At 50.0% G+C, this 57,037-nt stretch carries 56 protein-coding genes, 6 pseudogenes and 1 other annotated feature (2 of these 63 only partly in view); of the genes and pseudogenes, 40 read left to right on the forward strand and 22 right to left on the reverse strand.

The annotated features are described in order from the left end of the window. The 3 genes and pseudogenes from DXA97_RS04605 to DXA97_RS04615 form a co-directional block, all read left to right on the forward strand. Window positions 1-16, forward strand: a pseudogene (locus DXA97_RS04605) (efflux RND transporter permease subunit) (it extends 2,998 nt beyond the left edge of the window). 77 nt (window positions 17-93) lie between these two features. Then, on the forward strand, window positions 94-1,368 hold the full coding sequence (locus DXA97_RS04610) for a TolC family protein (protein WP_118718753.1): 1,275 nt from the start codon (window positions 94-96) through the stop codon (window positions 1,366-1,368). Between the two features lie 14 nt (window positions 1,369-1,382). Beyond that, window positions 1,383-2,519, forward strand: coding sequence for a TolC family protein (locus DXA97_RS04615; RefSeq protein ID WP_118718754.1), 1,137 nt, complete (start codon window positions 1,383-1,385; stop codon window positions 2,517-2,519). On the opposite strand, the gene DXA97_RS04620 is transcribed toward DXA97_RS04615, so the two are convergent. Further along, window positions 2,429-3,625: a DUF6786 family protein gene (locus DXA97_RS04620; RefSeq protein WP_118718755.1), complete on the reverse strand. Its 1,197-nt coding sequence runs from the start codon at window positions 3,623-3,625 to the stop codon at window positions 2,429-2,431. The two genes, DXA97_RS04615 and DXA97_RS04620, sit on opposite strands and share 91 nt — an antisense overlap. A 181-nt stretch (window positions 3,626-3,806) precedes the next feature. Here DXA97_RS04620 and DXA97_RS04625 point away from each other — a divergent pair, with 181 nt between their 5' ends. The 16 genes from DXA97_RS04625 to DXA97_RS04700 all read left to right on the forward strand — a co-directional run bounded on the left by DXA97_RS04625 (window position 3,807) and on the right by DXA97_RS04700 (window position 20,240). Continuing rightward, window positions 3,807-5,396, forward strand: coding sequence for an FGGY-family carbohydrate kinase (locus tag DXA97_RS04625; RefSeq protein WP_118718756.1), 1,590 nt, complete (start codon window positions 3,807-3,809; stop codon window positions 5,394-5,396). Window positions 5,397-5,533: 137 nt separating this feature from the next. Next, entirely contained in the window at window positions 5,534-6,565 is a 1,032-nt protein-coding gene (locus DXA97_RS04630) for a LacI family DNA-binding transcriptional regulator (RefSeq protein ID WP_118718757.1), read from the forward strand. A gap of 104 nt (window positions 6,566-6,669) precedes the next feature. Further along, a complete protein-coding gene (locus tag DXA97_RS04635) occupies window positions 6,670-7,758 on the forward strand; it encodes an autoinducer 2 ABC transporter substrate-binding protein (protein ID WP_118718758.1) in 1,089 nt (362 codons plus the stop codon). 101 nt (window positions 7,759-7,859) lie between these two features. Continuing rightward, window positions 7,860-9,347 (forward strand): sugar ABC transporter ATP-binding protein, encoded by a 1,488-nt coding sequence (locus DXA97_RS04640; protein WP_118718759.1) that lies wholly within the window; start codon window positions 7,860-7,862, stop codon window positions 9,345-9,347. Window positions 9,348-9,362: 15 nt separating this feature from the next. Beyond that, window positions 9,363-10,379 (forward strand): ABC transporter permease, encoded by a 1,017-nt coding sequence (locus DXA97_RS04645; RefSeq protein ID WP_118718760.1) that lies wholly within the window; start codon window positions 9,363-9,365, stop codon window positions 10,377-10,379. Between the two features lie 12 nt (window positions 10,380-10,391). After that, on the forward strand, window positions 10,392-11,396 hold the full coding sequence (locus DXA97_RS04650) for an ABC transporter permease (RefSeq protein ID WP_118718761.1): 1,005 nt from the start codon (window positions 10,392-10,394) through the stop codon (window positions 11,394-11,396). Between the two features lie 24 nt (window positions 11,397-11,420). After that, window positions 11,421-12,062 carry a DUF4867 family protein gene (locus tag DXA97_RS04655; protein WP_118718858.1) on the forward strand — a complete coding sequence of 214 codons (642 nt, stop codon included), beginning with the start codon at window positions 11,421-11,423 and terminating at the stop codon, window positions 12,060-12,062. 42 nt (window positions 12,063-12,104) lie between these two features. Continuing rightward, on the forward strand, window positions 12,105-13,049 hold the full coding sequence (locus tag DXA97_RS04660; RefSeq protein ID WP_118718762.1) for a sugar phosphate isomerase/epimerase family protein: 945 nt from the start codon (window positions 12,105-12,107) through the stop codon (window positions 13,047-13,049). 14 nt (window positions 13,050-13,063) lie between these two features. Then, window positions 13,064-13,981 (forward strand): ribokinase, encoded by a 918-nt coding sequence (locus DXA97_RS04665; RefSeq protein WP_118718763.1) that lies wholly within the window; start codon window positions 13,064-13,066, stop codon window positions 13,979-13,981. Window positions 13,982-14,131: 150 nt separating this feature from the next. Further along, a complete protein-coding gene (gene hxlB, locus DXA97_RS04670; RefSeq protein ID WP_118718764.1) occupies window positions 14,132-14,674 on the forward strand; it encodes a 6-phospho-3-hexuloisomerase in 543 nt (180 codons plus the stop codon). A gap of 21 nt (window positions 14,675-14,695) precedes the next feature. Then, window positions 14,696-14,878, forward strand: coding sequence for a hypothetical protein (locus tag DXA97_RS21915; RefSeq protein WP_347561463.1), 183 nt, complete (start codon window positions 14,696-14,698; stop codon window positions 14,876-14,878). A gap of 1 nt (window position 14,879) precedes the next feature. Next, entirely contained in the window at window positions 14,880-15,596 is a 717-nt protein-coding gene (locus tag DXA97_RS04680; RefSeq protein WP_118718765.1) for a hypothetical protein, read from the forward strand. Window positions 15,597-16,234: 638 nt separating this feature from the next. Beyond that, the gene (mgtE, locus tag DXA97_RS04685; protein WP_243107561.1) at window positions 16,235-17,656 is read left to right on the forward strand and encodes a magnesium transporter; all 1,422 of its coding nucleotides are present in this window, start codon (window positions 16,235-16,237) and stop codon (window positions 17,654-17,656) included. Between the two features lie 140 nt (window positions 17,657-17,796). Beyond that, the gene (locus DXA97_RS04690) at window positions 17,797-18,315 is read left to right on the forward strand and encodes a peptidylprolyl isomerase (protein WP_118718766.1); all 519 of its coding nucleotides are present in this window, start codon (window positions 17,797-17,799) and stop codon (window positions 18,313-18,315) included. A gap of 14 nt (window positions 18,316-18,329) precedes the next feature. Further along, window positions 18,330-19,154, forward strand: coding sequence for a GNAT family N-acetyltransferase (locus DXA97_RS04695; RefSeq protein ID WP_118718767.1), 825 nt, complete (start codon window positions 18,330-18,332; stop codon window positions 19,152-19,154). Window positions 19,155-19,187: 33 nt separating this feature from the next. Next, on the forward strand, window positions 19,188-20,240 hold the full coding sequence (locus tag DXA97_RS04700) for an NUDIX domain-containing protein (protein WP_118718768.1): 1,053 nt from the start codon (window positions 19,188-19,190) through the stop codon (window positions 20,238-20,240). A 27-nt stretch (window positions 20,241-20,267) separates the two neighbouring features. On the opposite strand, the gene DXA97_RS04705 is transcribed toward DXA97_RS04700, so the two are convergent. Further along, the gene (locus DXA97_RS04705; protein ID WP_118718769.1) at window positions 20,268-21,179 is read right to left on the reverse strand and encodes a LysR family transcriptional regulator; all 912 of its coding nucleotides are present in this window, start codon (window positions 21,177-21,179) and stop codon (window positions 20,268-20,270) included. 253 nt (window positions 21,180-21,432) lie between these two features. Between DXA97_RS04705 and DXA97_RS04710 the strand changes: the two genes are divergently transcribed. Further along, the gene (locus DXA97_RS04710; RefSeq protein WP_118718770.1) at window positions 21,433-22,587 is read left to right on the forward strand and encodes a PrpF domain-containing protein; all 1,155 of its coding nucleotides are present in this window, start codon (window positions 21,433-21,435) and stop codon (window positions 22,585-22,587) included. A gap of 14 nt (window positions 22,588-22,601) precedes the next feature. Continuing rightward, complete coding sequence (locus DXA97_RS04715) at window positions 22,602-23,387, forward strand: hypothetical protein (RefSeq protein ID WP_243107562.1); 786 nt, start codon at window positions 22,602-22,604, stop codon at window positions 23,385-23,387. Window positions 23,388-23,426: 39 nt separating this feature from the next. On the opposite strand, the gene DXA97_RS04720 is transcribed toward DXA97_RS04715, so the two are convergent. The 15 genes and pseudogenes from DXA97_RS04720 to DXA97_RS04785 form a co-directional block, all read right to left on the reverse strand. Continuing rightward, a complete protein-coding gene (locus DXA97_RS04720; protein ID WP_118718771.1) occupies window positions 23,427-24,458 on the reverse strand; it encodes a succinylglutamate desuccinylase/aspartoacylase family protein in 1,032 nt (343 codons plus the stop codon). A gap of 32 nt (window positions 24,459-24,490) precedes the next feature. Then, on the reverse strand, window positions 24,491-25,321 hold the full coding sequence (locus tag DXA97_RS04725; protein ID WP_118718772.1) for a dipeptide/oligopeptide/nickel ABC transporter ATP-binding protein: 831 nt from the start codon (window positions 25,319-25,321) through the stop codon (window positions 24,491-24,493). Further along, window positions 25,315-26,253, reverse strand: a complete 939-nt coding sequence (locus DXA97_RS04730) for an ABC transporter ATP-binding protein (protein ID WP_118540214.1) — start codon at window positions 26,251-26,253, stop codon at window positions 25,315-25,317. Before DXA97_RS04730 ends, DXA97_RS04725 begins: the two co-directional genes overlap by 7 nt. A gap of 3 nt (window positions 26,254-26,256) precedes the next feature. Beyond that, window positions 26,257-27,078 (reverse strand): nickel/cobalt ABC transporter permease, encoded by an 822-nt coding sequence (gene opp1C, locus DXA97_RS04735; RefSeq protein WP_118540213.1) that lies wholly within the window; start codon window positions 27,076-27,078, stop codon window positions 26,257-26,259. Window positions 27,079-27,080: 2 nt separating this feature from the next. Then, window positions 27,081-28,022: a nickel/cobalt ABC transporter permease gene (gene opp1B / locus DXA97_RS04740; RefSeq protein ID WP_118718773.1), complete on the reverse strand. Its 942-nt coding sequence runs from the start codon at window positions 28,020-28,022 to the stop codon at window positions 27,081-27,083. 127 nt (window positions 28,023-28,149) lie between these two features. Next, a complete protein-coding gene (gene nikA, locus DXA97_RS04745; RefSeq protein WP_347561464.1) occupies window positions 28,150-29,847 on the reverse strand; it encodes a nickel ABC transporter substrate-binding protein in 1,698 nt (565 codons plus the stop codon). A 129-nt stretch (window positions 29,848-29,976) separates the two neighbouring features. Continuing rightward, on the reverse strand, window positions 29,977-30,879 hold the full coding sequence (locus tag DXA97_RS04750; RefSeq protein WP_118706560.1) for a LysR family transcriptional regulator: 903 nt from the start codon (window positions 30,877-30,879) through the stop codon (window positions 29,977-29,979). A gap of 162 nt (window positions 30,880-31,041) precedes the next feature. Further along, window positions 31,042-31,170: a hypothetical protein gene (locus DXA97_RS20030; protein WP_243107567.1), complete on the reverse strand. Its 129-nt coding sequence runs from the start codon at window positions 31,168-31,170 to the stop codon at window positions 31,042-31,044. A gap of 6 nt (window positions 31,171-31,176) precedes the next feature. Beyond that, window positions 31,177-31,356, reverse strand: a pseudogene (locus tag DXA97_RS20035) (hypothetical protein); the annotation flags it as partial. 99 nt (window positions 31,357-31,455) lie between these two features. Next, a pseudogene (locus DXA97_RS04760) lies at window positions 31,456-31,682 on the reverse strand (P-II family nitrogen regulator); the annotation flags it as partial. A 39-nt stretch (window positions 31,683-31,721) separates the two neighbouring features. Next, window positions 31,722-33,256: pseudogene (putP, locus tag DXA97_RS04765) on the reverse strand (sodium/proline symporter PutP). Window positions 33,257-33,776: 520 nt separating this feature from the next. Then, window positions 33,777-34,361, reverse strand: a complete 585-nt coding sequence (locus DXA97_RS04770) for a TetR/AcrR family transcriptional regulator (protein WP_118718774.1) — start codon at window positions 34,359-34,361, stop codon at window positions 33,777-33,779. Window positions 34,362-34,373: 12 nt separating this feature from the next. Then, a complete protein-coding gene (locus DXA97_RS04775) occupies window positions 34,374-35,768 on the reverse strand; it encodes an MATE family efflux transporter (protein ID WP_118718775.1) in 1,395 nt (464 codons plus the stop codon). Continuing rightward, entirely contained in the window at window positions 35,761-36,597 is an 837-nt protein-coding gene (locus DXA97_RS04780) for a polysaccharide deacetylase (protein WP_118718776.1), read from the reverse strand. The genes DXA97_RS04775 and DXA97_RS04780 overlap by 8 nt, the downstream gene beginning before the upstream one ends. Further along, complete coding sequence (locus tag DXA97_RS04785) at window positions 36,594-37,463, reverse strand: polysaccharide deacetylase (protein WP_118718777.1); 870 nt, start codon at window positions 37,461-37,463, stop codon at window positions 36,594-36,596. Before DXA97_RS04785 ends, DXA97_RS04780 begins: the two co-directional genes overlap by 4 nt. 332 nt (window positions 37,464-37,795) lie before the next feature. Here DXA97_RS04785 and DXA97_RS04790 point away from each other — a divergent pair, with 332 nt between their 5' ends. The 6 genes from DXA97_RS04790 to spoIIID all read left to right on the forward strand — a co-directional run bounded on the left by DXA97_RS04790 (window position 37,796) and on the right by spoIIID (window position 41,894). Then, complete coding sequence (locus DXA97_RS04790) at window positions 37,796-38,680, forward strand: ABC transporter substrate-binding protein (protein ID WP_118718778.1); 885 nt, start codon at window positions 37,796-37,798, stop codon at window positions 38,678-38,680. 20 nt (window positions 38,681-38,700) lie between these two features. Continuing rightward, window positions 38,701-39,369, forward strand: a complete 669-nt coding sequence (locus tag DXA97_RS04795; protein WP_118718779.1) for an amino acid ABC transporter permease — start codon at window positions 38,701-38,703, stop codon at window positions 39,367-39,369. Beyond that, window positions 39,353-40,075 (forward strand): amino acid ABC transporter ATP-binding protein, encoded by a 723-nt coding sequence (locus tag DXA97_RS04800; protein WP_118718780.1) that lies wholly within the window; start codon window positions 39,353-39,355, stop codon window positions 40,073-40,075. The genes DXA97_RS04795 and DXA97_RS04800 overlap by 17 nt, the downstream gene beginning before the upstream one ends. A 164-nt stretch (window positions 40,076-40,239) precedes the next feature. Next, the gene (locus DXA97_RS04805) at window positions 40,240-41,193 is read left to right on the forward strand and encodes an FUSC family protein (protein WP_347561465.1); all 954 of its coding nucleotides are present in this window, start codon (window positions 40,240-40,242) and stop codon (window positions 41,191-41,193) included. Window positions 41,194-41,289: 96 nt separating this feature from the next. Further along, the gene (locus DXA97_RS04810; protein ID WP_118718781.1) at window positions 41,290-41,463 is read left to right on the forward strand and encodes a chorismate--pyruvate lyase; all 174 of its coding nucleotides are present in this window, start codon (window positions 41,290-41,292) and stop codon (window positions 41,461-41,463) included. A gap of 152 nt (window positions 41,464-41,615) precedes the next feature. Further along, on the forward strand, window positions 41,616-41,894 hold the full coding sequence (gene spoIIID, locus DXA97_RS04815; protein ID WP_118718782.1) for a sporulation transcriptional regulator SpoIIID: 279 nt from the start codon (window positions 41,616-41,618) through the stop codon (window positions 41,892-41,894). A 93-nt stretch (window positions 41,895-41,987) separates the two neighbouring features. Here spoIIID and DXA97_RS04820 read toward each other — a convergent pair whose 3' ends face one another. Next, a complete protein-coding gene (locus tag DXA97_RS04820) occupies window positions 41,988-42,716 on the reverse strand; it encodes a histidine phosphatase family protein (RefSeq protein WP_118718783.1) in 729 nt (242 codons plus the stop codon). 279 nt (window positions 42,717-42,995) lie between these two features. Here DXA97_RS04820 and DXA97_RS04825 point away from each other — a divergent pair, with 279 nt between their 5' ends. From DXA97_RS04825 to DXA97_RS04845, 5 genes are all read left to right on the forward strand, one after another. Then, entirely contained in the window at window positions 42,996-43,961 is a 966-nt protein-coding gene (locus tag DXA97_RS04825) for a D-2-hydroxyacid dehydrogenase (protein WP_118718784.1), read from the forward strand. Window positions 43,962-44,062: 101 nt separating this feature from the next. Continuing rightward, window positions 44,063-44,497 (forward strand): protease complex subunit PrcB family protein, encoded by a 435-nt coding sequence (locus DXA97_RS04830; protein WP_118718785.1) that lies wholly within the window; start codon window positions 44,063-44,065, stop codon window positions 44,495-44,497. 39 nt (window positions 44,498-44,536) lie between these two features. Next, window positions 44,537-45,187 (forward strand): serine O-acetyltransferase, encoded by a 651-nt coding sequence (cysE, locus tag DXA97_RS04835; RefSeq protein ID WP_118718786.1) that lies wholly within the window; start codon window positions 44,537-44,539, stop codon window positions 45,185-45,187. A gap of 68 nt (window positions 45,188-45,255) precedes the next feature. Continuing rightward, window positions 45,256-46,818 (forward strand): SPOCS domain-containing protein, encoded by a 1,563-nt coding sequence (locus DXA97_RS04840; RefSeq protein WP_118718787.1) that lies wholly within the window; start codon window positions 45,256-45,258, stop codon window positions 46,816-46,818. 372 nt (window positions 46,819-47,190) lie between these two features. Continuing rightward, a complete protein-coding gene (locus DXA97_RS04845; protein ID WP_118718788.1) occupies window positions 47,191-47,454 on the forward strand; it encodes a GIY-YIG nuclease family protein in 264 nt (87 codons plus the stop codon). On the opposite strand, the gene DXA97_RS04850 is transcribed toward DXA97_RS04845, so the two are convergent. Next, window positions 47,429-48,079 (reverse strand): hemolysin III family protein, encoded by a 651-nt coding sequence (locus DXA97_RS04850; RefSeq protein ID WP_118718789.1) that lies wholly within the window; start codon window positions 48,077-48,079, stop codon window positions 47,429-47,431. The two genes, DXA97_RS04845 and DXA97_RS04850, sit on opposite strands and share 26 nt — an antisense overlap. 134 nt (window positions 48,080-48,213) lie before the next feature. On the opposite strand from DXA97_RS04850, the gene DXA97_RS04855 reads away from it, so the two are divergent. The 4 genes from DXA97_RS04855 to DXA97_RS04870 all read left to right on the forward strand — a co-directional run bounded on the left by DXA97_RS04855 (window position 48,214) and on the right by DXA97_RS04870 (window position 50,224). Then, the gene (locus DXA97_RS04855; protein ID WP_118718790.1) at window positions 48,214-49,086 is read left to right on the forward strand and encodes an RluA family pseudouridine synthase; all 873 of its coding nucleotides are present in this window, start codon (window positions 48,214-48,216) and stop codon (window positions 49,084-49,086) included. Window positions 49,087-49,588: 502 nt separating this feature from the next. Beyond that, entirely contained in the window at window positions 49,589-49,738 is a 150-nt protein-coding gene (locus tag DXA97_RS21920; protein WP_347561466.1) for a hypothetical protein, read from the forward strand. Continuing rightward, the gene (locus DXA97_RS21925; RefSeq protein ID WP_347561467.1) at window positions 49,738-49,863 is read left to right on the forward strand and encodes a hypothetical protein; all 126 of its coding nucleotides are present in this window, start codon (window positions 49,738-49,740) and stop codon (window positions 49,861-49,863) included. The genes DXA97_RS21920 and DXA97_RS21925 overlap by 1 nt, the downstream gene beginning before the upstream one ends. A gap of 103 nt (window positions 49,864-49,966) precedes the next feature. Next, window positions 49,967-50,224: a TIGR03905 family TSCPD domain-containing protein gene (locus DXA97_RS04870; protein WP_118718792.1), complete on the forward strand. Its 258-nt coding sequence runs from the start codon at window positions 49,967-49,969 to the stop codon at window positions 50,222-50,224. Between the two features lie 32 nt (window positions 50,225-50,256). Here DXA97_RS04870 and DXA97_RS04875 read toward each other — a convergent pair whose 3' ends face one another. Continuing rightward, a complete protein-coding gene (locus DXA97_RS04875) occupies window positions 50,257-51,141 on the reverse strand; it encodes a LysR family transcriptional regulator (RefSeq protein WP_118718793.1) in 885 nt (294 codons plus the stop codon). 184 nt (window positions 51,142-51,325) lie between these two features. Here DXA97_RS04875 and DXA97_RS04880 point away from each other — a divergent pair. From DXA97_RS04880 to proS, 4 genes and pseudogenes are all read left to right on the forward strand, one after another. Further along, window positions 51,326-52,602 (forward strand): annotated as a pseudogene (locus DXA97_RS04880) (L-serine ammonia-lyase, iron-sulfur-dependent, subunit alpha). A 60-nt stretch (window positions 52,603-52,662) separates the two neighbouring features. Then, window positions 52,663-52,887, forward strand: a complete 225-nt coding sequence (locus tag DXA97_RS04885) for a diguanylate cyclase (RefSeq protein ID WP_182436798.1) — start codon at window positions 52,663-52,665, stop codon at window positions 52,885-52,887. A gap of 6 nt (window positions 52,888-52,893) precedes the next feature. Beyond that, the gene (locus DXA97_RS04890; protein WP_118718795.1) at window positions 52,894-53,061 is read left to right on the forward strand and encodes a DUF3837 family protein; all 168 of its coding nucleotides are present in this window, start codon (window positions 52,894-52,896) and stop codon (window positions 53,059-53,061) included. 234 nt (window positions 53,062-53,295) lie between these two features. Then, window positions 53,296-53,517, forward strand: a binding site (T-box leader). Between the two features lie 128 nt (window positions 53,518-53,645). After that, window positions 53,646-55,078 (forward strand): annotated as a pseudogene (gene proS, locus DXA97_RS04895) (proline--tRNA ligase). Window positions 55,079-55,161: 83 nt separating this feature from the next. Here the strand turns inward: proS and DXA97_RS04900 are convergent. After that, on the reverse strand, window positions 55,162-56,124 hold the full coding sequence (locus tag DXA97_RS04900; protein WP_118718796.1) for a LysR family transcriptional regulator: 963 nt from the start codon (window positions 56,122-56,124) through the stop codon (window positions 55,162-55,164). Between the two features lie 66 nt (window positions 56,125-56,190). Then, on the reverse strand, window positions 56,191-57,037 hold the 3' portion of the coding sequence (locus DXA97_RS04905; protein ID WP_118718797.1) for a putative ABC transporter permease. It continues 221 nt past the right edge of the window; the window shows 847 of its 1,068 coding nt (coding positions 222-1,068); the start codon falls outside the window, past its right edge; it ends in the stop codon at window positions 56,191-56,193.

A 57,037-nucleotide genomic window follows, 5' to 3' on the forward strand; every position in this document is an offset into this window, starting at 1 on the left:
GGTGCTGGATATTTAGGATTGGATCGTTGAAAATAGATTTGTGACTATGTACGGAATAGTTGCGTTTGTTATTCGAAAAAAGGAGGAGATAGAATGCTTCCGAACAATAGAAAATGGTGCGCTGGCTTTGGGTTTGTGCACCGCGCAGGCAAAAGGCCGTTTGCCCAGGGATCATGCAGACAGAATGCAGGCGGTCACTGGACACGGACCGGAAGAAAGCTGGCGGGGAGTTTCCTGGCGGCGGCTCTTGTCACTGCAGCACTTCCGCTTCCGGCTTTCGCCCAGCAGAGCCCGGAATTTGCCTACTCGGCAGAAAAATGGGCATCGTTAAAAGATAACAAGCTGGAATTTGATGAGATCAAGGACCTGATCCATGAATACAACCCGACCGTCATCCAGAACGCGATCAGTTATAAAGATTACCTGACGAAAAACCGCGATGATGTGGCACAGGAGTACTATGACCGTGCCAATGAGATTTATTCCAGCATTGAGTATCCGAATTCTGACAGTGAGAACTACGGAAGCGGGGTGGCTGCCGCACTCCGGAACGAGCAGCAGGCTAAGAGTCTGATGGAGCAGGGCGATGAAAATACCGATGACCAGGCAACCATGCGGATCCAGTACGACCAGGCCGAGGCACGGCTTGCCAGGCAGGCGGAGGGTCTTATGATCACCTACTGGACCCAGTACTACAATCTGGATAGTGCGAAAGCCCGCATCGAACAGGCAAAGCTTTCCTACCAGTCGGAAGAAAACCGGCTGGCAGCAGGCATGTCCACCCAGTCCAAGGTGCTGAGCGCCAAAGAAGCCGTATCCACGGCTGAGGCATCCCTGGTGACCGCACAGAGCAACCTGGCATCCACAAAAGAAAATCTGTGTCTGATGTTAGGCTGGAGCTATGGGGCTGATGTGGAGATCGCAGAGCTTCCCGAGCCGGACCAGAGTAAGATTGCGGCAATCGATGTGACTGCAGACATCCAGACGGCGCTGGATAACAGCTATGCTTACCGTCTGACCCAGAAGCAGCTTACCAATGCCCGCACGGATACCGTAAAAGAAAAACTGACGGAAACCGCAAAAAACCAGAAGGAGACCATCTCCAACAGCGTGAAGTCGGCCTATGATTCCCTGATTCTGGCACAGTCCAATTACGAGCAGGCACAGTCGGCGCTGGCTCTGGAAGAGGTTTCCATGAAGTCCGCAGATGCAAAGCTGGCGGCTGGAACCATTACAAAGAATACGTATGAAAACCAGAAAGCTTCTTACACTACAGCGCAGGTAACGGCCCAAAACCAGAAGCTGTCCCTGCTTCAGGCCATGGTGGATTACGACTGGAGCGTAAACGGACTGGCATCGGCAGAGTAGGAAAGGAGCGGTCTATGAAGAGAAAACTTTTAACAATAAGTGGACGCGTTCTTTTGGCTGTAACGCTTTCCGTCAGCTCGCTTAGCCTGCCTTGTACTTCTTTTTCTGCGAGGGCAGAAGTTGTGGAACAAACCACCCAGCCCGTAACCTCAGTAGACTACAACAACCTGGAGCAGCTGGTGCAGAACAACCGGAACTTGAAAAATTCCCTGGAGAACTACACTACCAACAAGGAAACCTACCAGAATATGCTCTCTACTCTGGAAACGGAGCGGGATTATATGAAATTCATGCAGGAAAAGTATGAGGATGACGCAGAGACGAAGGCCGTTTACAAAATGAACGCTTCCCGTCTCAGCATGTCCATTTCCCAGATCACCAAACAGCTGGAATCCCTGGAAACGAAAACGCAGTCGGTAAGCAGGCAGAAGACGATAGACAGCTATGTCCTGACAGCGCAGAGCCTGATGCGCACCTATAACCAGATGAACACTAAGGCACAGGCGGAAGAGAAAAACTATGAGGCAGCCCAGAGCAGTTACCAGGAAGCCTTAAAAAAACAGAGCGCAGGCATGGCGACGGCCGCCGATGTGATGGCGGCAGCCGACACCATGGCAAGCGCGAAAAACCGGTATGAATCGTACCGGCAGCAGGCAGCGAATGCGCGGTTTAACCTGTTATCCAATCTGGGACTGGAAGACAGTTCCACGATCACGATCGGAAGCGTGCCGCTCCCGGACCTTGCGGCTATCGATGCGGTCGATTTCGCTTCGGATGTGGAAACGGCAGCCGGCAACAGCTCTAGCGTGCAGAATGCCCGTCACCAGAGCGCGGGAACTGCAACGGAACTTTCTGTAAAATCTGACAAAGAAACCCAGGCAGAGGGAACGGTGCGGTCCCAGATGCAGAGTCTTTATGATGAACTAAAGGCTGCAAAGCTTCAGTATGAAGGGGCAGCCAATGCTTACGAAAGCGCATCGATCGCCTATGCATCGCTGCAGAAAAAGCAGCAGGCCGGAATGCTTTCCCAGAGCGATTACCTGCAGGGCGTTGCAGATTATTACAGTGCGCTGGACGCAAAAGAGAGTGCAGTCATCCAGTTAAACCAGGCGTGGGAAACGTATAACTGGACGGTGAAGGGAGTGTCGTAGGACACTCCCTTTTTCTGCCTTTTGGAGTGGAATTGCGGAGTAAGATTATGAAAAATCAAACCCGAGAAGGCACGGGCAATCTTTTTTAACTGAATGACCGGACCGCAGAAGATCCAGGTATCCAGCCGGTCAATACTCCGGGAAATTCCGGCTGGTTTTCCAATAGTCTGGAGATTACATTCCATTTCAGCGAAGCCGCCAGAGTTGCCGTCATCGTTGTAGATGTGGATGGAGTAGCCGGTGTCACCGGCTAATTCCGGCTGCGGCGGCTCCTCGGAATACATGGCGGAAGGATTGTTTGGATAGTTGATGATGATTAGGTAGCTGGAGTCTGTGTCTGAATCCTTCAGGTATCCGAAGCGGCCGGTCAGCACGGCAGATTTATATGCGATCTTGTACTGCGAATCCCCGGTGAGCCGCAGGCAGATGCCATTGTTTACAACGGTTTCATGGGAGCCGCAGGGAGCGTAGTGATCGGTTCCCCTTAAAGGCTGGTACATCGGGATAAAAAGAGTCCCTTTTGTACGGACCTGTAAAAGGTCCCAGGATTCAGCGAAAATATCCGCATCGCTGTGGCCGGTGAGATCGAGAAGCTGTTCATAACCACAATAAGAAATATTTTTCATCAGATCCCCGCAGGCTGGAAGATGTCTGAGGGGATTTTGTGCCTTATGGACCGTGCGCTCAAAATCCAGGTGGATCTGGCCGGTGACGGTATTAAAGGATTCCAGGTCCAGGGACTGCTTAAGAATAAGCTTTTCATTTTCCCGGGTCATGGAAAAGGCACCTGGGTCGATGGTTTTCGGGGTATCCAGGGATTCCCGGTAATGGCTGCGGTCCCGGATATTGAACTGGATCTCCGGGGCGATCCACACCCGGTCCCCGCCAATATTCCAGATCTGTTTGTCAATCAATTCTTTGTATTTTTCTTTTGTTTTCATGCTTTCCGGCATCCAGAAGATCCCATCCGGGTAAAGCTTCGAAAAAGGACCAAAAATGTGTCCTCCATGCTGGGTAACAATGATCTGCCAGTCATCATCAAGATCAATGGTCTCATATCTGACGTTGCAGAAATCCAGGGTTTCTGTCACTTCCTGTTTTGTCATATTCCATGCTCCTTTCGAATGTACGGTCATGGCTGCTGCCCACGCAGGCATATCCAGCAGCTTACCACCAAAATAATATAGCAGACCTGACTTTGTCAATCCTTACCGTAACATAATTGACAAGCATTTTGTTAAATAGTATATTAAATTCAACTATTTATACAAAAACGGGAGGGAAAATATGGACGTAAAGCATTATATTGCGGAAGGCAAGGCTGTATTGGGAATGGAATTGGGCTCCACGAGGATCAAGGCTGTGCTGATCGGGGAAGACCACGCGCCGGTTGCGGCAGGCAGCTATGCATGGGAAAACCGGCTGGAGGAAGGCATCTGGACGTATTTTTTAAACGATATCCATGAAGGGGTGCAGGCCTGCTACCGGAATCTGGCAGAGGATGTAAAGCAGCAGTATGGTGTGGAGCTGGCCGGATTTTCTGCGATCGGGATCAGTGCCATGATGCATGGATATCTTCCGTTTGATGAGGACGGAAAGCTTCTGAGCCGGTTCCGGACCTGGAGAAACCGCAACGCGGCAGAAGCGGCAGCAGAGCTTTCTGAATTATTCCAGTTCAATATCCCGGACCGCTGGAGTGTGGCACAGCTTTACCAGAGCATGCTGGACGGGGAAGAGCATGTAAAGAACATCTCCTTCCTGACAACGCTTGCAGGCTATATCCAGTGGCTTTTGACCGGAAAAAAGGTTATCGGGATCGGAGATGCCTCCGGTATGTTCCCGATCGACCCGGAAACCATGGATTTCGACAAGCACATGGCAAAGCAGTTTGAGGAAGCGGCCGCAAAGAAAGGCTATTCCCTGGATCTTTGTTCCATCCTCCCGGCAGTACTGACGGCAGGGCAGAATGCAGGGGTGCTGACCGAAGAAGGCGCGGCTTTCCTGGATCCGTCCGGCAAACTGAAGGCTGGAATCCCGCTGTGCCCTCCAGAGGGAGATGCCCTGACCGGAATGGTTGCGACAAACAGCGTGGCACAGCGCACCGGAAATGTTTCAGCCGGAACCTCAGGCTTTCTGGTGGCAGTGATGGAACACAGCTTGTCCAGAATGTACCGGGAGATCGAGATCATCCAGACCCCGGATGGTTCGGTTGTTGGAATGATCCATGCCAATACCTGCACCTCAGATCTGGATGCCTGGGTAAATTTATTTGGTGAATTTGCACGCCTGTCCGGTCACGAGATGAAGCCGGACAAACTGTATGGCCTTTTATACCGGAATGCACTTACCGGAAATAAGGACTGCGGTGGACTGGTAAGCTACGGCTATTATGCAGGCGAGTTCCTTACCTCTGTGCCGGAGGGCAGACCCCTGTTTGTGCGCAAACCGACAGACGGGCTGAATCTTGCGGATTTTATGAGAGCACATCTCTATTCCGCTGTTGCGATCATCCGCATGGGAATTGACCTGATGAAAGAAGAGGACGTTCAGATCGACTGCCTGACAGCACATGGAGGACTCTTTAAGACCAAGGGAGTCGGACAGCAGATCCTGGCAGATGCACTTGGAATCCCGGTAACGGTCATGGAAACAGCCGGCGAGGGCGGCGCCTGGGGAATTGCCCTTTTAGCAGCCTATATGGTGCGGGAAGAAAAAGCACAGACCCTGCCGGAGTATCTGGACAAAGCGGTATTCAGCAGACAAAACGGTGAGACACTTTCCCCAATCCCGGAAAACAAAGAGGGCTATGACCGCTTCCTCGTAAATTACAAGGCCGGGCTGGAGGCAGAACGCGCAGCAGTGAGAGATTTAAAGTAGCTTTGTGCAGATCTTCAGAACGTATCGAAACGGTTATATTGTTATATTGCATAAAACAGGCCGCAAAAACTGAACAGAATGTACAAATTTGTAAAAACAGTATTGTAAACGGTTACATTATGTGCTAATATGACAGTATGAAAACGGTTACAAAATTAACTATTACTCAAATTGCACAAAAAGCAAAGGTGTCTGTAGCAACTGTCTCCCGTGTAATCAATGATGCAGCCTGTGTGAAACCGGAAACCAGGGAACGCGTATTGAAGATCATAGAAGAATACGATTATGTTCCCAATTCCAGTGCACAAAGTTTGAGCAAGAGCAGCTCCCAGAATATCGGCGTGATCCTTCCGGATCTGGAAAATCCGTTTTTCCAGCGGGTATTGCGGGGAGTGACAAGAGTGGCAGATGAGAAAGGCTATAATATTCTGATCTATAACACCGATGAACAGGTGGAAAAGGAGCACCGGATTTTACGCTCTGCCAAAGGCGCGGATCTTGCGGGACTGATGATCTCACCGGTCATTTACCAGGACTATGAGGCGAATGAGATCCTGAAAACGTTTGAGCGGAATAACATTCCGGTTGTTCTGGTAGACCGCTCCATTGAAGGCTCAGATTTCAACCAGGTTCTGGTCGACAATGAGAAGGGGGCTTACGATGCAGTTTCTTCCCTGATCAAAGCAGGACACGAAAAGATTGGTTTTTTAAAGGGTGACAGCAATGTATATCCGATCCGGGAACGGGAGCATGGCTACCTGAGAGCCCTGGACGAGAGCGGCATTGCCTTCCGAAAGGAATATGTCATATCCTGTGACCAGAAATATGACATTGCTTACCGGAACATGAAAAACCTTATGGAACAGCCAGATCCGCCGACGGCCATTTTTACATCCAACAACATGATGACTCTGGCCTGTGTCCGGTATCTGCTTCAAAAAGGCTTCCGGATCGGTGAAGACATTTCCCTGATCGGCTTTGATGAGATCGAAATGTTTGAGCTCCTGAATATCCGGATCTCTACAGTAACACGGTCCGAAGAAGAAATGGGGGAAGCAGCCATGGAGATGATTCTCCGGCGCATGAAGGATGGCATAAAAGAGCATGAATGCCTGATGCTTTCGACCAGTCTTGTATTACGCGGATCGGAAATGTGCAGGAGCCTGTAACCTGTTGTTCACTGATTTATTTACGATTCAACGGCAATGTGCCTTTGGATACATCCAGCCATCCCCAGCAGATGGCCAGCTATTATTAGAGGAGGGTTTTTACTATGAAAAAGAAAATTTTATCAGTTCTTCTTGCCGCAACAATGGTAACCGCAATGTTAAGCGGATGCGGATCCAAAGCAGCTTCTTCTGACACAACAGCAGCAACCGAGGCTGCAAAAGAGGCAGCAGCAGGCGAGAGCGAAGCAAAGGACGCTGGTGCTTCTGAGAAAAAGGACTACACGATCGCAGTTGTTGTAAAGGGAAATACAAACGGCTGGTTCGTAAGAATGGAGCAGGGTATTAAAAAATTCGCAGAGGAGACCGGCATCAACGCATATATGACAGGTCCTTCCGATACCGATTCTGCACAGCAGATCCAGGTACTGCAGGATGTTGTATCCCAGAAACCGGATGCACTGTGTGTTGTTCCGATTGACCCGGCTGCATGTGAGACCGTACTGGCAGAGGCACGTGAAAAAGGCATCAAGGTTATCTGCCACGAGGGATCTTCTGTAGAGAACTGTGACTACGACGTAGAAGCATTCGATAACGCAGGTTACGGTGCTTTCATTATGGACTGCCTTGCAAAGCTTATGGGCGAGGAAGGCGAGTACATCACCATGGTTGGTTATCTGACTTCCGCATCCCATAACGAGTGGGCTGACGGTGCTGTAGCACGTGCAGAGGAAGCATATCCAAACATGACCCTGGCAGCAGAGAAGAGACTTGAGTCTGAGAACTCTGCAGAGACTGCATACGAGGTTGCAAAACAGTATCTGAAAACTAACCCGAACATCAAAGGCTTCACCGGATCTTCTTCCGATGATACTCCTGGTATCGCACGTGCGATCGATGAGCTTGGCCTGACCGGTAAGGTATTCTCCGTTGGAACCGGTATGCCGAACGAGTGCCGCGAGCTGCTGAAGGCAGGTTCCCTGCAGACCATCACCCTGTGGGATCCGGCAGATGCAGGCTATGCAATGTGCAAACTGGCTACCATGGTACTGGATGGCGAAGAGATCGGCGACGGAACTGATCTTGGCCTGGAAGGCTACAACGACTTAAAGACCGACGCAAGCAATCCGAAGGTCCTGATGGGCGATGCTTCTATCGCAATCACTGCTGACAACGTAGACGATTACGATTTCTAAAGCAAACGAAAAACAACGATCATCAAAATAATAAATGTCAAAAAGGCTGTGTAGTTGCTGGATATACAGCCTTTTTGAATATAGAAGGGTGGAGGCGCCAAGTGTCAGAGAATATTATTAAAATCACACAGGTCAAAAAGTATTTCGGCGGTGTTAAGGCACTCGATGGAGTTGACCTGGTCATTAAAAAAGGTGAAGTACACTGTCTGGCAGGAGAAAATGGGTGTGGAAAATCAACGATCATCAATATCATTTCCGGCTTTTACCAGCCAGATTCCGGCACCATTGAGATTGACGGAAAAGAATATACAAAGCTGACTACGCAGCAGGCGATCGATGCAGGCGTGCAGGTTATTTATCAGGATCTGTCGGTATTCCCAAACCTGACCGTAAGGGAAAACCTTGCGATCACCATGGAAAAATCCAGCGGCAGAAAATTTGTAAGTAAAAAACGTTTCGATGAAATTGCAAAAAGGGCACTGTCCAAGATTGAATTCCAGGTTGACTTAGATGAGCTGGTTGAAAACCTGACTGTTGCGAATAAGCAGCTGATCGCGATCAGCCGTGCACTTTTAACCGATGCGAAGCTGATTATCATGGATGAGCCGACCACGGCGATCACGCAGAAAGAGGTAAAGAACCTGTTCAACGTCATCCGTGATCTCCAGAAACAGGGAATCGCGGTACTGTTCGTATCCCATAAGCTGGACGAGGTATTTGAGATCGCAGAGCATTTCACCATTTTCCGCTCTGGTAAAAATGTTTTCTCCGGAGAGACCAAAGAGCTTACGCAGGCATCCTTCACACACTATATGACAGGACGTGACATTGAGGAAAAAGCATTCGAATATGCCGGCTCAGAAAATGCAAAGACCGTTCTGGAGGTAAAGAACCTGACTCTGGCAAATGGCTTTAGCGATTGCAGCTTTTCCATCCGGGAAGGCGAGATCCTTGGAATTACCGGTCTTCTTGGTTCCGGACGTACCGAGCTGGCTGAGACGATCTTCGGTATTCATAAGGCAGACTCCGGCGAGATCTACTTAAACGGGGAAAAGGTCGAGATCTCCGGTGTACAGGATGCCATGGCGAAGGGAATCGGATATGTTCCGCCGGACAGAGGCGTAGAGGGTCTTTTCATGGACCAGTCCATCGCAGACAATATCTCCGTAACCCGCTGGGCTGATTTCAGAAAAGGAATCCTGATGGACCGTGACGCGATCGAAGAATCTGTCAACCACTGGGTAAAAGAGCTTTCCATCAAGATCGGAAATATCAATGACACCATGCGGACACTTTCCGGAGGAAATGCACAGAAGTGCGTCCTCGCAAAATGGCTGTGCCGCGACTTAAAGGTTCTGATCTTAAACGGACCGACTGTCGGTGTAGATATCGGTGCAAAATATGATATTTACACACTGACCAAGAAGCTCGCAGCTTCCGGACTGGCTGTGATCATTATCTCTGATGATATCCGGGAAGTCCTTCTTAACTGTAACCGTGTGCTGATCATGAAACAGGGACGTCTGGCTGGCGAATTCCAGGCAGAAGAGCTGAATGAGGCAACACTTTCAGCCAAAGCGGTAGAATAAACAGGAGGTACTGGAATGGATACAAATAAACTCATAAAAAAAGTTACAAAGAAAACAGAGTTTTACATTGCGCTGATCCTGATCGTGTTTTGTATGATCGTACAGGTTCGCAGCGGACAGTTTTTTACACCAAATAATATCGTCGACCTGCTCAGATCCATGACGATCCCGACTATGTTCTGTATCGGTGAAATGATGGTCCTGATCTCGGGCGGTGTTGACTGTTCCTTCCCGGCAGTGGCTTCCTTGGCTATGTACTTTGTCTGCACAAAGCTGGATGGGGCATTTTCGAATCCAATCCCGTATTTTGTGGTAGCAGTACTTCTGGGACTGCTCATGGGCGCTGTGAATGGTTTTGTTGTTGCAAAATATAAATTCCCGGCGATGATCGTTACCTTAGGTACATCCAGTATCTTCATTGGTATCATGCAGGGCCTGCTTGGATCCTCCGAGTACCCACTGACCAGTGCACTGTATAAGCTTGGACAGACCAGCATTTACACAGGAACCAATGCAAACACCGGCTTTACATCGAACCTGCCGGTACACTTTATTTTTGCGGTGATCCTGGTAGCACTGGGCTGGTTCATTCTGAATAAGACCATGCTGGGTCGTGGAATCTACGCAGTGGGCGGTGACGAAGTGGCAGCAGCAAGAGCAGGCTTTAATGTGTTCTGGACCCGTATGTTTATCTTCTGCTTTTCCGGTGCAATGGCCGGATTCATCGGTGTGACCCGTGCTAGCATGATGCTTGCGGTTAACCCGAACAACATGATCGGCATGGAGATGGATGTTATCGCATCCTGCGTGCTTGGTGGTGTTTCCCTGGTTGGTGGTAAAGGCTCTGTACTTGGTGCCGTGCTTGGTACTGCACTGATGACCGTAGTTTCCAACAGCCTGATCCTTCTTGGAATTCCTACAGTATGGGCCCGTGTATTTACCGGTATGATCATCATCATTGGTACTGCTGTATCTGCTATCCAGGAAAAACACAGAAAAAATGCACTGTTTGTAACAGTTTCTGAGAAGTAGGAGGTACGCACAATGAGTAAGGAAAAGACAGTCATGAAAAAAATGACTACAAGGGATGCGAATTTCGTGCGTCTTTTGATCGTGTTTGCAGCAGTATTTGTGATCTGCTCTCTGTTGCAGGGCGGCAAATTCTTAAATCTTGATAACTTCGGTTCTATGTTTAAGCAGTTCCCGGAGTATGGTCTTTTGGCGATCGGCATTGGTATGGCACTTCTGATCGGTGGTATCGACCTGAGTGCGGTATATCTGGCAAACTTAAGCTCGATCATCGCTGGCCTGTTTGTTCTGAAATTCATGAATGACAGTGGTGACCCGCAGACCGGCCTGATCCTGGTGAGCTTTCTGATCGCGATCTTAGTCGGCGCGGTCGGTGGTGCCGTGAATGGCCTTCTGATCTCCGGCGTGGGCATTCCTGCAATGCTGGCTACTCTGGGTACCCAGTCTCTGTTCTGGGGCATCGGTGTCGTACTGACAAAGGGCTCCACCTTAAGTAAGTTCCCGAAGGGACTGACCATGATGCTCAATGCCAAGATTGGTATCCTGCCGGTTACCGTTGTGATCTTTGCCATTGTAGCGGCAGTATGTATTGTCATTGTAGCAAAGACAAAGCTTGGCTACGAGATGAAAATGTATGGTACCAACAACAAGGCAACGATCTATGCCGGCTTAAACAACTTAAAGATCGTTGTGCTGACACATATGATTTCCGGTATCCTGGCTGCCCTGTGCGGTATCATCATGTGGGGCCGTTACAGCTCTGCAAAGGCAGATAACGGTGCGACCTATACCATGCAGGCAATCCTGATCGCAGTTATGGGCGGCATCAGCCCGAATGGCGGTAAAGGAAATGTGCAGGGAATCGTGCTGGCTGTGCTGATCATCCAGATGGTATCCAGTACGCTGAATATGTTTACTTGGATCCCGACACCGTGCCGCCAGATCGTATGGGGCGTACTTCTGATCGTGGTTATGATCCTGAATTACTACAGTGACCAGAAGGCGAAAAAAGCAAAGTAGGGATTGCCGGAAAAGGGAGGCTTTATGAAAGTATATCAGATCACGGATCCAGAATTTGCAAAATATGGAAGAATCATTTCCGGTTACGATTTTTCCGGGCTGATCCGGAAATTAAAAGAACTTCCAATGTCAGACGGTGTAACCTATGTGGCGGCTGATCCGGCATTGGAAAGCCTTCCTGTTTTTAAAGAATTTCAGGAAGGATTTTATGGTGAGATTCCGGCAGAGCTTGGATACTGCTTGGGACATAATGACGCATTGAACGGACTGGAATATCACCGGGGATCCGAAGTGAATATTTCTGCCAGCGACTTTGTAGTAATGGTTGGCTGCCAGCAGGATCTGGAAGAGGGCTTTTGCTACGATACTTCCAAGGTCCAGGCGTTTTATGTGCCGGAAGGACTGGCTGTGGAATTTTACGCAACAACCCTTCATTACTGTGCATGCAATGTAACAGAAGATGGGTACCGCCATGGAACATTTTTGCCGAGAGGGACTAACACGCCGCTGGATGCCGGATTTCAGGCAAAAACAGAAGAGGATAAGCTTCTGCAGGCAAAAAATAAATGGCTGATCGCGCATCCAGACGGAGGCCAGGCAGAGCAGGTCCCGAAGACCATGTATGGAAAAAACTGGACGATAAAGGACTGCGAAGGGATCAGCTGATCATAGCAGTAAAAATGAACGAGACAGATTAGGAGGAAAATCATGAATCATTTTGGTGAGAAGTTTGCGAGCAGGTTCAACTCATTTGTGTTAAAGGGAGATACGGTATACGATGCGATCGAAAAAATTAAAACGATCCCGCATGTTACCCATCTGGAATTCAACTATCCGGAGCATTTTAAAGATACAGAAGTTTCCAAGATCAAGGAAATGATGGGAGACCTGAAGGTAAACGGTGTGGCAACCAGATTCAAACCGCCGAAATACTTAAATGGCGAATTTTCCCACTACGACGATGAGATCCGCAGGGAGTCCATCAATCTTGCAAAGGGTGCTGTAGATAAGTGCCATGAGCTGGGTGGGGAAGTCGTTACCGTATGGCTTGCTTACGATGGCTACGATTATCCATTCCAGATCGATTATGGAACTGCATGGAACCGGCTGATCGAAGCATTTCAGGAGATCTGCGATTACGCAGCCCAGTACAACATCAAGGTCAGCATCGAGTATAAGCCGTTTGAGGAGCGCAACCATGCGCTGTTAGACAGTGTCGGCATGACGTTATATGCAATCGAGCTGATCAACCGTCCAAACATCGGATGCACCCTGGATTTCTGCCATATGCTGATGAAGTTCGACAGCCCGGCGTATGGACTTGCTGTAGCAGCTTTGAAGGACCGCATTTACGGACTTCATATGAACGATGGCTATGGACAGATGGACGGAGGCCTGATCTTCGGCTCCATTAACCTGATCCAGTGTGTCGAGTTTGTATATTACCTGAAAAAGACCGGCTATGACGGGGTTGTCTTCTTTGATACCTTCCCAATTCGTGAAAACCCGGAAGCTGAGATCAAAGCCAATATCGATACTTACAGAAAGATTTCTGCAAAGATCGATGCATACGGTATGGACCGGATCGCTGAAGTGATCAATTCCCATGACGGAGTCCGCATCCAGGAAATGATCCAGGAAATGTTTCTGTAGTCAGGAGGGGCACTATGAATAGAAAAACAGTCGTGATCGGAAGTCTGAATTACGATGTGTGTTTAAAACAGGAACGCCTTCCGGTTGAGGGAGAAACCTACTTTGCAGATAGTGTCAATTATTGCAGTGGAGGCAAAGGCGGAAACCAGGCAGTCCAGGCAGCAAAGCTTGGTGTGCCAACCTATATGGTCGGCTGCATCGGGGATGACACCTCCGGTGTATTCCTGAAAGAAAACATCGAAAAATATGGCGTACACACTGACTATCTGAAAATCCGCCCGGGAAACAGCGGAATGTCTGTTGCACAGTCCCTGTATGACGGCGGGGTTCGTGCTTCTGTCGTCCGCGGGACCAATGATCTGGTCACCAAAGAGGATGTCGACGAGCTGGACGGCTTTTTAAATCCGGGAGATATTGTGGTATTCCAGCTGGAAATCCCGATCTCGACCATCGAATATGCGATCCATTTTTGTAAGGAAAAGGGCTGTGTCGTTATTTTAAACGGTGCCCCGGCCAGCGAAGTGAGTGAGGAGACCTTAAAGGAGGTCGATTACTTTGTTGTAAATGAGCTGGAGGCAGGATTTTTCTGCAAAAAGCCGATCGAAGACAAGGAGACCGCACTGGAGGAAATCCAGAAGATGACCAGAGCGCTTGGAAATACCTGCATTTATACGCTTGGAAAAGCCGGCTCTGTTGTATGCGATGGCAAAAAAGCGGAGTTTGTACCTTCCAGAAAGGTGCAGGCAGTGGAATCCACCGGAGCAGGAGACTCCTTTATCGGAGGTCTTTGCTATGCCTTAACCGAAAATATGGACATCTTCGAGGCGGCAAAATTTGCGACCTGCTGCAGTGCGAAAACGGTATGCAAGATTGGCGGACAGCCATCGATGCCGTTTTTGGACGAGGTAATGGAACTTTACAATCAGAAATAATCTGGACATACCTTACAGGTAGGTCTGGGTGGATATGGCAGTCAAAGGGAAAATGAAGCTACAGATTCATTTTCCCTTCCTGTGCTTATAGCATTTTTTGCCAGATCCGCCAGAATAAAAAACAGATCCGGTATCGGAGGCGGTAGCAGAATGAAAGATTATAAAAATGCGGTACTAAAAGAGCTTAAGGAATCCATGGAGTGTGTGAAGGAAGAGGAAATCGTCTGGCTGGCGCAAGAGATTGCCAGTGCCCGTCAGGTTTTTTGTGATGGCCTTGGAAGAAGCGGGCTGGTCATGAAAGCGTTCGCCATGCGGTTAGGACAGATGGGGATCCGCAGTGTCAGCGTTGGGGAGGTGACGGCACCGGCATTTGGCCCGGGGGACCTGCTGGTGATCGGCAGTGCATCTGGATCTTCCGCGGTCTTAAAATATCACGCGCAGAAGGCGAAGGAGCTTGGCGGCAGGGTCGCACTGGTCACAAGTAAGGAAAGCTCACCGTTAACGGAATTTGCTGCAGGCAGTGTGCTGGTCAAGGCACAGGATAAGGACGCCATGGGAACCTCGATTCAGCCGATGGGGGCTTTATTCGAGCAGAGTGCGCAGCTTGTGTGCGATATGACAGTGCTGGAGCTGATGGACCAGTTGCAATTAACATCAGAAGAAATGCGGAAGCATCATGCTAACATTGAGTAAAATTTAAGAGGAGAAGGCTTCATGAAAGTATTATGTTTTGGATCATTGAATATTGATTATACCTATAAGGTAGACCATTTTGTCCAGAAGGGCGAGCCAGTGAAGAATGCGATGGACATGGCATCTAAGGCCTCTGCGATCGCCGTGACCAGACAGGGCGCTGCACCTTCCATTCCAACGATGGAAGAAGTAAAAGCATTTTAAAATGAAAAAAACAGAATACCTTCCAGTCCTTGTGGAGCGTGATGGGAAGCTTCTGGTAGCCGGAAAAACAGAGCGGAAAACAGCGCATTCCGTTCCACCGGTATGCCATGCGACTGCGATCATAGTGCCAGTCTTTCCCGATGGCAGACTGCTGATGGAGGACAGGGCAGAACGCCACAGGCGGGAAGGAAGGTTTATCCCGGAAGACGGCCATGTGTTCAACTGCTTTGGCGGGCATATGCAATATGCAGATATCCCGGAAGAAGAACACCGGACCGGGGTAAGCATGGAAACCTTCCGCAAGTGCGCTTACCGGGAACTCTCCGAAGAGCTTGTCCGCGTGACAGCGGATGGAAGAAGAGAAACATTTTCCCCAGTCATGGACAGGCTGGTTCCGGTCGGCCTGTATTCCATGAAGGGCGAGGCGAACTGGGAATATTCCTGGTTATTTCTCTACCGGTTAGAGGATTTTGGCCCTTATGGTTCCCAGGATACAGTCATGACGGAGCATGGGGAAGAAAATGTGGTTCAGTCCGCCTGTGTCATGACCTGGGAAGCATTGCTGGAGCAGTTTACAAACAGGGAGAAGCTGGATACGGTAAGCTTCTCGGATGGGATTGCGCGGGTGCTTCTGCGAAATAGCGGGGAAGAGCTGCACTGTGCGATCAATTGCATTTTTTCAGGAAATTTGAATATTGCTTTTCAAAATTGTATATGATAATGCCAATAGGCAAATGACAGTATGTATTTCCACGGAAGTACGCAGAAACCCCGGAGCTGCAACTCCGGGGTTTCTATTCCGTTTTGGTAAGGTGAAAGTGAAAATTTATCAACTTGGAAAATTGGGTGGTTGACGCGAAAAAAATGCTGTAGTATAGTTTAGGAGGAATTTATTGATCGTGCACATATAAGGAGGTGAGGAAATGGACGTCGCGGACAGTTATAAGCGAATGAGCGGCAATGGAAGAGAAAAGAAGACCGACAGCCTGTCTGAATCCGCTGTCCGTTTTCTCACACGAATTGAGTTTAGATTTTGATAGGAAAACTGTCTGATCGGTAGTCCCTGCATCACAGGTGTACTGCACGGATCAGGCTGTATTTGCGTGTGTCTGCCATTGCCCGTTTTCAGATGAAACCGGTAATGGCATTTTTTATTTGCGGAAACACGCTGCTGTTTTTCTTTCTTGTTTTTTGAATCTATTGTTAAGAAAACGTGAAGAATACAGGAGATTTTTCTGGAAAAATACAGCAGGTTTGCGCAGATCAAAAATGCTCCGGTTCCACGGATGACAGCCGTGAGAACAAAACGCTGTGAGAAAGAGAAAGACTTTTTCGCAGGCAGAGAAAGGAGCAGGCATGGAAAAGATGAACGAGAACGAGACCAAAGACGTGGCAGTTCAGGTACGTGACTACCAGACGGAACTGGAGCAGATCATGCGGAGCAACGTATCCCCGCGTGTATTAAAGGACCGGATTTCCGACTACCATGAGAATGATATCGCATCCTCTTTCGAGGTGCTGACAAGAGATGAGAGAGAGCGTTTATACCGCATTTTAGATGCGGAACAGCTTTCTGATATTTTTGAATATCTGGATAACGCAGAAATTTATTTTGAGGAACTGAATGCAAGAAAGAAGGTTGAGGTTCTTTCCTGCATGGAAGTTGATCAGGCAGCAGCGCTGCTTAAGCGCCTGGCAAAGCCGGAGCGCAATATGCTCATTGACCTGATTGACAATGAATCCAAGCGCGACATTGCCATGCTGGAGTCTTTCGATGAAGATGAGATCGGAAGCCGCATGAGCATGAATTTTATTGAGATCAAAGCTGGAATCAGTGTCCGTGAAGCGATGCGGGAGCTGGTTGCACAGGCGGCAGAAAACGATAATATTTCTACCTTATATGTAACCGATGACCAGCACACGTTCTGCGGTGCGATCGACTTAAAGGATTTGATCATTGCCCGAGAGGGCAGCAGCCTGGATGATATCATCATGGAGTCTTACCCATATGTGTATGCCCGTGAGATGATCGAAGACTGTATCGAGCGCATGAAGGACTACTCCGAGGATTCCATCCCGGTACTGGATGAGAGCAACAAGATCCTTGGTGTCATCACTGCGCAGGACATCGTTCAGGTTGTCGATGATGAGATGGGCGATGACTACGCAAAGTTAGCAGGTCTTGCTTCTGAGGAGGAATTAAACGAGCCGATCCGCCAGAGCGTGCACAAGCGTCTGCCGTGGCTGATCATTTTACTTGGCCTTGGTCTTGTGGTTTCCAGTGTGGTTGGTTTGTTTGAGGGTGTGGTAGCGCAGCTGACCATTGTGATCTGCTTCCAGTCCCTGATTCTGGACATGGCCGGAAACGTCGGCACCCAGTCCCTGGCAGTGACCATCCGTGTGCTGATGGATGAGAACCTGGATGGCAAGCAGAAACTTGGCCTGGTATTTAAGGAAGCGAGAGTCGGCATGTGCAACGGACTGATCCTTGGCATTCTTTCTTTCGTTGCGATCGGTGCTTATATCGCGATTGCAAAGGGAATGACTCCGTTTTTTGCATTCGCAGTTTCCGGCTGCATCGGCGTGGCACTTCTTGCGGCCATGATTATTTCCAGTGTATCCGGTACGGTGATCCCGATCATGTTTAAAAAGTTCGGCGTAGACCCGGCCGTAGCATCTGGTCCGCTCATCACAACGGTGAACGACCTGGTAGCGGTGGTTTCTTACTACGGACTGACCTGGATCTTTTTGATCGAGATGCTGCATTTAGCGGATTAAAAGTACAGCTGTCTGGTATATGGAAATTTGCATACCGGACAGCTGTTTGCGTATCAGAGGAATGTATGGTATAATGTGCGCAAAAGAAAACAGGCGGCTGCAAAGCAGGCATTTGTTTTACATGAAGGGAGATTTGAACCATGAAAAATCCAGAGATTACCATTACGATGGAAGACGGCGGCGTGATCCGCGCAGAATTATATCCGGAGGTTGCTCCGAATACCGTAAAGAACTTTATCAGCCTGGCAAAGAAAGGCTACTATGACGGACTCATTTTCCACAGAGTCATCAAAGGCTTTATGATCCAGGGCGGATGCCCGAACGGCAACGGCATGGGCGGCCCGGGCTATTCCATCAAGGGTGAGTTCAGCCAGAATGGTTTCCAGAATGACTTAAAGCATACCGCAGGCGTTCTTTCCATGGCACGTTCCATGATGCCGAACTCCGCAGGTTCCCAGTTCTTCATCATGCACAAAGATGCTCCGCACTTAGACGGCGCTTACGCAGCATTCGGTATGGTCATTGACGGCATGGACGTCGTAAACAAGATTGCCGAGACCCGCACCGACTACAGCGACAGACCGCTCAAAGAGCAGAAGATCAAGAGCATGACGGTTGATACCTTCGGTGAAGAGTACGACGAGCCGGAGAAGTGCTAAGTTAGAGGAATGATATGACACAGGAATACACGGTTTGGATTGGAAAAACAGCATATCCGGTTGTGGTTTCTGACGAACGAAAAGCTCTCCTTGCCGCGAAAGCAGCAGGGAGAGCTTTTGTTGGTCTGATACACATGGAAGAACATGGTGGAGGAAGTCAGGAAGATGACATCTGGGATGCAGAGTACCTGGCAACGCCGGATGCCATCTGCCCGGAATATTTAGAACGCATTGTGCTCCGCCACATCGGTCTGCCCTGGATCATCACAGAAACAGACCGCTTGATTATCCGGGAATTTACCGTAGAAGACATTGCCGGTATGCCAGAGGAACCGGATGCCTGGTTTACACAGGAGGAACGGGATGCTGATCAGATTTTTTACGATACAGAGAAATTGAAGGCCTATATCAAAGGCCAGTACCGGTTTTATGAGTATGGAATCTGGGCGCTGGTGCGAAAAACAGATGGCAGGATCATCGGAAAAGCCGGGTTATCCAATGCGAAGAAACGGGATTTTGCAAGGGCAAGTGCACCGGAAGAACAACTGGGAAAAGTTGCGGAAACCGGAAATGACTTCGAACCGAAAAGTAGAGTGGACTCCGAAAATGACTTTCCAGATGCCAACGGAATGGAAGACAGGGAATTTCTGGAACTCGGCTACCATGTTTTTCACCCCTACCGCCGTCAGGGCTATGCCGAAGAAGCATGCCGTGCGATCCTTGCTTATGCTAGGGATGAGCTGGATTGTCCGGTGTGTGCCTGCGTGGCAGGAGAAAATACGGCATCGGTCCAGCTGCTTCGGAAACTGCAGGTAAAGTATTATCTGAGTGGAAAATAAGTTTTTATTATCTGTGGAGGTATTCATAAAACAATGATCTCACTAAGTACGCTATGCTATATCGAAAAAGACGGGCAGTATCTGATGCTGCACCGTACCGTGAAGAAAAATGATGTAAACAAAGACAAATGGATCGGAGTCGGAGGTCATTTTGAGGCAGATGAAAGCCCGGAAGAATGTCTGCTCCGTGAAGTCTGGGAGGAGACCGGCTATACGCTGACCTCCTGGAAATACCGTGCCATTGTGACCTTTGTCTCCGGAAACGGCGTGACAGAATATATGTCGCTCTTTACGGCAGATGCCTTTACCGGCGAACCGATCGCATGCAATGAAGGCGAGCTGGCATGGGTCGACAAAGAAGAAGCAGTGAAGCTAAACATCTGGGAGGGCGATAAGATCTTTTTCCGTCTTCTGAATGAACGCACCGATTTCTTCTCGCTCAAGCTTGTCTATGACGGTCACGATAAGCTTGTTTCGGCTTCTCTGGATGGCCAGGAGATGGAGCTTCTTGATGTGCTCGATGAGAAGACAGGGGAGAAAACCGGAGTGCGAAGAGAAAGAGGAGTTGTCCACCGCGATGGAAGTGTGCACGGAACTGCTCATGTTTGGGTCGTGCGCCGTGGTCCCTCGGACAGCTGGGAGGTGCTTCTTCAGAAACGGAGTGAGCATAAAGATTCTTACCCGGGATATTATGACATTTCCGCAGCCGGGCATGTGGCAGCGGGAGAGGAGTATCTGCCGACAGCAATTCGGGAGCTGAACGAAGAATTGGGGATCGAGGCAACAGAAGAAGAACTCCATTTTGTTAAAATGCATCAGTCAGAAAGCGAAGAAGTTTTTCATGGACAGCCGTTTAAAAATCACGAGATCAGCGCGGTCTATCTGTACGCGGGAGAAAAGCTTCAGGAAGAAAACCTGAAGCTTCAGAAAGCGGAAGTTGAGAGTGTGAGGTGGATGGATTATCAGACATGCATCGAAAAAATCGAAAAGAAGGAACTAAATAGCTGTATTAATCTTGAAGAACTTAAGGCGCTGAAAAAAGGATTAATGTCTTTCGGCCCTGGAACAGTTCAGGATGAAAATTAACAACAAAAGGATTTCACCTGTTATGTCTCAGGTGAAATCCTTTACAATTTTAATATATTCCTGCGCATGGTACGGCAGATAACTGCCGCGCCGGTACGCTGCCACGAAATCAACCGTGGTGCAGGTTTCCGGGCCAACGGAAAAACAGGCAATGTCAGGCGGCGGCTGGATGTGCTTTAAATGGGTTTCAGTCACAAACCCGCAGCCGTAGCCTTTTGCTACCAGCTGGACCTTTGCGGCGATGTTGCTGGTCTGCAGCTTTATGATCGGGGTGATCCCGGCCGCTTTAAAAAGCTGGTCTACTGTCTGCTGGGTTCGCTGTCCCGGAGTCTGGAACAGGAATGGCTCGTCTTTTAAATATTTAAGATCCATCCATGGATATTTACAGTCGGGTTTTTGTACACCCATTTCCGCAAGCGGGTGATGATGCGGCAAGATCAGGAGCAGTTCCTCGTGGCTGATGATCTCGTAATCAATATCCGGGCTTTTTACAGGCAGATTGAAAAATGCGAGATCGGCCTCGGCATTCAGCAGCATATCTTCCAGTAAATAGGAATGTGACTCCAGAATTTCCAGCCGTACGTTGGGATATAAGGAATTGAAAATCGGCAGGGTACAGGGAAGCATGTAGGTGCCGCGCATGGTCGGAAAGGCAATCTTTAAAGAGCCGTAATTGTTCTTTACGATGTCGTTCATTTCCTGGTCCAGCTCTTTTTTCAGGTTCAGAATCTCGGAAGCTTTTTCTACATAGCGTTCCCCGGCATAGGTGAGAACAAAACGGTGTCCCAGCTTTCGGAACAGCTTTTGTCCAAGCTCTGCCTCCAGGTTCTGGAGAAATTTTGTAAGTGTCGGCTGGGTTACATATAAAGAATTCGCAGCCTTGGTAATATTCTGATATCTGGCGATCGCCAGGACATAAGATAAGTCTTTAAAATCCATAAAAATCTCCCAAAAAATTTTCCTGACATGATTTTGAAATTGTGCTTTCGTTTTTGCAGTTTATTCAAGATTTCCTTATAATCTGTAAAGTTTATCATAGCATAAACTATAGATATATAGAATAGTTTAAATGAAAATTATGAATTTGTATTACAGTTGGCCTCATGCTATGATAAAACCATAAAACGGTACCGGTTAAAAAGACCGGCGGCATGGCCAGCCGCCTTCACACACAGGTGATGGAGGAAACGAAATGCAGAATCAGAACGAACAGGTATATAAGCTCCCGGTGACGATCATGCGGGGAGGTACCAGCAAAGGAATTTACATATTAGAATCCGATCTCCCAAAAGATAAGGAAGCGTGGGATGAAATCCTGCTTCGTCTCATGGGAAGTCCGGATGCCAAACAGATCGACGGGCTTGGCGGTTCCCAGTCAGTAACAAGCAAGGTTGCGATCGTAAAGCGCTCACAGAGAGCAGATGCAGATGTGGATTATACCTTTGCACAGGTATCGGTTGATAAGCCGATCGTCAGCTACAAAGGAAATTGCGGAAATATTTCTTCCGGTGTTGGCCCGTTTGCATTGGAAAAAGGTCTGGTCACACCGAAAGAGAACGAGACTACCGTGCGGATCTACAACACCAATACGGGAAAAATCATTGCGGCAGATGTGAAGACCTCGGATGAAGGCGTGAATTATACAGGTGATTTTCAGATTGCCGGAGTCCCGGGAACGGCATCACCGATCCGCCTGAAATTTATAAATCCAGCCGGAACATTAGGAAAGGGTCTGCTTCCAACCGGAAATGCAGTGGATATGCTGACTGTGCCGGACTTCGGCGAGGTGGAGGTTTCCATTGTTGATGCGGCAAATCCGCTTGTTTTTGTAAAAGCAAAGGATCTGGGGCTGACCGGAAAAGAAAATCCGGATGAATTAAATGCGGATGCAGCGAAGCTGGAGCTTCTGGAAATGGTGCGGGGACTTGCGGCAGTGAAGCTTGGCCTGATCGATGATTATAAGAAATCAGCATGGGAAACACCTGGTATTCCGAAGATGACTTTTGTGGCAGAGTCGGATACTTACGAAACTGCAGATGGAACAACAATCCGGAAAGAAGAAATTGACCTGCTTTCCCGGATGATGTCGATGCAGAAAACACATCCGAGTTATGCGATGACCGGAGCCATGTGCACGGCGGCAGCAGCAGTTGTGCCGGGAAGCGTGGTAGCGCAGGTCTTAAATCCGGACACCGATACCCAGTTTATCCGCATTGGACATCCGGGCGGAGTACTGGAATGTGGAGTGGATTACCGGCCAGAGGAGAAGGAGCCGGTTATTGAAGATACGTTTGGATTCCGCACTGCCAACCTGTTAATGGAAGGCGTTGCATCAGTCAGAAGATAATGGGGGGATATACTATGGAAATGATTCGGGCAATCTTACCGCAGCTTTCTCTGCTGGTATTAATTATGGTAATCGCAGTTGGATTTGTAAAGAAAATCAATATCGGATTCTTTTCCATCGGAGCCGCCTTTTTGCTGGCGCTTCTGGGAATGGCAGTGGAGCTGCAGATCAAATCCGGCGATACCATGCGGCTGTTAAAGGCCAGCGATGTGGTAAAAGGCTTTTCCAGTTCTATGTTTGTGACGCTGGTTGGTGTTACCTTCCTGTTTGGCATGGCAGCGGTTCTGATCCTGCTTGGATGTGCCGATGAGAAGAAAGCCATCAAGAGCATCCCGTGGGGCACCCTGATCATGATCTGCGGTGTAGGTGTACTGGTCAACATGATCAGTCTCTTAGTCGGCATTGACCTGATCTCCGATACCCTGGCTTCCTTCATGACCGAGCATACCGCAACTCCGATCATGGCAGCCACCTCCGGAATCCTGTCCTGGGTAAGCTCCACCACCGCTGTGGTGATGCCAACCCTGTACCCGATCTCCGCGGAAATCTGCCAGCGCTTCGCCGGAGTGAATTATGTAGAACTGATCGCAGCGATCACTGCAACCTCCTTCGCAGCAGCCATCAGCCCGCTTTCTACCGGAGGTGCCATCATCATGTCCTCCTACTCCGCAGCCCGTGAGACCACCACCGAGGAAATGAACAAAATGTTCTACACCCTGTTCCTGCTTTCCGTAGCCAATGTATGTGTCAACGTGGTTATGGCAGCAGTCGGAGTATTTGGACTGGGCGGACTCTTTTAAATCCAATATGGTTACTGTTCACGCATGCGTGCCCAGCAACTAAATATGCTCCAACTTTCCGAATGCGACCAGCGGATCTCCGGATTTTACACCGAGACTTAAGGTGAAATAGAGGATGACACCGTCAAACGGGGCAATGCAGCGAAAGATTTCTTTGCCGGAAACATCGTTCAGAGTGCCAAGCAGGGCACCTTTTGGAACGGTTTTTCCGGCTTTTTTCATGGCAGGATACCAGAAACCGTCGGAAGGCGCTTCTGCATAAAGTGCATCGCGGACTTCGGTTTGTTCAGAATGTGCTTCTGCAGAGCGTGAGTCGTTGATTTCAGTTGGTCTTGAAAACGCTTTTGTACGAAGCGATGTCTGCTCTTGCTGGTTATCAGTTGCTTGTGAGACAGAAAGCATCCCAAGATGCTCCATCATCTCATATACATTATGTTTGCATGCAGTTACTTCTTCTTTGCTCCACAGTCCGCGCTCTCCGCGCTCTACCAGCAGGGCCGGGATTCCGCATTGTGCGGCCCAGCTGTAGAGACCGTTTTTTGAGGTGGAGGCAACCCGGTAAGGAACCGAGAGGGCGGCTGCGGCCAGAGCGGATTGCGTTGCAAGCTTTTCCGGCACTGCCGTTGGAAAGAAAATCAGCGGAGTCAGTGCTTCGTTGACATCTCCGCCGTGCAGATCCATCAGAAAATCCGCCTCCGGGTACAGGGTTTCCTCCAGAACCTTTGCGAGCTGGCTGGAAAAGGTCTCTTCTTTACTTCCGGGAAACATCCGGTTTAGATTCTGACCGTCGGCTGGAATGATCTGTTTTGCACCGTGGTAGAAGCCTTCCGGGTTTACCAGAGGCAGAAGGATCATGCGCCCGGAAAGATTGTCAGGCTCTAATTCGTTTCCAAGGCTGCGGAGTGCTTCGATGCCGACGTATTCGCAGCCGTGTACTCCGGCGGTAACCACCAGCGTTTTTCCTGGGTGATTGCCGCAGATGACGGTCATTTGGATGGGATAGGGGCTGGTGACAGGCAGCAGAAGTGTTTGTTTTGTTCCGGTGCCGGCTTTTAAGTCAGACAGTCTCATAGATATAAGATCTCCTTTTGCTACATTTATCATTACTCAAATTCAATGATAGAGCTCAAAAGTTTTTGCGCATACGCATCCTTTGTTTCCGCGATGCGGAATACCGGAATGTGCTCTGTAACATGACCATGATAAAGAAACAGCACATCATCACAAAGATAGGTCACAGAAGTCAGGTCGTGTGTGATGAAAATATAGGTCAGGCCAAGCTTTTCTTGCAGGTCGCGCAGCAGGTCCATGATCTGTACCTGGGTGTGCGCATCGAGAGAAGAAATTGCCTCGTCAAACAGAATGATTTCCGGCTGGCAGGCCACCGCCCGCGCAATGCAGACACGCTGCAGCTGTCCCCCGGAGAGTTCATGCGGGTAGCGGTCCGCATAGGAGGCATTGAGACCGACAAGCTCTAAAAGATGGCTTGTTTCTTCCTGCCGGTTCCATTTTGCCGGAGTGCCAGGCTGTGCGGTATTCGTGATGCCTGCAATGCCGCCGTTGTTTTTCTGGTTCCGTTCCCTTGCTGCAAGTCCTTCTGCAATGATCTCTTTTACCCGGAACCGTGGATTGGCGGAGGTCGTGTAGTCCTGGAAGACGACGCTTAAGCGTTTCTGGAGATTCTTGCGTCCACTCCGGGAAGCATAGACAGAGGTGCCGTGGATCCGTACTTCTCCGCGGTCTGGTTTTAACAGCCCGCAGATCACGCGGCCCAGGGTGGATTTTCCGCTTCCGGATTCGCCCAGGATGCCGAGGCAGGTCCCCTGTGGAACGCGCAGGGATACATCAAAGAGAATCTGGTCACGGCTGGTGCCGAAGAGTTTTTCCTGGCGTTCACTGCGGAAGCTGACACAGATATCGTTTAATTCTAGCATGCGGCATTCTCCTTTCTATTCAAAATCTGGCTTTCGTCCAGAAACTGTTTCTCATTCAGAAGTCCTTTTTCATTCAAAACCTGGCTTCTATTCAGGATCTGGTTTTGGCTCAAAATTGGGTCTCCGTGCAAAACCTGGCGGTAGCGGTGCATCACGGCAGAACGTTTTTCTACCAGCATCCGGGTGTATGGATCGTTGGCATGCATGAGAATGTGTTCGAAGGTCCCGCTGTCCACGATATGTCCGCTGTTCATGACCAGAACGCGGTCAGCCACTTTTGAGATCGCACCCAGGTCATGCGTGATAAACAGCATGGCGGTGTGTTTTTCTTTTTTGATCCGGACAAATTCCTCTAAAATCTCGTACTGGGTGATCGCATCAATGGCGGTGGTAGGCTCATCGGCGATCAGAAGTTCCGGCTCTAAGGCCATGGCGATGCCGATCATGATACGCTGCAGCATACCTCCGGAGAGCTGGTGCGGATATTTTTCCAGTACTTCCTCCCCGTTTCGGATCCGCATCTGCGCCAGGATTTCCAGAGAGTGGGAGCGGATTTCCTGTGCGCTCCATGTGGTATGGGTGGCGAAGGTCTCTGCCATCTGGCTTCCGATGCGGTAGAGCGGGTCAAAGCAGGTCATGGGATTTTGCAGCACCATGGTGATACGGCTGCCGCGCAGACGGCGCAGCTCTTCTTTGGATTCCCGCAAAAGATCCTGCCCGTCGAAGATGGCACGGCCGGAAATCTGGAAATTTTTGTCCAGCAGACCGAGCACAGACTTTACGGTCATGCTTTTTCCGCTTCCAGATTCTCCGAGAATCCCCAGACATTCGCCGGGATGGACTTCAAAGCTTACCTCTTCCACCAGCTTTTTGGAACTTTTACGCTGGGTGAGTGTTACATTTAAATTTTCAACCTTTAAGATCGCAGACATGGATTACAGCACCTCCTTTGGATCCAGCACATCGCGGATGGCATCGCCCATCAGGTTGAAGGCAGATACCAGAATGACAATGGCGATACCCGGCACCAGCATCTGCGCCGGATTGCTGGTCAGGACATTTTTCGCTTCACTGAGCATGGCACCCCATTCCGGGGTAGGAGCCTGGACACCGAGTCCCAGAAAGGACAGGGTAGAAATGTTGATGATGGCCCAGCCGACATCGAGGGAAGAAAGCACAGCCAGGTCAGCCGCGATGGAAGGGACCAGATGCCGGAAGAGGATGAAACGTTCCGGTGTGCCGATGCAGCGGGAAAACTGGACAAAGTTCCGGTCGCGGTACTGCATGACACCGGTGCGGATCATGCGGGCGTACCAGGCCCACTTGATGAAGACATTGGCCAGGATCACGTTCTGCACGTTGATGCCAAGGAGTGCCACAACGGCAAATACCATGATCTGGCTCGGAAAGGAAAGCATTACATCAACCACGCGCATGATCAGCTCCTCCGTGATCCCGCGGAAATATCCGGCTAAAAGTCCCATCAGAGCGCCCAGGCCGATGGTGCCAAGCATGGTAAGGACAGCCAGACCCAGCGTCGGCCGGATGCCGTAGATCATGCGGGAGAGAATGCAGCGTCCCAGATTGTCCGTTCCAAGCGGATATTCCCTGCTGAAGTGCGCAAATTTGTTGAGAATGTTGGTGGCATATGGGTCGTGCGGGGCAATGACCGGGGCAAAAATTCCGATGAGGGCCACGATCAGAACCAGGCTGACCGTACCGACGGCCGTTTTATTATGAAGAAAACGATGAAGCATGATTAGTGACTCTCCTTTCTCATACGTGGATCCGACACTGTCTGAAGGATATCGAACAGCAGATTAAATACAACGAATAAAACACCGATCAAAAGTACATAGGTCTGGATAACCGGGTAATCGCGGTTGAAAATAGAACTGATGCAAAGCGTTCCAAGTCCCGGCCATGCAAACACGTTTTCCACGACAATGGTTCCGGAGATCAGCTGCGGGATGCTCATACCGATGGCGACGATGCAGGTGTGCATGGAGTTTTTCAGGATATGTTTTACCAGGATGGATTTCTGCGGAAGTCCGCGCACATTGGCGTAGAGTACATAATCCTGTTTCATGTTTTCCAGCATGTTGTTGCGGATCAGACGGATGTAGGTGGAAATATAGCTTAACGATACGGTGAAAGCGGGCAGGATCAGATGTTTCAGGGTCCCGTTTCCGCTGGTCGGCAGAAGATCCAGCTTAATGGAAACCAGCCACATCAAGAGTAGTCCAATCCAGTAAGCAGGCATAGCGGTAGTCATAAAGACGATGCCGCGCATGATCCGGTCAAACCAGCCATCTTTGTATACGGCACAAAGAAAGCCAATCGGCAGGCTTAAGAGAATCACCATGACCAGGGACGCTCCGGCAAGCTGCAGGGTGGCAGGCATGCAGCGGAGCAGTTCTCCGGCAACGGTACGGGTCGGATTGACGTAGCTGATGCCGAAATTGCCGCGCAGGCAGTCAAGTACCCAGGTGAAGTAACGCACCAGATAAGGTTTGTCGAGACCCAGTTCTGCGCGGACCTCGGCAATGGCCTCCTCTGTGATGATCGGGACCTGGCGGACACGCAAGGCAACCTCTGCCGGATCAGACGGGATCAGGTTGATAAATACAAAGCATACAAATGATATAATAAGAAGAAGCGGGATCGCAGACAGGATCCGTTTTATGATATATGGTTTCAAGATAATACCTCCCATGGAAAAACAGATATGTCAGTCACAAAGACACAACATGCAATGCAAGGAAAGCCGCCTCAAAGGAGACGGCTTCCTGTATAGGTTTCGCTGATTTGAAGCTTTTTCATCCGCCTTAGAAGGAGAAATCCTGGAACGGAACCTCGTACTGAGTCTGGGTGAAGTGGAAGCCTTTCATATCGGAGCGGTAGATTGCCTTGTTGCATTCGTAGGTCAGCGGGATGTAGACCGCATCTTCATGCAGATGGGTCAGCACGTAGGTGTAAAGCTCCTGACGCCGTGCCTCATCAGTCGTGATGAGGATTTCGGTAATGGCAGAGTCAATCTCAGCCTTATCCTCAAGACCAAGCTGTGCTGCATAGTCACCGTATACCGGGGCGCGCATTGCCGCAAGGGAAGACTGCGGATCGTACGGGGTACCCCAGCAGATGTTGAACACCATGTCAAAGTTACCGGCCTTCATGTTATCGCGGTAAGACTGTTCCTCCTCGCCGTGGATATTTAAGGAAACACCGATAGTCTGGTATTCGCTCTGCAGATACTCAGCAATGGACTTCTCAGTTACACTGTCACTGTTGTAGAGTAAGTCAATGTTTAACTGCTTGCCGTCTTTTTCACGGACATTGCCGGAACCCATTTTCCAGCCAGCATCATCGAGAATCTGTCCTGCAAGGGTTAAGTCGTAGGCATACGGCTCCAGATCGATGTTGCAGTATGGGACTGTGGTGGCAAATAAGGTATCAGCCGGTTTTTCCAGACCGTAAAAGATACCGTCAGAGATATTCTGCTTGTTGGTCGCATGCTGAAGGGCAATGCGGACTTCCTTCTCGGAGAGAATGTCAGAGGTGGTATTCAGGACGATCTGTCTGGTAGAGGTCGGATCAGAGAGCTCCACGGTGAATTTATCACTGTCTAAATACTGGTTGATCGCATCTGCATCGATCATATTCTTTCCGAAGATCATATCGATCTCGCCTTTTTCCAGTGCCAGGATACGGGTCTGGTTATCCGGGATAACCTTTACGGTAATGGTTTTGATCGCCGGCTGCTCGCCCCAGTAGGTCGGGTTTGCCTTGAATACGGCATACTCGTCGGTCACGAACTCATCCAGCACATACGGGCCGGTACCGATGTAAGCCTCCACGCCGTCCTTGGTGCTTCCGTCTTTCATGGCTTTCGGGGAGATCATGGCGAACGGTCTGGTAACACCAAGCTCGGTTAAGAGCGGATAATACGGCTCAGACAGTTCGATCACAAAAGTATTTTCATCCGGAGCGCTTACGCCGACTAACAGATGCATCATCTCCAGCCAGGTGTGGCGGTCTTTATTCTCCAGGATTGCATCGAAGTTTGCCTTGATCGCGTACGCGTCACATTTCTCACCATCGGAGAAGGTGACACCCGGGCGGATGTGGAAGGTGTATACCTTACCATCCTCGCTGACATCCCAGCTTTCTGCCAGGCAGCCTTCAAAGCCATCGGCGGTGATGTTGACAAGACCCTCGTAGAGCATTTCCTGTGCGTACATCTCGCCGGCATATAAATGCGGGTTTAAATCGCGGATATCGCGGTAGTTTACAAAGACCAGGTCTTCTTTTTTTGTATCAGCAGTTCCCGTTGTCTCTGCGGAAGAATCCGCAGCAGTGGTGGATGCAGAGTCAGACGCGGATGAACCGCAGCCGCTTAATACGGCGGTGCCTAAGAGACCTGCAAGAAGCAGAGTGCCCCATCTTTTTTCATAATCAGTTTCCTCCTGTGTAAAAAAATAAGTAATTGCCTTGGCACTGTTTGGTATAGGATAACAGCAACACAAACAACTAGGTTTCGATTGGTCCGGCTTATGCGGACGTCTGGAAGTATAACACAGGTTAGCGGTTGCTTACTACTGATGAATTTGGAGGGGCTTAGTTATTCTAAATTGTTATAACCAGAAGAAATTTTGTTAGAGGATTGCCTGAAAGTTGCGGATAAACCACTTTGCAGCTTCACTTAAGCTTCCTTCCTCCGGGCAGATGTAGCCGATCAGCAGAAACGGTTCGCAGTTATTGATCTGAAGCTGCTGCACATCGTACTGCTTGTACTGGTCATGAAGAAAATTGATGCCGAGACTGCAGACATCGGTGTTCATCAACAGGTTGATGGTCAGGTGGTCACTGTTGGTGTAGACAGAATAATGAAGCTGTTCCGTGCTGATCGCTCCCAGGCTGACATGGCTTAAATGGTGCTCGACCGAGAAAAAGTCACGGACACCGCGCACAAAAGAAAGGCTGGAGAGCTCCTGAAAATCAATGCTTTCATCGTGGTAGCGCGGATGATGCGGACCAACATAGACACAGGCTTCTTTCACATCCAGGGGGATAAATTTCAGCTTTTTGTGGGAAAGGATATGCTGGAACTGGTGCAGCTGTTTCTGCGCGATATAGACAATGCCAATCTCAGAAAGCCCCTGGGCTACCCGGTTGCTGATTTCTTCCACCGTTCCTTCAGAGTGCTCCACAATATAGGAACTCCCCATTTCTTTATAAAAATCGGTGAGAAGGCGCGAAATCATATTGCTGGGATATGTGGCAAGGCTGAATTTCTTTCCCTGGTTGTGGTCACTCAGGGAATCGATCAGGCTGACATTGTGAAGAATATTCTGGGCATATTCCCGCACAGCTTCCCCATAGGGGGTGATGCGGATCCCGCGGCTGCTGCGCTCAAAAAGCGGGCGCCCCAGTTCCTTTTCCAGAGAACTGATCACCTTGCTGACATTGGGCTGGGTGGTGTAGAGACATTCCGCGGCCTGGTTAAAACTGCCTTTCTCACAGGTGATCATAAAATATTCCAGTTGTCGTAGTTCCATAAAAACCTCCGTATGCGATGCGTGCGCAGATTGGTGTATTAAATAAAAGTAAGTATATGCTAACCACTATAGCAGAAAAAAAGAAGGGAGACAACCGCCGGACGGTGGTGTCTCCCTGAAAATAACTCATATTGAGAAAAAAACTCATTTATTATACGATTTCTATTTGTCAATCCGGAACCCATAATATGCATTCATACCATGCTCATGGATATCCAGTCCATCTAACTGCTCCTGATCGGTGACGCGCAGTCCGAAGATTTTATCGATTACCTTGAAGACGATGAACATGGTTACGCCGCCCCAGATCCAGTGTGCTTCGATCGGATAAACAACAGCAGAAATAATGCCGAAGTAGATGCAGTAAGATAAGAAATTGGTGCGCTCTGCCATGGCAAATCCTGCCTGCATAAAAAATACGAATGATGCACCGATCAGAAACCAGATGCCAAATACTTCACTTAAGATGTTTTCCATAATCGTGACCTCCTTGTTGGGTACAGAATAATATAGAAGAAGGAGATAATGACATTTGCCGTTATCTCCTTCGATAATCACTGGTCTGTATGAAATTCTGATGATGGCTTCTACGATCTCTTCGCAAACAACAGTTTCCACTTTCACTTTAGGAAGCAGATTCACCGTGTACTTGGTACCGCGGTACATCTGTGTGTAGCCTTTCTGTGTGCCGTAGCCATAATGTTACTGATCATAAGACCATGGGCGCCGCAGCTGTCCAGAATACTTTTCAAGTCTTCCAGCTTTTCGGGTTTGATGATGATTTCCAGCTTTTTGAAAGTCAATCACTTTTTTTCGGAGATTTTACCCGGAGATTTTATTTCTTATTTCCCTACAGAATCAAACTCCCTGCAGATTTCTTCGGACGGAGCCTTGGTTGCCAGGGATACGATCACGATGGCGAGTGCGGATACAACGAATGCCGGGAGCAGCTCGTAAATGTTCCAGGTGCCACCCATCGGGCGGACCAGATACTTCCATACGAAGACCATCACGCCTCCGGCTACCATTCCAGCCAGGGCACCCTGCAGGTTGGTGCGCTTCCAGAACAGGGAGAAGAGCATCAGCGGTCCGAATGCTGCGCCGAAACCGGCCCATGCGAAGGATACGATGTAGAATACGGAGCTGTCCGGGTTCCATGCCAGGAAGATCGCAATAACGGCAATGGCAACAACGGTCAGGCGGGCAGCCATCATGGAAGCTGCGGTGCTCATCTTGATCTTTAGGAAATCCTGTAACAGGTTCTGGGAAACACCGGAAGCTGCGGTCAACAGCTGGGAGTCTGCAGTAGACATGGTGCATGCAAGGATACCAGCCAGTACGACACCCGCAATCAGAGAAAGCAGGAAGCTGTGCTGTCCCAACAGATGCGCAAACTGGATGATAACGGTCTCGGACTCAGAGCTCTGGGTAAAGAGCGGGATCGCGCCGGCTACGGAAGCGGCGTAACCAATGATACCGATCAGGATGGCAACGCACATGGAGATCAGCACCCATACGGTTGCGATCCGGCGGGAGAGGACCAGCTTTTTCTCATCCTCGATCGCCATGAAACGGAGCAGGATATGCGGCATCCCGAAATAGCCAAGTCCCCATGCAAGAGTAGAAACGATGGTCAGCAGGCTGTACGGAGCAGCGCTTCCGCTTGCACGGTCATGAATCTGTGTCATGGAGAGGTAACCAGCCATGGAGGTTGCATTGTTTACGACCTCATCCCAGCCGCCAGCCATGTGAATGCCATAAAATACGATCACGATCAGGGAAATCGTCATAACGATACTCTGGATCAGGTCGGTGGTAGATACCGCCAGGAAACCGCCCATAACGGTATAGCCGACAATGACGATCGCACCGACGATCATGGCCATGTGGTAATCCACGCCAAACAGGCTGGAGAACAGGGTTCCGATGCTTTAAAGCCGGATGCGGTATACGGAATAAAGAAGATCAGGATGATGATCGCGGAGATGCACATCAGGATATTCTTATGGTCATGGTAGCGTCTGGATAAAAAGTCCGGGATTGTGATGGCATTGCACACAACGGAGTAACGGCGAAGACGCTGTGCCACGATCAGCCAGTTTAAGTAAGTTCCAAGGCCAAGACCGATGGCGGTCCAGCCTGCGTCTGCGATACCGGTAAGGTAAGCGACACCCGGCAGACCCATTAAGAGCCAGCTGCTCATGTCAGAGGCCTCTGCACTCATGGCGGTGACGAACGGTCCAAGCTTGCGGCCGCCCAAGTAGAAATCATCAGCGGAATCACCGCTGCCTTGTTTGCTGAAATAGAATCCAACGTATACCATTGCGACAAGATAGATCACGATGGCAGCCAGGATTCCAGCCTGTCCTGATAACATAATCTTTTCCTCCTCATTTTGTTGCTGTCTGCGTGAACGTAATCCCTATCCGTGAATAGTGCTCATATTCTGTGTCGTTCGCGTGCTTGTCTCCAGCAACATGATGTGGATGATTATAGCATAGCTTATAATAGACTACAATACAGAATAATGTATAGAATTAATACTGTACGATTGAAATGTATAATAAATAAAAATAGCTTAAATAAAAGAAAAATAAACTAGACGAATTATAAAAATAGAAAACATACGAAAAGATATATTTTTGCAGACCGAAGCATTTGAAGCCTGATAGAAGAATTTTCAGTATGCGAAACAGAAATTGCCTTACGATCATCGGATGCGCCATGGATGTCATTTCAATATGCCATATAAGAAAGAATCCTGCGTTGCAGGATTCTCCGCCTGCGGCGGGTCGCAATGGCGACATGATTCCTTTCCGCCGCAGTGCGATCCTCGCGGAGCGTTTTTGGTTTCATAGGACGCACTTTCCTATGAAATAAAAAAAGCCTCCAACCGGTTAAGGCTGAAAGCTGCTTAAAAATCCAGGCATTACCTTTGCGGCGTATTCCATCAGGGAATATTCGCCGGAGCAGAGACACCAGTCGTAGAGCAGGGCACGCTCACAGAGGGCATAAAGCTTTACCATCTCGTTGACGTTGGAGCGGGTGCTGAGCTGGCCGTCGGCCTGCCCTTTGGCAATGATCTTTTTGAGAAGCTTATAGTAGATCCGGTTATGGTCCAGCAGATGCTTTTCCCCGTTGGTGGTAAGCTGTGTGGAATAAAGCCGCGCCAGAAGATCTAAGGAAATGCTGTTTTCGATCATCCGGAACAGCTCCTGGTTTAAGAAGAGGAGCTGGTCCATGGCAGTCATTTCCGGCGTGAGCTCCTGTGTCAGCTCCTCGTACTTTTCGTCGAACAGGGAGCTCAGGGTGGAGAGAAGCGCATCCTTACCGTCAAAATAGTGGTAAAAGGACCCCTTTGAGGTGCCGGACAGGTCGATGATCTCTTCTACCGTTGTATCCTCATAGCCTTGCTCATAGAAGAGCTTCCATGCGGCATTTACGATCTTGCCGCGGGTATTTCGTGCGTTTTTCTTTGCCATAATATTCTCCTGTCATTTTCTCCATTTTCTGCTTTTGATACGCCAGATGCACAGCACCATGCGGATAAAGCAGTCTGCAGCGATCGCCAGCCATACACCGGCAACACCCAGTCCGAGCGGATGGATCGCCAGCCATACCAGCCCGATCCTCAGTCCCCACATGCCGATGATGCTGACCAGGAGGGAAAAGCGGACATCGCCGGAACCACGGCTGATCCCGCCTGCGATGACGGTAAAGCTGAAAAAGATTTCCGTAGCTGCGGCGATAAATAAGGTCTGGCTTCCTAGTGCGATCACCTCCGGTTCCCGGCTGAACAGGCTGATGATGGGCCGCGAGAACATGGCAACCGGCACACAGGCCGCGATGATCACAGCAGAACCGATCCAGCAGATACGGAATGCAAAGCGGTCTGCGAAATCTTTTCGTCCGGCCCCCAGCGCCTGTCCGACCAGGGCGGTGGCGGTGTAGGCAAAGCCGTATGCAGGCAGGTAAAGAAGCCCCTCCGTCTGGTTGGTTAAGTAATGGGCGGCCAGGGAGATGGTGCCAAGTCCGGAGATCATGGCGGTTAGGGCGACCTGTCCGGAGGTCAGGGTCAGGCGTTCCAGAAGTACCGGAATGCTGATGTGGAAGAGCTGCCTGAGCACCTGCTTTTCAATCCGGTAACCGGCCCGGAGCAGGTTCAGACGGACCGGGGTTTTTGCTGTAGTCAAAAATACCAGCAGGATGACCAGCAGAAAGATCTGGGACAGCATGGTGGAGCAGGCTGCCCCGGCAACACCCAGCCCGGCGCCAAAGACGGAAATGGTATGACCACCAAAGGACAGGGTACGCGCCGGGTAGATCAGGAAGAAGTTTCCGATGATATTTGCGGCATTAGAGGTCAAGTTGGCGGCCAGCGGGATCCGGGTGTTTCCGGCAGAGCGGAAAATGGCGGAAAGCACCACCGAGAGGGTCTGGGCGGTCAGGCCGTAACCGATGATCTGCATATAGCGCTGGGCCTGGGGAATGACCTCCGGTGCGGCGCCAAGCCAGATCGGAAGCGGGTGGCAGACCAGCTCTACACCCAGGGCAAGCAGCAGGCCGAGTATGGCAGAGCACACCAGTCCCTGTGCGGTGATCTGGCGGGATCGGGCTTCATCTCCGGATCCGACAGCGTGGGAGATCAGGTAAGAAAAGCCTACGCTTAAGGAGGTGATGAAGCCGTTGATCAGCCAGATGCTGGAAATATTGACGGCAACTGCCGCTGTGGCAGAAGCGCCGATGGAGCCAACCATGGCTGTATCTGCCAGGGAAGCCATGCAGATCAGAAACTGTTCCAAGATCGCAGGCCATGCCAGTTTTAAGATAGTAAGATTAATATGCTTCTGGGCCTGTGCGGAAAGAATGTCGGGTGTTTGCTTACTCATGCTCCGGTACCTGGAAGCCGTTTTCTTTTAAGACCCAGGAGGCTACAGCCCGGTTGGTGTCGATCCATGCACCATGGGATTTCATGTAGCCGATCAGGCGGCTGAGCATCTGTACCCGACTGGCGCGTCCGACAAACTGTGGATGCAGGACGAAGTTGATCATGCGGCCCTCCACAGCCAGGGAGTCGAATTCGTCCTTCCAGATCTCAAACATTTCATCCGGAGATTTTAAGCCGTAGCGTTCCGGGGCAGCGTCCGTGTAAAAATCGTAGGCAGTATCATCGAAGATGGAGTCCTTCGGAAGCTCAACCAGAGGAACTGTTTTTCCGTCAATCTGGTGAAGGAATGGCCCATCGCTGTCACGCCAGTTGCTGCTGTAAATATATCCGTGTTCAAGAAACAGGCGCAGGCTGTAATCGTGGATCACACCGCCGGGTGCCCGGTGTCCGGCAATTTTCTGGCCGGTCAGATCGTAGATGATCTTTTCGCTGTGGCGCATGGTGGCGTCTTCCTGTTCATAAGTGGTTTTTGTGGATTCCTCATGCAGATAGCCGTGGAATCCGATATCGTGTCCCCTGCGGGCGATTTCTTTTACGACCTCCGGGTAATGCTCAGCTACAACTCCGGGAATGAAGAAGGTTGCCTTCACCTGGTGGCTGTCCAGCATATCGAGGATTCTCGGAACGCCCTGTTTGGGGCCATAGGCGCCGCGGGAGAGGTTGGTCATATGGGCGGTGCTTCCATCTCCGTGTGTGGTCCACATGGTTTCTGCATCCAGGTCAAATGCCATCATGACGGCAATCCGTTTTTTATCAGGCCAGTTCATCATGCTTTGTTTCCTCCATTCTGCTGTTGTACATAACGCGCTACCTCTTCGCAGGTAGCGATCCATGCACCATGGTCCTGCATGTAGGCGATCAGCTCGCCAACCATGCCAATGCGGCTGGCGCGGCCGATCATCTGTGGATGCAGCTTTAAGATAAAGATCTTATTGCCCTCCAGGGCCAGCGCATCGAATTCCTGCTTCCAGTTGCCGTAAACCTCACGGTTCGGGTACATACAGCGGACTGCCGGATCGCTGAATGTGAAATAGTAATAGGTAAAGTCATCCATGGTAATATCGTTTGGAAGCTCGACCAGGGGAAGCTCCTTCCCATCCTTTTCCCAGAGATAAGCCCAGTCGCAGTCCTTCATGGAGGAACTGTAAAGGTATCCGCGCTTCGCTAAAAGCTCCGGCATAAAGTCCTGAAGCACGCTTTCCGGGGCGCGGTGTCCGGCCGGCTTTTTCCCAGTGATATCAAAAAGAAGGCTTTCGCTTTTATCCAGGATCTCTTCCATTTCTTCCCGGGTCAGCTCCGGGCTGGATTCGTGCTGGTAGCCGTGGCAGGCCAGCTCATGGCCGCGCCGGTGAATTTCTTCTACCGTATCCCGGTAGGTTTCAATGACAGCACCAGGTACAAAAAAGGTCGATTTGATATTCATGGTGTCTAACATATCCAGACACCTGGCCAGTCCCTCGTGAGGGCCGTACTGGCCTCTTGAAAAATCCGTAAAACCAATGGAGGTTCCCTTACTTTTCGCCCGGGACATCCGTAAAAATTCAGCATCATAATCAAACGTAACCATGACAGCGATGCGTTTGCCATCCGGCCAGGAAAAGGCTGGTCCGTTTGTCTTTCCATCTGCAGTATACATTTTTTGCTCCTTTCCAATCGCCCTAAAAAGCAGGGCAGTGTTGTGATCCCAAAGGGGGATCCCGCTGCATTTATATAGGAAGATCGTCTTACACGTAATTCGATTATAAACAGGAGAAATGGCAATGTCAACTGCTCTGGACAGGTATAACCGGGTGTGAATAGTCTTATGAATATTAAGTATGGAAACTTATGAATATTATGCAGGAATTTGGTTGAAAACGTCAGTTAAACGTGATATAATCAGTCGAAATGTTAATTTTTATGCATGGTTCCGATGAAAAACAGACGGAAACCAATGTATATTTACACACAAATGAGGAGGACTCTATTATGAAAAAGCATATTCTTCTGGCAGCCGGTGCAATGCTGGCAGCAACTATTATGACCGGATGTGGCAGCAGCAAGCCAGCTGAGACTACCGCGGCACCAACCGAGGCGCAGGCAGCAAGCAGCGCGGAGGAGACTACCGCAGAGGAAAGCAGTGAGGCAGAGAGCAGCGAGGCTGAGGTATCTGCAGATAACCCATTCGCAGGAAAGACCGTAAAGGTTGGATGTTCCGCAACCTTCGTACCGTTTGAGTCCATCGAGATGGCTCCGGACGGAACCAAGACCTACGTAGGTATGAACATCGATATCATAAACGAGATCGTAGAGAAAAACGGCGGAACCGTTGAATTCGTAGATATGCCGTTCAAGAGCCTGATGGCAGCGATCCAGGCTGGCCAGATCGATTTCTGCAGCGGCGGTATGGCACCGACCGAAGAGCGTGAAAAGACTCTGGATTTCTCTGAAATCTTCTTCTATCCGAGAAATGCGATCGTTTACCGCGCAGAGGATGACTACCCGGATCTGGATTCCCTCCAGGGCAAAAATGTAGCATATGTATTCGGTACCAACTACCAGCAGGTAGTAGAGAGCATCCCGGATGTAAACGCAGTTGGTATTCAGGGAAGCCCAGCCTGCATCGAGGAGGTTAAGAGCAAACGTGCAGATGCCTGCATCATCGATGGTGCCGGTGCAAGCGAGTTCTTAAAGAACAACGATGAGTTAAAGATGAGCCTTCTGGACAAGACCGATGACTGCTTCGCAATTGGTTTCCCGAAAGAATCCCCGTACTATGAGACCTTCAACAATACTTTGAAGGAGATGATGTCTGACGGTGAGCTGGACAAGATCATCGCAGAGCATTTAAGTGAGCAGTTCATCCTTGATTAAAGCAAAAGAAAGGAAAACATATGAAGCTTGATTTTAGCAGCGTCTGGCAGTATTGGCCGTTTTTATACCATGGCGCGCTGACTACTTTAAAAATAACGGCGATCACGGCGGTGTTCGGATTCCTTCTGGGTGTACTGCTTTCCCTGATCAAGATCAGCAAGTGCAGACCGCTTGTCTGGTTTGGAAATTTTTACACCTCCATTTTCCGTGGAACCCCGCTTCTGGTTCAGCTCTGTATCGTTCACTTCGGTCTTCCGCAGCTGACGGGCATGACCCTTACCACGATGCAGTCCGGCGTACTGACGTTCTCGCTGAATTCAGCTGCATATATTTCTGAGATCTTCCGGGGTGGAATCAATGCGATCGACCGCGGCCAGTATGAGGCGGCTATGTCTTTAGGTGTCGGTTACCGCGACATGATGAAGGATATCATCCTTCCGCAGGCAGTCAAACACATTCTGCCGAGCCTGGTAAACGAGGCAATTTCCTTATTAAAAGAGTCCTCCATCCTTTCTTACATCGGAGCGGTGGAGCTGCTGCGTGCAGCAGACCAGATCACGGTACTGACCTTCCGTTTCTTCGAGCCGTACCTGGTGATCGCAGTCATTTATTATGTGCTGGTAATGCTCTTATCCATGGTTGCCAGCTGGATAGAAAGGTGGGTGAACCGAAGTGATCGAGTTTCATGATGTACATAAGAGCTTTGGCTCTCTCGAGGTATTAAAAGGTATCAACTTAAAGATTGAAAAGAGCCAGGTGGTTACCCTCATCGGTCCATCCGGTTCCGGTAAATCCACCATTCTGCGGTGTATGAACCTGTTAGAGCGTCCGACCAGCGGGCAGGTGTTCATTGAGGGACAGGACATTACCGCACCGAAGACAGATATCCAGAAAATCCGCAAGGACATTGGTATGGTGTTCCAGCATTTTAACCTGTTCCCGCACATGACGGTTATGGAAAATATGGTTTATGCGCCGGTAAAGGTCAACAAAATGCCGAAGGACCAGGCCAAGGAAAAGGCCATGGAGCTGTTAAAGCTGGTAGGACTGACCGAGAAAGCCGATGCTTATCCGGGCAAGCTTTCCGGCGGACAGAAACAGCGTATTGCGATCGCAAGAGCGCTGGCGATGGAGCCGAAGATCATGCTGTTTGATGAGCCGACCAGTGCACTGGACCCGGAAATGGTAAAAGAGGTTCTGGAGGTTATCAAGGGCCTGGCCCACACCGGTATCACAATGGCGCTTGTCACCCACGAGATGGGCTTTGCGCGTGAGGTATCTGACCGGATCTGCTTTATCGATAACGGGCAGATCGTGGAGGATACCAATCCGGCTGAGTTCTTTGCGAATCCGAAGAGCGAGCGTGCACAGAACTTCCTGGAGAAGGTTCTGTAACCTGCAAACAATATAGCAATTTAAATGTATGACAAGGGCCGTTTGAGCTGCCGAAAGGCAACTCAACGCCTAATACGTTAATAATATTATTATAAAGTATTTGACATTCCGGCCAGCACAGGCTATAGTTCTTAATACGAATTCAGAGAAAAGGAAGGGATGTTATGACCGTTTACCAGGAATTACAATTAAGCTCCGCAGGCTCTAAAAATCTGATCCGGCGGACGGAAAACAAAGAGGAAAAAAGACGCCATATCCTTATTTATAATGTGAAAGTGTATCTTGTGGTGGCATTTTGTTTTGCTGTGGTGACTGCATTCAGCATGCTGTTTGGTTCAGCCAACAGTATTGTGGGAGTGGTCGTGCTCTTGGCGCTTCTGGTTTTGCGCCAGGCAGATTTTGGGATTCGCACATCGCACGGTCTGATCTGCATCGGTCTGATCTTTGCGGTGCTGATGACAGGACCGCGTATTTCGAATATGATGGCACCGGGAGCGGCATTTTTTGTGAACTGTGCGTGTATCATGATCCTGATGGTGCTTGGCTGCCATAACGTGATCATGTCAAACCATTCCACGTTTGTGCTGAGTTACCTGCTTTTGCAGGGATACGATGTAAGCGGGGCCGATTACCAGAAGCGGGTACTTGGCTTATTTGCAGGAATGCTGGTCTGCATGGCTGTGTTTTACAAGAACCAGAAGCTGCGCCCGTATCGCAGAAGCTTTCTGGATCTGTTCCGGGAGTTTCACATCCGTTCGGCAAGAAGCTGGTGGTATATCCGCATGACACTAACGGTATCAACGGCACTTCTGGTCATGAACCTTCTGGGGCTTCCAAGAGCCATGTGGGCAGGGATTGCCTGCATGTCCGTATGTCTGCCGTTTTCCGGCGACATGAAACCAAGAGCGAAGACCCGCGGAATGTATAATATTCTGGCTGTGCCGTATTTGTGGCGTTGTATTTCCTGCTACCGGAGTCCCTGCACCCGTATCTGGGAATCCTGGGAGGAATTGGTGTTGGTTATTCTGCCGGATATGCGTGGCAGACTGTTTTTAACACATTTGGAGCCCTTTATATTGCGTCTGGAATCTTTGGACTGGCAGGTGCGGTTGTGTTAAGAATCGGCACGAATGTGGGAGCAGCATGCTACACGATGTTATGCGACCGGATTTTAAACCGGCTCCTTGGCCGGGAGATGAAAAGGAGGGAAAGTTATGTTTGAGAGAGTGGAGTACACCGTAGCAAGAATTGATGGAGATTACGCGTATCTGCAGCGGGTGGATGACCCGTCTGCGGAAGAAAAGTGCGTGGCCAGGGCGCTGCTTCCGGCTGAGATCAGCGAAGGCTGCCGCGTGGCATATGAAATGCTGGAGTACAGTATGGTGTAGATAACCGCAAAGGCTTTGGAATGTCTGAAACAGACCGGCAGCAATTTTTTGTCAGAGCACATATGTGGTTTTCATCAATTTCAAGAGAATAAATAGTATAACCCCTCAGGATTCTTCATAGACTGTAAAAAAGAATTCCGAGGGGTTTTCCTTTGAAGGATTATATTGAAGAGCGGGCCATTGCCATCGCCAATTACATCATAGACCACAATGCCACGGTGCGGCAGACTGCGAAGAAATTCGGGATAAGCAAGAGCACGGTCCACAAGGATGTCACGGACCGGCTGGAATACATAAACCCGGCGTTAGCAGCCCGGGCCAGGATCGTTTTAAACATCAATAAGTCGGAACGGCATATCCGCGGCGGCATGGCCACCCGGGAAAAGTACCAGCACCGGGTGGCTATCTGCAGCCGGGAAGAAACAAAGTGATCGTTTCAGAGAGCCACAATGGTGAAAAAGCAGAAAAAGCTGTTGGAAAGCCATGGACCAGTTGAAGGATCAGCAGGAAGAAGAGCGGTATGTTCAGTCATGCCGCTCTTCTTTATTGTCCCAGGTTTCGCAGAACCGTGCCGCAAAGGATGGATCTTCACCAGCCGCATAAAGGTGTGAGGTGTCACCAAATGCGCTTACGCGGAAGCTTGCGATCCCCTGTCTGCGTTCTTCGGTATAGATGGTCGTGACAGAGGACGGTGCCGCGCACAGGCTGTGCCAGAGCGGCATCGGGGAGACGTGCATCAGGTGGCTTAACAGCACACATTCTACGCCGAAATGGCAGAACAGCACAATGGTATCGCGGTTTGGGCGGACTGCACGGTAGTATAAGCCTTCCCGTTCGTAACCGTGCGAAGCTAGCAGATGATCAAATTCGGATGTGACCCATTTGTATTCTTCTTCTGCATTTACAGAGCGCATGGCATCGGTATGATACCATTCTTCCGGATCGTAATAACGAGGTTCCTTTGTCCACAGTTCCGGAAGCCAGTCCCAGATACAGGAGGTGCGGTCCATGCCAGGCTTTACGATGCGCGGGGAAAATTCCCGCAGCCATTCCTGTGTTGTAGCTGTGCGCCCCAGCTTTTCCAAGGTCAGGGAAGCAGTGTCCTTTGCCCGGCCAAGCGGGGAAACATAGCAGGCATCAGCCGGGGTGCGGACCAGCCGGTCAGCGAGCAGTTTTGCTTCTTTCCAGCCGGTCGGTGTTAAGGAGTCGATGGAATAGTCTGGGTCAGCGTGTCTTACGATCAGAAGTTTCATGGGGAGATCCTTTCCGTGTTTTGTTGTAACTGTTTTGTATCATCACAGTTACGTTTTCGCCAAGCGTCATTTTACATGCTTTTGTTTTATTATTTTACCATCGTGTATCTGCTGAGACAAGCGTTATAGTTCATGGATAGTGAGTTTCAAAACGGAAAATTGCGTCCGATAGAGTTCTGGCAGTAGATTTTGTCGTTTTTTCTTGTGTATTTTCTTAAATTGGTCTAAAATGAGAAACAAAATATTTTGCAACAATATCTCAATACGGAGGAGTCCAGCATGAAAAATATCTTAGTAGCAATGCCGTTTGGTGATAACCATAAAACATATATCGAAAAAATCGGAGCAGACTGTAAGTTCCATTACACCACGATCAAAACTGCCACGGCAGAGGAAGTCAAAGCAGCCGACATCATTTTCGGCAATATCAGTCCGGAGCTGGTGAAGCAGAACGATCATCTGGAGTGGATGCAGTTAAACTCCGCGGGCTCTGACCAGTACTGCAAGCCGGGTGTCATCGGGCAGGATACCATCTTAACCTGTGCGACCGGTGCGTATGGCCTGTCTGTTTCCGAGCATATGGTGGCGATGTCCATGATGCTTTGCCGCAAGATGGATTTATATATGAAGAATCAGGTCAAGCATGAGTGGAAAGAGGAGGGAAGTGTAACCTCCATCTGGAATTCCACGACGCTGGTTGCAGGTCTTGGCGATATCGGAAGCGAGTATGCGAAGCGTATGAAGGCGCTGGGCAGCCGTGTCATCGGAATCCGCCGCAATGTGGTGGACAAGCCGGATTTTATCGATGAGATCTACACCATGGATCAGTTAGATGAGGTCCTGCCGAAGGTGGATTTTGCAGTATTTATTTTACCGAGTACCCCGGCAACCCATCATATCATGGATGAGCGCAGACTGCGTCTCATGAAGCCGGGCAGCTATCTGATCAATGCAGGACGCGGGGACGCGGTGGACTGCGATGCGTTAGACATGGTCTTAAGAGAGGGTGTGAGCCTGGCTGGCTGTGCGCTGGATGTAACGGAGCCGGAGCCGCTTCCGGCTGACCATCCGCTGTGGGATGCGCCACGCACCATCATTACCCCGCATAGTGCCGGAAAGTTCCATTTGCAGGAAACCTTTGAGCGTATCGTACGCATTACTGGGGAAAACCTGGAGAAGTACCTGGCAGGGGAGAAGGACAAGATGCGCAACCAGGTGGATGTCAAGACTGGTAACCGGAAATAGTACGGCCATTAATAGAACGCTTATTTTAGACGAAAGCAATGCATAGAAGTTCCCCGGAAAACATAGTTTAGTAGTAGACAAATTTTTCTGGGGAGGCTGTTATGGGAAAGAAAACAGGCGGAAAAGTGTTGCTGGTCGTTGCTCTGTTAACGTGGGTATTTGTAGTTCGTTTTTTGACGGCCTGCAGCGTGGAGAAGGATGAACTGGAAAAAGTGCGGGATCTGGAGTTTACGGTAGTGGGAGAGGCAGATCTGCCGGAAGAACTGAAGAATGTGATCGGTGAGAAAAAAACAGCACCGTTTAAGCTGACCTATACCGATGACCAGAATCTTTACATAGTGGTTGGTTACGGGGAGCAGGAAAGCGGGGGCTACAGCATAGCAGTGAAGGAGCTGTACCTGACGGAAAATGCGATCGTGGCAGACACAGAGCTGATTGGTCCACAGTCTGGGGAGGAGACGGGAGTGGAGAAGTCCTACCCGTATGTGGTTATGAAAACCGAGTATCTGGAACATCCGGTCATTTTCCAGTCGTGACCTAAAATACAAGACAGAATAGATGCGGAGGACGAACTTATGATTTTAAAGGATATCTGGATGGATGTAAAGGCAGTGCAGGAGCGCGATCCGGCGGCGAGAAGTGCATTGGAGGTGCTGCTGCTTTATCAGGGAGTCCATGCCCTGATCTGGCACCGGTTTGCGCACTGGTTTTATACGCATCATATGTTTTTTATCGCCCGTCTGATCTCCCAGATCGCCCGTTTCTTCACTCTGATCGAGATCCATCCCGGAGCCCAGATGGGCCATGGAATCCTCATCGACCATGGCTGCGGCGTGGTGATCGGAGAGACCACGGTTGTGGGAGATAATTGCACCATTTACCAGGGTGTTACCCTGGGCGGTGTCGGTCTGAATAAAGGAAAGCGTCATCCTACCCTTGGGAATAATGTAACGGTGGGCTGCGGCGCAAAGATCCTTGGCGCCTTCGAGGTGGGAGATAACTGTAATATTGCAGCCAATGCGGTCCTTTTAAAACCGCTGGATAACGATACTACGGCAGTGGGCATTCCTGCGCAGCCGGTGAAGGTTGCCGGTGTCCCGGTCGAAAACCGGAAAAAGGCGGCGACCATGGAGCATTTTGAGAAAATGGAGCAGCGTATCCGGGAACTGGAAGAGGAGCTGGAGCGTTTAAGAGGTGAGGTGGCAGAAACCTCGGAAATATCATAAAAAGAAAAGCATCCACATAGACTTTCTGTAAAGGGTTTTCTTATGGAAAGGAAGGTGGGTGCTTTTTTATGCTGGAGCTGGAAAAACAGAACCTGCACAGAAACCGGCTGAAGGGCCAGACAGGAACACAGGTGACGCTGGACGATGATTTTATTGTCCCGGATACTATGAGTGACGTTGGGGAAATCATCCTGGATTGTGGCAGTCTCCAGCTGGAGCCTGTAAAGGTGCAGCGGGAGCGGGTCACGGTGAGGGGAAAGCTGGAATTTCATGTGCTTTACCGCAAGGAGGAGGGCGGTCTGCAGACGTTAGGGGGAATGATCCCGTTTGAAGAGACCATCAACGTGCCGGAACTGGAGGAGAAGGATTATGTCAGCGTTTCCCCGCAGCTGGATGATCTGAACACGGAGATGATCCATTCCAGAAAGCTTGGGATCAAGGCCATCGTGACGCTGGAGGTAAAGGCAGAAAGCCTGTACGATACAGAGGTGGCTGTCGGGATCAAGGATACGGACCCGGATGAGGGAGTGCATCTTCAGATGAAAATGGAGCAGCGTTTAGTGGCGACCATTGCACTGCGCAGGAAGGATACCTACCGTTTAAAGCAGGATATCACCCTTCCGGGAAGCAAACCGGCCATTGAGCGGATGCTGTGGACAGAAATGAAGCTTTCCGGCTGCCAGACAAAGCCGTTAGATGGCCAGATCCACTTAGAGGGTATGCTGATGGTCTTCGCACTTTACGAGGGCGGCGAGAGCGGTATGGTGCAGTGGGTGGAGGAGAGCATTCCGTTTTCGGGGGAAATTGAAATGCAGGGGTCTTCCGCGCAGATGATCCCGGTGACCGGGCTGAAGCTGGTACACCGGGAGCTGGCGGAAAAACCGGATTACGACGGGGAGATGCGGGAGCTTTCCGTGGATGCGGTGATAGAGCTGGATGTACGGCTGTACGGAGAGCAGGAGTTCAATCTGCTTGCGGACCTGTATGCCACAAACCGGGAACTGGTCCTGGATACGGCGGATGCTGTTTTTGACCGGATCCTGACCCGCAATTTAGGGAAATGTAAGGTAACAGAAAAGACCAGGATAGAAACTGAGCCAAGAGTCCTGCAGATCTGCCACAGCAGCGGCAGTGTCAAGCTGGACAGCGTGGAAAGCAAGGAGAATGCCCTGGCGATCGAGGGCGTGCTGGAGGTAAAGCTTCTTTACCTCACAGATGATGATGCCCGTCCGGTGCAGGCTGTTACCCGTATGGTGCCATTTCACTATGAAGCGGAGGTGCCCGGGATCCGGGAGGACAGCATCTGGTATCTGGAGCCGGGGCTGGAGCAGCTTACTGCTGTGATGGCAGGAGGCGGACAGGCGGAGCTGCGGGCAGTGATCCTGCTGGATTTGTTCGTACTGCAGCCGGAAGCGGGGCAGGTGATCCGGCATGTCCAGACCCTCCCGGCAGATATGGAAAAAATGAAAGCAATGCCGGGGATCACCGGCTATATCGCGCAGCCGGGAGATACCCTGTGGGATGTGGCAAAACGCTTTCACACGACAGAGGCGTCTATCCTTGCGGCAAACGAGATCCCGGGAGCAGAGATCAGTCCCGGAGACTGCCTGATCCTGGTAAAAGAAATCTAAATGATATTTGCGCAGCGCGTAAACAAAAATAAAATCTGATCTGAAATCTGATATGGAATGCACAAAATCCGGAAAACTGCGTATGCTATGGTATAAGGGTTAGAAAGCAGGAAAGCTTTTGGTGCGGGTTAACCTGGCATTTTGCATCAGGCCGGTGCTTTTCATAGATCAGGGAAACCTGGGCGGCGTATGCTGTACTTGCAAGCAGCAGACGCCGCCTACATAGCGTGCGGATGAGAAGGAAGATTTCTGGCAAAAGGAAGTCCATGCAGCCAGCAGACGCTGCCTGTATAGCGTGCCGGGAGATTGCATGGAGCAGCTTCTTGTGGTACGATGGTACCGGATCATGAATAATTTTAGGAAAGAAACTTTATGACAGAGCAGAATTACACGTATATCCTGGAATGTGCCGACGGAACCCTGTACTGTGGCTGGACCAATGACCTTGACCGCCGTGTGGCAGCCCACAACGCGGGAAAGGGAGCCAAATATACAAAAAGCCGCAGGCCGGTGGTGCTGAAATACTATGAAAGCTTCAGCACCAGGCAGGAGGCCATGCGGCGGGAATGGGAAATCAAGCAGCTAAGCAGGAAAGAAAAGCTTGAGCTGGTCAGGCAACAAATGCATACATCATAATATAGTGGCAAAGACTGCCGCCCATCACAAACAGGTGGAAAATTTCGTGGGAGCCGAAGAAGCGGTGCTTCTGGTTAAAGAATGGAAGCTTCATGGCATAGATAATGCCACCGGCGGTATAGATGATGCCACCGGCAAGCAGCCACCCAAATGCCTGCCGTGGGAGTGCAGCGATGATCTTTCTGAAAGCGAGCACGCAGACCCAGCCCATGGCAATGTAAACAAGGGAAGAAAGCCATTTCGGACAGTTGATCCAGAGTGCATTCATGAGAATGCCAAGAATCGCGATCCCCCATACCAGGGCCAGCAGGATCCAGCCGGTGCGGTCACCTAACACAAGCATGCAGACAGGTGTGTAGGTGCCGGCGATCAGGATGAAGATCATCATGTGGTCTGCCTTGCGCAGGATCCGGTTGATCCTTGGGGAAATATCCAGTGTGTGATAAATGGTGCTTGCCGCATAGAGGAGCACCATGCTGGTAATAAAGATGGACAGCGCCAGTACATGGGAAGCGCCGGGCTCCCGGGCTGCCTTCATGATCAGTGGGGAAGAGGCACACAAGGCCAGGATCATGGCGATAAAATGAGTCAGGGCACTGCCCGGATCTTTAATCTTCAGAGTCATGAAAATACCTCCTTTTTTAAACAAGTAGTTTTCAAAACTACATATAACTGTTTTATATACTATACAGCTCCGGCAAAGAAAATGCAAGGTATTTTCGGAAAAACTTTGAAAGCCAAAATAAAAGGGGAATGAGCATGCTGAATCTATTATATGAAGATGAAGAGATTTTAGTAGTATGGAAACCGGTTGGGGTGGAGTCCCAGTCCGGCCGTGGTTTTGATGCAGACATGGTGAGTGAGATCCAGCGCTACTTATCCACAAAGAAACCGGTGGATAAGCACAACTTGTCCACAAAGCCTGTGGAGCCGTATGTGGGAGTTATCCACAGACTGGACAAGCCCGTGAGCGGTGTCATGGTGTATGCCAAGACAAAAACGGCGGCAGCGGCGCTAAGTAAGCAGGTTGCGGAGGGAAAGATGCATAAAAAGTATCTTACGGTGCTCTGTGGAAAACCTGTGGATAATGTGGAAAAGTATGTGGATTATCTGTTGAAGGACGAGAAAGAAAATACCTCCAGAATTGTGGATATGGGGACAAAAGGTGGAAAACGTGCTGAGCTTATCTGCCGCACCCTGGAAAGCAAGACCGTGGAGCCTTATGGGGAGCTGACACTCGCAGAGATCGAGCTGCTCACGGGCCGCCATCACCAGATCCGGGTACAGATGTCCGGCCATGGACTGCCAATCTGGGGCGATAACCGTTATAATCCTAAGTTCCGGCAGGGCAACCAGTTTTTGCAGAGCCAGGACGGCTGTGTGCAGACAGAAGCTTCCGGTGCGCAGAAAACGGGCGGGGAAAGACCGGCAGGACGAAAAAGGAGACCCATCGGTATGGGAACACGCCGCGATCCGGCAGCAGCACGCCGTTCCGGCACAGTCCGGGCCGATGTGGCACTTGCAGCCTATGAGCTTAGCTTTACCCATCCGGGGACCGGGGAAGTTATGACGTTTCGCCATAATCCATCAGGCGGGATCTTTCGCAGCTTCGGGCTTCAACCCCAGGCCTGATACAGTGGCTGCTATGCTGCTGTACATGGCTGGGATTTCCTGAGCCGGAAAATCCGTATGGTACAGCTATGGTCATGGATTTTCACTGAGCCTTTGCATAAAATAAAAACAACGCGGACACAATAGAAAATGTACAAAGGAAGTACAAATCAAAAAGCAGGTGAGTCCATGGGAAACCGGGGAAAGACACAGAAGATAAAAGCTTTTTGCAAGGGAAAACGTTCAGAAAAATGCTATCGGTATGCCGTAAAAACGGTAAAAATCCTGCCCATGAACGCGAAGCATCCATTTACATATAAATGAAAATGTCGTATACTGGTACTGCTTTGAAAGCAGGAGCAGCACGGAAAAAATGCTGTATCCAAACAAACGAGGCAGCGCGGAAACAAATGCTGTATCCAAACAAACGAGGCAGTACGGAAACAACGCTGTATGCAAACAAAGGACTGCTGTCTGCGCGGCGCGTGACAGTAGCAACAAAGGAAAAACGGGAGGCTGGAACATGACATTTACGTATCCTGCGGTGATTACACCGCATAAAGATGATGATGGTTTCCACATTGTATTCCCGGATCTGGAGTCTGCGAGGGCGATGGACCAGATCTTGAGGATGCTCTGGACGATGCACGGGAGGCAGCTTACAACTGGCTGATGTTAGAGCTGGAAGAGGGCGGAGAGTTCCCGGCGCAGAGTCATGAGGAAGATATCGAGGTTCCGGAGGGTGGTTTTGTCCGCCGGATCATCGTGCGGATCAAGCTGCTGCCAGACAGCGACTGATCTGCAGCAGATTTTGCCGGTTTGAAACGTGAATCACCGGCAAAACCCCGTTGCTGGGCACGCTTATGTGAACAGCAGCATAATGAAGAGGAGGAGTTGAACTATGAGATACACGGTAAAACCGCACAATGTGTGCCCGACAGAGCTGTCTTTTGATTTAGAGGGCAACATTGTAAAAAACGTAGAATTCACAAGAGGATGTAACGGTAACTTAAAGGCGATCAGCAAGCTGGTAGACGGCATGACCGTAGACCAGATCTACAATACCCTGCATGGTAATACCTGCGGCTTTAAGGATACCTCCTGTGCAGACCAGCTGGCCCAGGCAGTACGCCAGTGCTACGAGGAGAGCCAGAAGTAATAAAAGAAATCTTAACCCTTATTTTTACCGCATTATTGCATTTTCTGGGCCAGACGCAGAAATTCCTGCATTTCCCTGGTGACCCATTTATCTTTGTGGTAAAAGATCTGACGCCAGGTCTGCATCTGAAATCCGCGGACCTTTAAGGCGGTCAGACGCTTTTGCTCTACTTCCCGCCGGATCGTAAATTCCGGCAGAAAAGAAATCCCTGTATTTTTTAACAGCATATGGATAATGAATTCAGTACTTCCAATCTCCAGAAAGGGCCTGATGGAGCGGTCGGAGGCAGCAAGATACTGCTCCAGCATATGGCGGTAGCTGGCATCCTTTTCAGTCAGAAGAAACGGAAACTGCAAAACCTCGTCGAGCTCTAACTCCCGGTCTGCCTGTGCCAGCTCGTGGCCGGGGGAAGCAACAAAAATGTTTTCCTCTGGTATCTCCAGCGTCTTGTGCCAGCGGTTGTCGTAGATGCGCCGGTCTAACAGGTAAACGATATCAATGGCATTTTCGTTCATCCGCTCCAGCAACACATCGGGAGAGTCCGTCACGATACTGATGGTTACCTCCGGGTATAGCCGGTGGTATTCCGAAAGAAGCTCTGGGAAGATGGAAGCGCAGATGGACTCGATGGTACCGAGACAGAGCTTTCCGTTTAATTCAGACGAGTCGGAGACTGCCTGACGGGCCTGCGCCAGGCCTTTCTGGATGGAGATGGCATACTGGTAAAATACCTGCCCCTGGTGTGTCAGGGAAATCTGTTTCCCGATCCGGTCAAAAAGATGGACTCCCAGCTCGTTTTCCAGCTGTTTGATCTGAATGGTCACGGCTGCCTGGGAATAGCCAAGCTGCCTGGCAGCCTTGGAAAAGCTCTGGTGCTGTGCGACCTGGAGAAAGGTCGTGATCTCTCGAAATTCCATAACAAATCCTCCTTCTGATCGTTAAAAAATTTTAAACGATATGATAAAAACTTTAAATTTTACATTAGCCTGACTCTATGTTACGATAAAATTATCAACAAGGCAAGCCGTAAGATGAAAGAGGCAGGGTCTCATACCTGATCAGTATGGTTGGCCCATAAAACAAAAGAAAGGGGATAACGAGATGGAAAAGTCAGATCCACGTTATCAGGCATATATTCAGATTTTGAAGGAAGAGCTGATCCCGGCTATGGGATGTACGGAACCGATCGCACTGGCTTATGCGGGTGCAGTTGCAAAGAAAACACTGGGCGCACAGCCGGACAAGGTAAAGGTAGAGCCAGCGGCAGCATCATTAAGAATGTCAAATCCGTGATCGTGCCGAACACCGGACACCTGAAGGGAATCAATGCGGCAGTGGCAGCAGGAATCGTGGCAGGAGACCCGGAGAAGCAGTTAGAGGTTATCGCACAGGTTACCCCGGAGCAGACCGGGCAGATGAAGCAGTTCATGGAAACCGTGCCGATCGAGGTGGAGCATCTGGCAGGAGGCTGTACCTTCGATATCATCGTAACCGTATATCACGGGGAAGATTACGCAAAGGTGCGCATCGCAAATTACCATACTAACATTGTCCTCATCGAGAAAAACGGTGAAGTCCTGCGTAAGGAGGCTGTGTCCGATGACAGCGAGGACGGTCTGACAGACCGCACGCTCTTAGACATGGAGCATATCTGGGATTTTGCTACTACGGTCGATGTGAACGATGTCAAAGAGATCCTGGATCCGCAGATTGCTTTTAATGTTGCGATTGCCGAGGAAGGACTGAAGAATGATTACGGTGCAAATATCGGCAAGGTGCTGCTGGATATGGATGGGGACGATGTCCGCGTAAGGGCAAAGGCCATGGCTGCGGCAGGCTCCGATGCCCGTATGAATGGCTGCGAAATGCCGGTAGTCATCAACTCCGGAAGCGGCAACCAGGGAATTACCACTTCTGTTCCGGTCATTGTTTATGCAAAGGAGCTGGGGGCCAGCGAGGAGAAACGCTACCGTGCCCTGACACTGGCAAACCTGACGACCATTCATGTAAAAACTCCGATCGGCCGTCTGTCAGCATATTGCGGGGCAGTTGGAGCCGGAGCTGGTGCCGGGGCCGGAATCGCCTATCTTTGCGGAGGCGGATTCAAGGAGGTAGAGCATACGGTAGTGAACGCACTTGCCATTGTTTCCGGCATTGTGTGTGATGGTGCAAAGGCATCCTGTGCTGCAAAGATCGCATCTGCGGTAGACGCTGGAATCCTCGGTTACAATATGTACATCCGCGGACAGCAGTTCCGCAGCGGAGACGGAATCGTATCCAAGGGAATCGAGAGTACTTTGCAGAATGTCGGCCGTCTTGGAAAAGAGGGAATGAAAGAGACAAACGACGAGATCATTAAGATCATGATTGGTGAATAATTTCCTTTTATGGCTTCTTTTTTACATGGTTTTGCATGGAAATGCAGGGATGAATTCGTGGTGATCTATCCGGATATCCTGGAACAGCAGTTTGAATTTCTTATGAGCCAGCTGCGGCTGAATGCCAGACAGCATCATGTCAGCATCTCCTGCGGTGCAGTCTGGAGGGAAGAGTGTGCGGCACTGGATGAGCTCTTAAAAGAAGCTGATGAAAAAATGTATGAGGAAAAGAAAAAATATTACGAGAAGAAAGGGCATAACCGGAGACAGGAAGCTTCGAGGTGATATTACATGGTTTATGAATTAACCGTACAATCTGTAACATTAAAATCTACACTGTTTACACCTCCCTCCAGGCTGATCAATACCTGTGAAGCAACCTGTGCCATCGGCATGCTTTATAAAAAGCAGGGCAGCCGCTCCCCGGTGTCAAAGAGGGGGACAATCTGGGACAGCTGATCGGCAGCATTCCACAGGCGGTTTATGACGCGGAGCATGGAAATCTGTCAGAAATTGTCCGGAACTATACCTGGTTTGACAGCGACATTGTGACGCAGGATGCGCTCATCACCCTGCAACTGGGATATGAAGCTCCAGCCTCTTGACAAAGGCTGGAAAATGGCTTAAAATCAACCGTGCAGTTACAAAATAACTGCGTCTGGTTATCTGGACGATAGCTAAGGCTTCATAGGAGCAATGACCGTGAAGAGGATTAGTAAGCAGCCATTACATTACAGAGAGAAGGCCATCTGGTGCAAGACCTTCATGTCCCTGGATGCTGAACCGGCCTTGGAGTCCTGCAGTGAACTGCAGCGTAGTTTCCGGCGTTAACGGAGCATAGAGCGAGTGCTTTTTATAAGGAAAGTACTAATCAGGGTGGTACCGCCGAATTTATCTGGTCATTCGGTCCCTTGTCAGAGATGGCAAAGGACCGGATGGCTTTTTTGGTTCATAGGAAATTGCACCCTATGAACATGAAAAAATAAAACAGGAAACCTGCAGGCAGAAATGGACCTGCGTTTCCGGAAAAAAGGAGATTAACCATGGCAAAGGATAAAAAAATGGTAGAAGCGATCACATCCATGGACGTAGATTTCGCCCAGTGGTATACGGATGTGGTAAAAAAGGCAGAGCTGTGTGATTATGCAAGCGTAAAGGGATGTATGGTCATCAAGCCGGCAGGCTATGCAATCTGGGAGAATATCCAGCATGAGCTGGACCGCCGTTTTAAAGAAACCGGTGTTCAGAATGTTTACATGCCGATTTTTATTCCGGAGAGCCTGCTTGAGAAAGAGAAAGACCATGTAGAAGGCTTTGCCCCGGAGGTTGCATGGGTAACCCACGGTGGACTTGAGCCGCTTCAGGAGCGTCTGTGTGTACGCCCGACTTCTGAGACACTGTTCTGCGATTTCTATGCAAAGGATATTCACTCTTACCGTGATCTGCCGAAGGTATATACCAGTGGTGTTCCGTTGTAAGATGGGAGAAGACTACCCGTCCGTTCCTTCGTTCCAGAGAGTTCTTATGGCAGGAGGGACATACTGCCCATGCAACTGCAGAAGAGGCAGAGGCAAGAACCATCCAGATGCTGAATCTGTATGCAGACTTCTGCGAGCAGGTTCTGGCTATCCCGGTTATCCGCGGACAGAAGACCGACAAGGAGAAATTCGCAGGTGCAGAGGCAACCTACACCATCGAGTCTCTGATGCATGACGGAAAAGCACTGCAGTCCGGTACCAGCCATAACTTTGGAGATGGCTTTGCAAAGGCATTTGGTATCCAGTACGCAGCAAAGGACAACACCCTGCAGTATGTGCACCAGACCTCCTGGGGTATGACCACCCGTATGATCGGTGCCATCATCATGGTGCACGGTGACAACAATGGTCTGGTCCTGCCGCCGAGAATCGCACCGACCCAGGTTGTGATCGTTCCGATCCAGCAGCAGAAGGAAGGCGTTCTGGACAAAGCATTCGAGTTAAGAGATGTCCTTTCCAACTTCAAGGTGAAAGTCGACGATTCCGATAAGAGCCCGGGCTGGAAGTTCAGTGAGTCTGAGATGCGCGGTATCCCGGTACGTGTCGAGATCGGACCGAGAGATATCGAGAATAACGAGGCGGTTCTGGTTCGCCGTGATACCCACGAGAAGGTAACCGTTTCCCTGGATGAGATCGAGACAAAGGTAAGCGAGCTCTTAGACACCATTCAGCACGATATGCTGGAGCGTGCAAGAGCACACCGCGATTCCCATACCTATGTGGCAACCACTTATGATGAGTTTGTAAAGACCATCAACGAGAAACCTGGTTTTGTAAAGGCAATGTGGTGCGGCGAGCAGGCTTGCGAAGACAAGATCAAAGAAGATACCGCAGCAACTTCCCGCTGCATGCCGTTCGCACAGGAGAATCTGTCCGACAAGTGCGTATGCTGCGGAAAACCGGCGAAGAAGATGGTATACTGGGGAAGAGCATACTAAAATATAACAATATAATTGTAAAACAATGGCCCGTGGAAGCTGCCTTTGGCAACCTCCACGGGCCTATTAAGTTATCAATATTGTCATTTCCAGAATTCCCGCACGAGCTCAATAAAGTATTTGGCGGCTTCACTTAAATATCCGTTCTTGCGGTAGTTGGCTACAATATCCCACGACGGGTGGGAAGAAAACGCAAAGCAGCTGATCCCGGAGGGCAGATTGCGCACATAATGCTCCGGAACAACACCGCAGCAAAGGTTTGCCTGGATCATGGAGAGCACGGTGTTGTTGCTGGCGGTTTCAAAAAGTACATTCGGGGTAAAGCCGGATTTGCGGAAGATCTCATCGGTGATGGCCCGGATGGTGGATTCCTTGTACATCAGCACAAAGGGTTCGTATTGAAACAGGTTAAGATTGGCAAGCGGATAGGTGGCGGAATGGAGCGGGGGAGCTGCCGGTTCGGTAGTCTGTGCTGAATGCGGAAGCGGCGAAGCAGGTGTAGCAGAGAGCTTTTCCACGGCCGGGTGAATACTTGGGACCAGAAGAAAGATTTCTTCTTCTCCAAGTTTTATGTATTCACTGTCGGTCCGCTGGCGTTCGGAGAGTGTCTGGAATCCGATATCCAGATTACCCTGGGAGATCATCTGCTGCTGACGGCGTACACTCAGCTCATGTGGCTCTACGATAACATTGGGATAAGCCTGGTGGAAGGCCGGGTAGACGTGTGTGAACATTTCGCTGCCGCGCCCCGGGGTAAAGCCGATGGAAAGGCGGCCTTTTTTAGCGTCAGTCATATCGTTGATCAGGTTATAGGTCCGCTGCTTGATCCGCAGGATTTCCCGCGCATTATCGAGGTAGACCTGACCAATTTCGGTAGGACGCATATCGACCTTGCTGCGGTGGAAGAGCGGGGCACCTAGCTCCTTTTCCAGACGGAGAAGCTGCTGGTTTAAGGCAGACTGGGTGACAAAAAGCTTTTCTGCAGCCCGGGTAATGCTGTGTTCATCATCAATTTTTACAATATATTCGATCTGTTTTAAATCCATAACAATGCCTCCGGTATTGCAACTGGGCGTTTTCCTGGACCGGACTTTTCAGAGAAAAGCTTCCGGCTAGGCGTGTTTTTCATCTTCCCATTCTTTATACAGCTCTTTCCATGCATCAGCGAAACGCCGGGAGACCGCAGATGGGTTGCGCTGCAGGATAGAGGGACGTGCGATGGCTTTTCTGCTGTTTAAACGGCTGGTCGTGTCGGCAATCTTTTCGTTCAGACTGCTGATGCGTGCAGCCAGAGCCGCTTTTTTGGCATCGAACGATGCAGCCAGTTCTTCTTTCCGTGCAGCAACGGTTTCCTTGTGTAATTCCATTGCCTCTGCCAGTTCCTCTTTCCGCGCAGCAACAGCTTCTTTATGTGCTTCCACAGCTTCCACAAATTCTTCTTTCCGTGCAGCAATGGCTTCCCGGTGAATTTCGGCAGCGGTTGCCAGCATTTCTTTCCGCGCGGCAGCCAGCTGCCTGCTGTTTTCTACATTTTCAGCAACAGCATCCAGCAGCTCTTCCTTCGCATTTTCTACATTCTGCATGGTTTCGGCCTTTAACAGTGCAAGCTGTACCTGCATATCCTCCAGGTCTGCACGCAGCTTTGCAACGCTTTCCAGAGCCTTTGCCAGTCCCAGGGCTTCCTTCGTGGACTGGATGGTATCCATCACAAAGCAGCCGCTGACGGCTCCAAGCAGGCACCATTCGAGTACCGGTGGCAGATTCAGCACAAGGTGCTCGATCGGCTTGTGGATGACCTCCGTCATGAGGATGGTTAAGAATCCCCAGGCAATGGAAGAGGTCAGACAGATATAACCGTGAATATTAAATTTCTGGTTGCTGTAATCCCAGTAGCGTACCTTAAACAGACGTTCCATTACATAGCCGGTCACATATTCCAATAAAGTGGCTGCTACAACA

Source organism: Clostridium sp. OF09-36, assembly GCF_003481985.1.
Classification (GTDB): domain Bacteria; phylum Bacillota; class Clostridia; order Lachnospirales; family Lachnospiraceae; genus Brotaphodocola.

Excerpts from the sequence above, each read along its gene's own strand:
- DXA97_RS04820 (WP_118718783.1), bottom strand. The coding sequence starts at position 42,716 with ATGAAACTTCTGATCGTAAGACACGCTGACCCAGACTATTCCATCGAC.
- DXA97_RS04665 (WP_118718763.1), top strand. The coding sequence starts at position 13,064 with ATGAATAGAAAAACAGTCGTGATCGGAAGTCTGAATTACGATGTGTGT.
- hxlB (WP_118718764.1), top strand. The coding sequence starts at position 14,132 with ATGAAAGATTATAAAAATGCGGTACTAAAAGAGCTTAAGGAATCCATG.
- DXA97_RS04715 (WP_243107562.1), top strand. The coding sequence starts at position 22,602 with ATGGAAATGATTCGGGCAATCTTACCGCAGCTTTCTCTGCTGGTATTA.
- DXA97_RS04900 (WP_118718796.1), bottom strand. The coding sequence starts at position 56,124 with ATGGATTTAAAACAGATCGAATATATTGTAAAAATTGATGATGAACAC.
- DXA97_RS04870 (WP_118718792.1), top strand. The coding sequence starts at position 49,967 with ATGAGATACACGGTAAAACCGCACAATGTGTGCCCGACAGAGCTGTCT.
- DXA97_RS04830 (WP_118718785.1), top strand. The coding sequence starts at position 44,063 with ATGGGAAAGAAAACAGGCGGAAAAGTGTTGCTGGTCGTTGCTCTGTTA.
- DXA97_RS04645 (WP_118718760.1), top strand. The coding sequence starts at position 9,363 with ATGGATACAAATAAACTCATAAAAAAAGTTACAAAGAAAACAGAGTTT.
- DXA97_RS04725 (WP_118718772.1), bottom strand. The coding sequence starts at position 25,321 with ATGCTAGAATTAAACGATATCTGTGTCAGCTTCCGCAGTGAACGCCAG.
- DXA97_RS21915 (WP_347561463.1), top strand. The coding sequence starts at position 14,696 with ATGAAAGTATTATGTTTTGGATCATTGAATATTGATTATACCTATAAG.
- DXA97_RS04615 (WP_118718754.1), top strand. The coding sequence starts at position 1,383 with ATGAAGAGAAAACTTTTAACAATAAGTGGACGCGTTCTTTTGGCTGTA.
- DXA97_RS04775 (WP_118718775.1), bottom strand. The coding sequence starts at position 35,768 with ATGAGTAAGCAAACACCCGACATTCTTTCCGCACAGGCCCAGAAGCAT.
- DXA97_RS04650 (WP_118718761.1), top strand. The coding sequence starts at position 10,392 with ATGAGTAAGGAAAAGACAGTCATGAAAAAAATGACTACAAGGGATGCG.
- DXA97_RS04825 (WP_118718784.1), top strand. The coding sequence starts at position 42,996 with ATGAAAAATATCTTAGTAGCAATGCCGTTTGGTGATAACCATAAAACA.
- DXA97_RS04695 (WP_118718767.1), top strand. The coding sequence starts at position 18,330 with ATGACACAGGAATACACGGTTTGGATTGGAAAAACAGCATATCCGGTT.
- DXA97_RS04875 (WP_118718793.1), bottom strand. The coding sequence starts at position 51,141 with ATGGAATTTCGAGAGATCACGACCTTTCTCCAGGTCGCACAGCACCAG.
- DXA97_RS04840 (WP_118718787.1), top strand. The coding sequence starts at position 45,256 with ATGCTGGAGCTGGAAAAACAGAACCTGCACAGAAACCGGCTGAAGGGC.
- DXA97_RS21925 (WP_347561467.1), top strand. The coding sequence starts at position 49,738 with ATGTTAGAGCTGGAAGAGGGCGGAGAGTTCCCGGCGCAGAGTCATGAG.
- DXA97_RS04750 (WP_118706560.1), bottom strand. The coding sequence starts at position 30,879 with ATGGAACTACGACAACTGGAATATTTTATGATCACCTGTGAGAAAGGC.
- DXA97_RS04790 (WP_118718778.1), top strand. The coding sequence starts at position 37,796 with ATGAAAAAGCATATTCTTCTGGCAGCCGGTGCAATGCTGGCAGCAACT.
- DXA97_RS04705 (WP_118718769.1), bottom strand. The coding sequence starts at position 21,179 with ATGGATTTTAAAGACTTATCTTATGTCCTGGCGATCGCCAGATATCAG.
- DXA97_RS04845 (WP_118718788.1), top strand. The coding sequence starts at position 47,191 with ATGACAGAGCAGAATTACACGTATATCCTGGAATGTGCCGACGGAACC.
- DXA97_RS04635 (WP_118718758.1), top strand. The coding sequence starts at position 6,670 with ATGAAAAAGAAAATTTTATCAGTTCTTCTTGCCGCAACAATGGTAACC.
- DXA97_RS04850 (WP_118718789.1), bottom strand. The coding sequence starts at position 48,079 with ATGACTCTGAAGATTAAAGATCCGGGCAGTGCCCTGACTCATTTTATC.
- DXA97_RS04795 (WP_118718779.1), top strand. The coding sequence starts at position 38,701 with ATGAAGCTTGATTTTAGCAGCGTCTGGCAGTATTGGCCGTTTTTATAC.
- DXA97_RS04770 (WP_118718774.1), bottom strand. The coding sequence starts at position 34,361 with ATGGCAAAGAAAAACGCACGAAATACCCGCGGCAAGATCGTAAATGCC.
- DXA97_RS04810 (WP_118718781.1), top strand. The coding sequence starts at position 41,290 with ATGTTTGAGAGAGTGGAGTACACCGTAGCAAGAATTGATGGAGATTAC.
- DXA97_RS20030 (WP_243107567.1), bottom strand. The coding sequence starts at position 31,170 with ATGTTCATCGTCTTCAAGGTAATCGATAAAATCTTCGGACTGCGCGTC.
- DXA97_RS04620 (WP_118718755.1), bottom strand. The coding sequence starts at position 3,625 with ATGACAAAACAGGAAGTGACAGAAACCCTGGATTTCTGCAACGTCAGA.
- DXA97_RS04805 (WP_347561465.1), top strand. The coding sequence starts at position 40,240 with ATGACCGTTTACCAGGAATTACAATTAAGCTCCGCAGGCTCTAAAAAT.
- DXA97_RS04690 (WP_118718766.1), top strand. The coding sequence starts at position 17,797 with ATGAAAAATCCAGAGATTACCATTACGATGGAAGACGGCGGCGTGATC.
- DXA97_RS04720 (WP_118718771.1), bottom strand. The coding sequence starts at position 24,458 with ATGAGACTGTCTGACTTAAAAGCCGGCACCGGAACAAAACAAACACTT.
- DXA97_RS04700 (WP_118718768.1), top strand. The coding sequence starts at position 19,188 with ATGATCTCACTAAGTACGCTATGCTATATCGAAAAAGACGGGCAGTAT.
- DXA97_RS04780 (WP_118718776.1), bottom strand. The coding sequence starts at position 36,597 with ATGATGAACTGGCCTGATAAAAAACGGATTGCCGTCATGATGGCATTT.
- DXA97_RS04680 (WP_118718765.1), top strand. The coding sequence starts at position 14,880 with ATGAAAAAAACAGAATACCTTCCAGTCCTTGTGGAGCGTGATGGGAAG.
- DXA97_RS04655 (WP_118718858.1), top strand. The coding sequence starts at position 11,421 with ATGAAAGTATATCAGATCACGGATCCAGAATTTGCAAAATATGGAAGA.
- mgtE (WP_243107561.1), top strand. The coding sequence starts at position 16,235 with ATGGAAAAGATGAACGAGAACGAGACCAAAGACGTGGCAGTTCAGGTA.
- DXA97_RS04610 (WP_118718753.1), top strand. The coding sequence starts at position 94 with ATGCTTCCGAACAATAGAAAATGGTGCGCTGGCTTTGGGTTTGTGCAC.
- DXA97_RS21920 (WP_347561466.1), top strand. The coding sequence starts at position 49,589 with ATGACATTTACGTATCCTGCGGTGATTACACCGCATAAAGATGATGAT.
- DXA97_RS04660 (WP_118718762.1), top strand. The coding sequence starts at position 12,105 with ATGAATCATTTTGGTGAGAAGTTTGCGAGCAGGTTCAACTCATTTGTG.
- DXA97_RS04730 (WP_118540214.1), bottom strand. The coding sequence starts at position 26,253 with ATGTCTGCGATCTTAAAGGTTGAAAATTTAAATGTAACACTCACCCAG.
- opp1C (WP_118540213.1), bottom strand. The coding sequence starts at position 27,078 with ATGCTTCATCGTTTTCTTCATAATAAAACGGCCGTCGGTACGGTCAGC.
- DXA97_RS04625 (WP_118718756.1), top strand. The coding sequence starts at position 3,807 with ATGGACGTAAAGCATTATATTGCGGAAGGCAAGGCTGTATTGGGAATG.
- DXA97_RS04630 (WP_118718757.1), top strand. The coding sequence starts at position 5,534 with ATGAAAACGGTTACAAAATTAACTATTACTCAAATTGCACAAAAAGCA.
- DXA97_RS04785 (WP_118718777.1), bottom strand. The coding sequence starts at position 37,463 with ATGTATACTGCAGATGGAAAGACAAACGGACCAGCCTTTTCCTGGCCG.
- DXA97_RS04710 (WP_118718770.1), top strand. The coding sequence starts at position 21,433 with ATGCAGAATCAGAACGAACAGGTATATAAGCTCCCGGTGACGATCATG.
- DXA97_RS04855 (WP_118718790.1), top strand. The coding sequence starts at position 48,214 with ATGCTGAATCTATTATATGAAGATGAAGAGATTTTAGTAGTATGGAAA.
- DXA97_RS04890 (WP_118718795.1), top strand. The coding sequence starts at position 52,894 with ATGGTTTATGAATTAACCGTACAATCTGTAACATTAAAATCTACACTG.
- cysE (WP_118718786.1), top strand. The coding sequence starts at position 44,537 with ATGATTTTAAAGGATATCTGGATGGATGTAAAGGCAGTGCAGGAGCGC.